53 protein-coding genes and 1 riboswitch are annotated in these 44860 nt (G+C 70.7%); of the genes, 32 read left to right on the top strand and 21 right to left on the bottom strand.

Annotated elements, in window-relative coordinates:
* The coding region (locus ACWDNU_RS29405; protein WP_449671288.1) for a TetR/AcrR family transcriptional regulator at positions 1-487 on the bottom strand (487 nt) is incomplete at its 3' end.
* 91 nt (positions 488-578) lie between these two features.
* On the opposite strand from ACWDNU_RS29405, the gene ACWDNU_RS29400 reads away from it, so the two are divergent.
* The 5 genes from ACWDNU_RS29400 (at position 579) to ACWDNU_RS29380 (ending at position 6126) form a co-directional block, all read left to right on the top strand.
* Entirely contained in the window at positions 579-1508 is a 930-nt protein-coding gene (locus ACWDNU_RS29400) for an oxygenase MpaB family protein (protein ID WP_449671287.1), read from the top strand.
* A gap of 57 nt (positions 1509-1565) precedes the next feature.
* Complete coding sequence (locus ACWDNU_RS29395) at positions 1566-2594, top strand: LLM class F420-dependent oxidoreductase (protein ID WP_449671286.1); 1029 nt, start codon at positions 1566-1568, stop codon at positions 2592-2594.
* A gap of 175 nt (positions 2595-2769) precedes the next feature.
* Complete coding sequence (locus ACWDNU_RS29390; RefSeq protein ID WP_449671285.1) at positions 2770-4077, top strand: MFS transporter; 1308 nt, start codon at positions 2770-2772, stop codon at positions 4075-4077.
* The gene (locus tag ACWDNU_RS29385) at positions 4074-5489 is read left to right on the top strand and encodes a pyridoxal phosphate-dependent decarboxylase family protein (protein WP_449671284.1); all 1416 of its coding nucleotides are present in this window, start codon (positions 4074-4076) and stop codon (positions 5487-5489) included. Before ACWDNU_RS29390 ends, ACWDNU_RS29385 begins: the two co-directional genes overlap by 4 nt.
* Positions 5490-5559: 70 nt before the next feature.
* Positions 5560-6126: a hypothetical protein gene (locus ACWDNU_RS29380; RefSeq protein ID WP_449671283.1), complete on the top strand. Its 567-nt coding sequence runs from the start codon at positions 5560-5562 to the stop codon at positions 6124-6126.
* A gap of 7 nt (positions 6127-6133) precedes the next feature.
* Here the strand turns inward: ACWDNU_RS29380 and ACWDNU_RS29375 are convergent, their stop codons facing one another.
* Positions 6134-6859 carry a dienelactone hydrolase family protein gene (locus ACWDNU_RS29375; protein ID WP_449671282.1) on the bottom strand — a complete coding sequence of 242 codons (726 nt, stop codon included), beginning with the start codon at positions 6857-6859 and terminating at the stop codon, positions 6134-6136.
* A gap of 230 nt (positions 6860-7089) precedes the next feature.
* Between ACWDNU_RS29375 and ACWDNU_RS29370 the strand changes: the two genes are divergently transcribed.
* On the top strand, positions 7090-7992 hold the full coding sequence (locus ACWDNU_RS29370) for an NADP-dependent oxidoreductase (protein WP_449671281.1): 903 nt from the start codon (positions 7090-7092) through the stop codon (positions 7990-7992).
* Here the strand turns inward: ACWDNU_RS29370 and ACWDNU_RS29365 are convergent.
* A complete protein-coding gene (locus ACWDNU_RS29365) occupies positions 7979-9682 on the bottom strand; it encodes an MFS transporter (RefSeq protein ID WP_449671280.1) in 1704 nt (567 codons plus the stop codon). The two genes, ACWDNU_RS29370 and ACWDNU_RS29365, sit on opposite strands and share 14 nt — an antisense overlap.
* 142 nt (positions 9683-9824) lie before the next feature.
* On the opposite strand from ACWDNU_RS29365, the gene ACWDNU_RS29360 reads away from it, so the two are divergent.
* Positions 9825-10892 carry a zinc-binding dehydrogenase gene (locus ACWDNU_RS29360; protein WP_449671279.1) on the top strand — a complete coding sequence of 356 codons (1068 nt, stop codon included), beginning with the start codon at positions 9825-9827 and terminating at the stop codon, positions 10890-10892.
* 13 nt (positions 10893-10905) lie between these two features.
* On the opposite strand, the gene ACWDNU_RS29355 is transcribed toward ACWDNU_RS29360, so the two are convergent.
* Genes ACWDNU_RS29355 through mrf form a run of 4 tightly spaced genes read right to left on the bottom strand, consistent with a single transcriptional unit; the run spans position 10906 to position 13656 of the window.
* Positions 10906-12000, bottom strand: coding sequence for a GTP-binding protein (locus tag ACWDNU_RS29355; protein ID WP_449671278.1), 1095 nt, complete (start codon positions 11998-12000; stop codon positions 10906-10908).
* The gene (gene rpmF / locus ACWDNU_RS29350; protein ID WP_009078889.1) at positions 11997-12155 is read right to left on the bottom strand and encodes a 50S ribosomal protein L32; all 159 of its coding nucleotides are present in this window, start codon (positions 12153-12155) and stop codon (positions 11997-11999) included. Before rpmF ends, ACWDNU_RS29355 begins: the two co-directional genes overlap by 4 nt.
* Positions 12155-12418: a type B 50S ribosomal protein L31 gene (locus ACWDNU_RS29345; protein ID WP_370936804.1), complete on the bottom strand. Its 264-nt coding sequence runs from the start codon at positions 12416-12418 to the stop codon at positions 12155-12157. Before ACWDNU_RS29345 ends, rpmF begins: the two co-directional genes overlap by 1 nt.
* Positions 12415-13656: a ribosome hibernation factor-recruiting GTPase MRF gene (mrf, locus tag ACWDNU_RS29340; protein ID WP_449671277.1), complete on the bottom strand. Its 1242-nt coding sequence runs from the start codon at positions 13654-13656 to the stop codon at positions 12415-12417. Before mrf ends, ACWDNU_RS29345 begins: the two co-directional genes overlap by 4 nt.
* Before the next feature lie 78 nt (positions 13657-13734).
* Between mrf and rpmB the strand changes: the two genes are divergently transcribed.
* The 6 genes from rpmB to ACWDNU_RS29310 all read left to right on the top strand — a co-directional run bounded on the left by rpmB (position 13735) and on the right by ACWDNU_RS29310 (position 17731).
* Positions 13735-13971 (top strand): 50S ribosomal protein L28, encoded by a 237-nt coding sequence (gene rpmB, locus ACWDNU_RS29335; protein WP_344275921.1) that lies wholly within the window; start codon positions 13735-13737, stop codon positions 13969-13971.
* Positions 13972-14139 carry a 50S ribosomal protein L33 gene (gene rpmG, locus ACWDNU_RS29330; RefSeq protein ID WP_116205050.1) on the top strand — a complete coding sequence of 56 codons (168 nt, stop codon included), beginning with the start codon at positions 13972-13974 and terminating at the stop codon, positions 14137-14139.
* On the top strand, positions 14139-14444 hold the full coding sequence (rpsN, locus tag ACWDNU_RS29325; protein WP_344275915.1) for a 30S ribosomal protein S14: 306 nt from the start codon (positions 14139-14141) through the stop codon (positions 14442-14444). Before rpmG ends, rpsN begins: the two co-directional genes overlap by 1 nt.
* Positions 14441-14686, top strand: a complete 246-nt coding sequence (rpsR, locus tag ACWDNU_RS29320; RefSeq protein WP_370936806.1) for a 30S ribosomal protein S18 — start codon at positions 14441-14443, stop codon at positions 14684-14686. Before rpsN ends, rpsR begins: the two co-directional genes overlap by 4 nt.
* 94 nt (positions 14687-14780) lie before the next feature.
* Positions 14781-15842 (top strand): AAA family ATPase, encoded by a 1062-nt coding sequence (locus tag ACWDNU_RS29315; protein ID WP_449671276.1) that lies wholly within the window; start codon positions 14781-14783, stop codon positions 15840-15842.
* Complete coding sequence (locus ACWDNU_RS29310) at positions 15839-17731, top strand: vWA domain-containing protein (protein WP_449671275.1); 1893 nt, start codon at positions 15839-15841, stop codon at positions 17729-17731. Before ACWDNU_RS29315 ends, ACWDNU_RS29310 begins: the two co-directional genes overlap by 4 nt.
* A gap of 111 nt (positions 17732-17842) precedes the next feature.
* Here the strand turns inward: ACWDNU_RS29310 and ACWDNU_RS29305 are convergent, their stop codons facing one another.
* On the bottom strand, positions 17843-18985 hold the full coding sequence (locus ACWDNU_RS29305) for an HAF repeat-containing protein (protein ID WP_449671274.1): 1143 nt from the start codon (positions 18983-18985) through the stop codon (positions 17843-17845).
* A gap of 228 nt (positions 18986-19213) precedes the next feature.
* Here ACWDNU_RS29305 and cobA point away from each other — a divergent pair, with 228 nt between their 5' ends.
* Positions 19214-20440: a uroporphyrinogen-III C-methyltransferase gene (gene cobA / locus ACWDNU_RS29300; RefSeq protein WP_449671273.1), complete on the top strand. Its 1227-nt coding sequence runs from the start codon at positions 19214-19216 to the stop codon at positions 20438-20440.
* A 30-nt stretch (positions 20441-20470) separates the two neighbouring features.
* Positions 20471-21238: a PIG-L deacetylase family protein gene (locus ACWDNU_RS29295; protein ID WP_449671272.1), complete on the top strand. Its 768-nt coding sequence runs from the start codon at positions 20471-20473 to the stop codon at positions 21236-21238.
* Between the two features lie 70 nt (positions 21239-21308).
* Here ACWDNU_RS29295 and ACWDNU_RS29290 read toward each other — a convergent pair whose 3' ends face one another.
* Positions 21309-22184, bottom strand: a complete 876-nt coding sequence (locus ACWDNU_RS29290) for an alpha/beta fold hydrolase (protein WP_449671271.1) — start codon at positions 22182-22184, stop codon at positions 21309-21311.
* A 109-nt stretch (positions 22185-22293) separates the two neighbouring features.
* Here ACWDNU_RS29290 and ACWDNU_RS29285 point away from each other — a divergent pair, with 109 nt between their 5' ends.
* Positions 22294-23136, top strand: a complete 843-nt coding sequence (locus tag ACWDNU_RS29285) for a crotonase/enoyl-CoA hydratase family protein (RefSeq protein WP_449671270.1) — start codon at positions 22294-22296, stop codon at positions 23134-23136.
* Positions 23137-23171: 35 nt separating this feature from the next.
* Complete coding sequence (locus ACWDNU_RS29280; RefSeq protein WP_449671269.1) at positions 23172-24878, top strand: AMP-binding protein; 1707 nt, start codon at positions 23172-23174, stop codon at positions 24876-24878.
* A 21-nt stretch (positions 24879-24899) separates the two neighbouring features.
* Here the strand turns inward: ACWDNU_RS29280 and ACWDNU_RS29275 are convergent, their stop codons facing one another.
* Positions 24900-25130, bottom strand: coding sequence for a hypothetical protein (locus ACWDNU_RS29275; protein ID WP_037714276.1), 231 nt, complete (start codon positions 25128-25130; stop codon positions 24900-24902).
* Between the two features lie 28 nt (positions 25131-25158).
* Here ACWDNU_RS29275 and ACWDNU_RS29270 point away from each other — a divergent pair, with 28 nt between their 5' ends.
* The 7 genes from ACWDNU_RS29270 to ACWDNU_RS29240 all read left to right on the top strand — a co-directional run bounded on the left by ACWDNU_RS29270 (position 25159) and on the right by ACWDNU_RS29240 (position 29413).
* Positions 25159-25338, top strand: coding sequence for a hypothetical protein (locus ACWDNU_RS29270; protein ID WP_449671268.1), 180 nt, complete (start codon positions 25159-25161; stop codon positions 25336-25338).
* Positions 25339-25688: 350 nt separating this feature from the next.
* Entirely contained in the window at positions 25689-25922 is a 234-nt protein-coding gene (locus ACWDNU_RS29265) for a hypothetical protein (RefSeq protein WP_370936816.1), read from the top strand.
* Between the two features lie 416 nt (positions 25923-26338).
* Positions 26339-26935, top strand: coding sequence for a CDP-alcohol phosphatidyltransferase family protein (locus ACWDNU_RS29260; RefSeq protein WP_370936817.1), 597 nt, complete (start codon positions 26339-26341; stop codon positions 26933-26935).
* Positions 26936-26981: 46 nt separating this feature from the next.
* Positions 26982-27365 carry a glycine cleavage system protein GcvH gene (gcvH, locus tag ACWDNU_RS29255; protein WP_037805718.1) on the top strand — a complete coding sequence of 128 codons (384 nt, stop codon included), beginning with the start codon at positions 26982-26984 and terminating at the stop codon, positions 27363-27365.
* Between the two features lie 124 nt (positions 27366-27489).
* Positions 27490-27960 carry a glycogen accumulation regulator GarA gene (garA, locus tag ACWDNU_RS29250; protein WP_009078859.1) on the top strand — a complete coding sequence of 157 codons (471 nt, stop codon included), beginning with the start codon at positions 27490-27492 and terminating at the stop codon, positions 27958-27960.
* The gene (ftsR, locus tag ACWDNU_RS29245) at positions 27957-28727 is read left to right on the top strand and encodes a transcriptional regulator FtsR (protein WP_449671267.1); all 771 of its coding nucleotides are present in this window, start codon (positions 27957-27959) and stop codon (positions 28725-28727) included. Before garA ends, ftsR begins: the two co-directional genes overlap by 4 nt.
* A gap of 212 nt (positions 28728-28939) precedes the next feature.
* A complete protein-coding gene (locus ACWDNU_RS29240) occupies positions 28940-29413 on the top strand; it encodes a bifunctional nuclease family protein (protein ID WP_009078856.1) in 474 nt (157 codons plus the stop codon).
* Positions 29414-29449: 36 nt separating this feature from the next.
* Here ACWDNU_RS29240 and ACWDNU_RS29235 read toward each other — a convergent pair whose 3' ends face one another.
* Positions 29450-30079: a TetR/AcrR family transcriptional regulator gene (locus ACWDNU_RS29235; RefSeq protein ID WP_449671266.1), complete on the bottom strand. Its 630-nt coding sequence runs from the start codon at positions 30077-30079 to the stop codon at positions 29450-29452.
* 259 nt (positions 30080-30338) lie between these two features.
* Between ACWDNU_RS29235 and ACWDNU_RS29230 the strand changes: the two genes are divergently transcribed.
* A complete protein-coding gene (locus ACWDNU_RS29230; protein ID WP_009078853.1) occupies positions 30339-30920 on the top strand; it encodes a MerR family transcriptional regulator in 582 nt (193 codons plus the stop codon).
* 33 nt (positions 30921-30953) lie between these two features.
* Positions 30954-31053, top strand: a riboswitch (glycine riboswitch).
* Positions 31054-31268: 215 nt separating this feature from the next.
* Here the strand turns inward: ACWDNU_RS29230 and ACWDNU_RS29225 are convergent.
* Positions 31269-31643, bottom strand: coding sequence for a nuclear transport factor 2 family protein (locus ACWDNU_RS29225; RefSeq protein ID WP_449671265.1), 375 nt, complete (start codon positions 31641-31643; stop codon positions 31269-31271).
* A gap of 166 nt (positions 31644-31809) precedes the next feature.
* On the opposite strand from ACWDNU_RS29225, the gene ACWDNU_RS29220 reads away from it, so the two are divergent.
* Genes ACWDNU_RS29220 through ACWDNU_RS29210 form a run of 3 tightly spaced genes read left to right on the top strand, consistent with a single transcriptional unit; the run spans position 31810 to position 33661 of the window.
* Positions 31810-32190, top strand: coding sequence for a nucleotidyltransferase family protein (locus ACWDNU_RS29220; RefSeq protein WP_449671289.1), 381 nt, complete (start codon positions 31810-31812; stop codon positions 32188-32190).
* 57 nt (positions 32191-32247) lie between these two features.
* Positions 32248-32823 (top strand): TetR/AcrR family transcriptional regulator, encoded by a 576-nt coding sequence (locus tag ACWDNU_RS29215; protein WP_370936821.1) that lies wholly within the window; start codon positions 32248-32250, stop codon positions 32821-32823.
* Positions 32824-32836: 13 nt separating this feature from the next.
* A complete protein-coding gene (locus ACWDNU_RS29210; protein ID WP_449671264.1) occupies positions 32837-33661 on the top strand; it encodes an NmrA family NAD(P)-binding protein in 825 nt (274 codons plus the stop codon).
* Here the strand turns inward: ACWDNU_RS29210 and ACWDNU_RS29205 are convergent.
* Positions 33645-34547: a LysR family transcriptional regulator gene (locus tag ACWDNU_RS29205; protein ID WP_449671263.1), complete on the bottom strand. Its 903-nt coding sequence runs from the start codon at positions 34545-34547 to the stop codon at positions 33645-33647. The two genes, ACWDNU_RS29210 and ACWDNU_RS29205, sit on opposite strands and share 17 nt — an antisense overlap.
* 70 nt (positions 34548-34617) lie before the next feature.
* Here ACWDNU_RS29205 and ACWDNU_RS29200 point away from each other — a divergent pair, with 70 nt between their 5' ends.
* From ACWDNU_RS29200 to ACWDNU_RS29185, 4 genes are read left to right on the top strand one after another with little or no spacing between them, the layout of a single operon-like run.
* Positions 34618-35307 carry a nitroreductase family protein gene (locus ACWDNU_RS29200; protein WP_449671262.1) on the top strand — a complete coding sequence of 230 codons (690 nt, stop codon included), beginning with the start codon at positions 34618-34620 and terminating at the stop codon, positions 35305-35307.
* A gap of 36 nt (positions 35308-35343) precedes the next feature.
* Positions 35344-36141, top strand: coding sequence for a helix-turn-helix domain-containing protein (locus ACWDNU_RS29195; RefSeq protein WP_449671261.1), 798 nt, complete (start codon positions 35344-35346; stop codon positions 36139-36141).
* A 20-nt stretch (positions 36142-36161) separates the two neighbouring features.
* Complete coding sequence (locus ACWDNU_RS29190; protein ID WP_449671260.1) at positions 36162-37148, top strand: zinc-dependent alcohol dehydrogenase; 987 nt, start codon at positions 36162-36164, stop codon at positions 37146-37148.
* 40 nt (positions 37149-37188) lie between these two features.
* Complete coding sequence (locus ACWDNU_RS29185; RefSeq protein ID WP_449671259.1) at positions 37189-37683, top strand: GNAT family N-acetyltransferase; 495 nt, start codon at positions 37189-37191, stop codon at positions 37681-37683.
* Between the two features lie 16 nt (positions 37684-37699).
* Here ACWDNU_RS29185 and ACWDNU_RS29180 read toward each other — a convergent pair whose 3' ends face one another.
* The 8 genes from ACWDNU_RS29180 to ACWDNU_RS29145 all read right to left on the bottom strand — a co-directional run bounded on the left by ACWDNU_RS29180 (position 37700) and on the right by ACWDNU_RS29145 (position 44636).
* Positions 37700-38569, bottom strand: coding sequence for a class II glutamine amidotransferase (locus ACWDNU_RS29180; protein ID WP_449671258.1), 870 nt, complete (start codon positions 38567-38569; stop codon positions 37700-37702).
* A 116-nt stretch (positions 38570-38685) separates the two neighbouring features.
* Positions 38686-39558, bottom strand: coding sequence for an alpha/beta fold hydrolase (locus tag ACWDNU_RS29175; RefSeq protein ID WP_449671257.1), 873 nt, complete (start codon positions 39556-39558; stop codon positions 38686-38688).
* 67 nt (positions 39559-39625) lie between these two features.
* Positions 39626-39820 (bottom strand): hypothetical protein, encoded by a 195-nt coding sequence (locus tag ACWDNU_RS29170; protein ID WP_449671256.1) that lies wholly within the window; start codon positions 39818-39820, stop codon positions 39626-39628.
* A gap of 46 nt (positions 39821-39866) precedes the next feature.
* On the bottom strand, positions 39867-40307 hold the full coding sequence (locus tag ACWDNU_RS29165) for an SRPBCC family protein (RefSeq protein ID WP_449671255.1): 441 nt from the start codon (positions 40305-40307) through the stop codon (positions 39867-39869).
* Positions 40308-40519: 212 nt separating this feature from the next.
* A complete protein-coding gene (locus ACWDNU_RS29160) occupies positions 40520-40846 on the bottom strand; it encodes an STAS domain-containing protein (protein ID WP_370936833.1) in 327 nt (108 codons plus the stop codon).
* A gap of 32 nt (positions 40847-40878) precedes the next feature.
* On the bottom strand, positions 40879-41970 hold the full coding sequence (locus ACWDNU_RS29155) for a cobalamin B12-binding domain-containing protein (RefSeq protein WP_449671254.1): 1092 nt from the start codon (positions 41968-41970) through the stop codon (positions 40879-40881).
* The gene (locus ACWDNU_RS29150) at positions 41967-43514 is read right to left on the bottom strand and encodes a PP2C family protein-serine/threonine phosphatase (protein WP_449671253.1); all 1548 of its coding nucleotides are present in this window, start codon (positions 43512-43514) and stop codon (positions 41967-41969) included. The genes ACWDNU_RS29155 and ACWDNU_RS29150 overlap by 4 nt, the downstream gene beginning before the upstream one ends.
* A 300-nt stretch (positions 43515-43814) precedes the next feature.
* Entirely contained in the window at positions 43815-44636 is an 822-nt protein-coding gene (locus ACWDNU_RS29145; RefSeq protein WP_449671252.1) for a GAF and ANTAR domain-containing protein, read from the bottom strand.
* Positions 44637-44860 lie beyond the last annotated feature (224 nt).

Here is a 44860-nt window from a genome sequence, read left to right as displayed (position 1 = left end):
GCGCCCCCACCACACCCAACGCCACGAGCTGGCGGCCGGTCTCGTCGCCGCGCGACAGCTGTTCGCCGACGAGCGTGGTGAACGCCGGGAGGAGGTGCAGGCCGCGGCTGGTCAGCGCGGGATCGGTCAGCGGCGCGAGCAGCAGCACGCGGCCCTTGCGCGGATCGTCCAGCACGAGTTCCACGAACGCCGTGACCGCGCGTTCGGCACGGCGGCTCGGATCGGCTTCTCCGGACACCGCGTCGGCCAATGCTTGGCGGGCTTGGTCTCCGACGTCCTCGTAGACAGCGGCGACCAGGCTTTCCCGGTCGGCGAAGCTCTCGTAGAAGTACCGCTCGGTCAGTTTCGCGGACCGGCACACCGCGCGGACGCTCACCGCCGCGCTGCCCTGCGCGCCGAGCAGGTCGAGCCCGGCGGCCAGCAGCTGCGCGCGCCGCTGGGCCTTGCGGTCGTCCAGCGTCGTGCCCGCCCACGTGCGGCCCGGCATACCCGCTCCCGTCCCGAGTTGACCACAGCTGTTGTCACATCCTAACCTGACAACAGCTGTAGTCACTTCGCCGACCCGCCGAGGAGCCGCGATGAGCAGGGACGCACCCGAACCGCTGGGACCGGACTCGCTGACCTGGAAGTACTTCGGCGACTGGCGCGGGCTGCTGATCGCGTTGTGGGCCGGGTCGATGCAGAACATGCACCCGGGGCTCGGCGCGGGCGTCGAGGAGCATTCGCGGTTCTTCGAGGAACGGTGGCAGCGGCTTTTCCGTTCGCTGTACCCGATCGGCGGCGTGGTCTACGACGGCCCGCTCGCGCACCGCACGGCGCTGGAAGTGCGCGGCTACCACGACCGCATCAAGGGCGTGGACAAGAAGGGCCGCCGCTACCACGCGCTCGACCCGGACACGTATTACTGGGCGCATTCGACGTTCTTCGTCAGCACCATCCTGATCGCCGACAATTTCATGGGCGGCATCGGCGAAGAGGAAAAACGCACGCTGTTCGACGAACACGTGCGCTGGTGGCGGATGTACGACATGACGATGCGGCCGGTGCCGGAATCGTGGGAGGACTTCCAGCGGTACTGGAAGCACATGTGCACCGAAGTGCTGGAAGACAACAAGGCCACGCGCGACGTCCTCGACCTCCGCGGGATCGCGAAACCGCCGTTCCTGCCGTGGCTGCCGGATCCACTGTGGACGCCGGTCTCGAAGATCATCGCGAAACAATTCGTGTGGCTGACCGTCGGCCTGTACGACCCGGAAGTGCGCGACCTGCTCGGCTTTCGCTGGTCCGCACGCGACGCCCGGCGGCACCGCCGCGTGGGCAAGCTGATCAACGCGGCGTTCACGCTGCTTCCGCACGATCGCCGCTACCATCCGCGGGCACGGGCGGGCTGGCGGCGCGCCCGCGGCGAACTGGCCCCGGGGACGCCGCCGGTCGAAACCCCGCGCCGCAATCTTCCCCCGCTCGCCGAGCGCGGGAAACCGGAGCACTACTCGCCGGACGTGCCGTGAACGGTGCGGGAACCTGATTCCCGCACCGTGCACGGGCTTCGAGATCAGGAGGGCTTGATGAAGCTGGGCTTTCACCTCGGGTACTGGGGGAGCGGGCCGATCCCGGGCGCGCAGGAGACCGTGCTCGAAGCCGAACGGCTCGGGTTCGACTCGGTGTGGTCGGCCGAGGCGTACGGGTCGGACGCGTTCACGCCGCTCGCCTGGGTCGGGGCTGCGACCAGCCGGATCAAGCTCGGCACGAACATCGTGCAGATGTCCGCGCGCACCCCGACCGCGACCGCGATGAGCGCGCTGACCATGGACCACCTCTCCGGCGGCCGGTTCGTGCTCGGGCTGGGCGCGTCCGGGCCGCAGGTGGTGGAGGGCTGGTACGGCCAGCCGTATCCGAAGCCGCTGGCGCGCACGCGCGAGTACGTCGAGATCGTGCGCAAGGTGCTGGCCCGCGAGGAACCGGTGACCCTCGACGGGCAGTTCTTCCAGCTGCCGCTCAAGGGCGGGACCGGACTGGGCAAACCGCTCAAGCCGACCGTGCACCCGCTGCGCGCCGACCTGCCGATCTACCTCGCCGCCGAAGGCCCGAAGAACGTCGCGCTGGCCGCGGAAATCTGCGACGGCTGGCTGCCGCTGTTCTTCTCGCCCAAATCGGACGCGTTCTACCGGGCCGCGCTGGAGGAGGGTTTCGCCCGCCCGGGCGCGCGCCGGAGCGGCCTGGACGGTTTCGAGGTGGCCGCGTCGGTGCCGGTGATCGTGCACGACGACGTCGAGGAGGCGGCGAGCTTCATCAAGCCGGCGCTGGCGCTGTACATCGGCGGGATGGGCGCGAAGAGCGTGAACTTCCACCACGACGTGTTCGCCCGGCTCGGCTACGCGGACGTGGCGGACAAGGTGCAGGAGCTGTACCTGGCCGGGCGCAAGGAAGAGGCAGTCAAGGCGATCCCGACTTCGCTGGTCGAGGACACTTCGCTGATCGGGCCCGCGGAGAAGATCCGGGAAGAGCTGGCGGCGTGGGAAGACACGGTGGTGACGACGCTGCTGCTGCGCGGGGACGCCGGGTCGCTGGCGAAGGCGGCGAAAGCGCTGTCCTGAAAGCGGACTCGTGAGTGCCTATCCCGGTTAGAACCGTGATAGGCACTCACGAGGGCGTAGTCGGCCCGGTACGGCCGGTGCATCACGACGGTGGCACGATTCCTCCCGACCACTACCGGGAACCGGCGAAGATCCATTAGGCATGCGTTCGTCGTTCCGCCTTCGAGGAGGACCTTTGGCGTCGCTGTCCCGCCGCACGAGATTCCGCTACTCGCTCGGCTCCTTCGTCACCGGCGGGTTCGGCACGGTGCCGGGGCTGCTCCTGCTGCCGTACCTCACCGACACGATGGCCGTGCCCGCGGCGGCGGCCGGGGTGATCGTGTTCGTGCCCAAGGCGTGGGACGTGGTCTTCAACCCGGTCGCCGGACGGTTGTCCGACGCCGACCTCGCGCGCACCGGCAGCAGGCGGCGGTTCCTGCTGCGCGGCGGGATCGGCGTCGCGGTCCTGTTCGCCGCGCTGTTCGCGCATCCCGGCTTCGGCACGCCGGTGTGGGACGCGGCGTATGTCGTGGCGATGTTCTTCCTGTGCGCCACCGCGTACGCGTTCTTCCAGGTGCCGTTCAACGCGCTTCCGGCCGAGCTGACCGATTCCGCCGAGGAACGCACGAAGCTCACCAGCGTCCGGATCGGCGTGCTGGCGGTCGCGGTGCTGGTGTCCGGCGGCGGCGCGCCGGCGATCACCGACCTGCTGCCCGGCGTGGCGGGCTACCGGGTGATGGGCCTGGTGATGGCGGTGATCATCCTGGCCGCCACGCTCGGCGTCTACTTCGGCCTGAAGGGCGCGCCGGTCGGCTCGCTGCGGCCCAACACGGTGCGGCTCAAGGAATTGGCGCGCACCATCGCGCAGTGGCGGTCGTTCCGGTGGCTGCTGGGCGTCTACTTCATCCAGGCGCTCGGCATCGGCACCGTGCTCGCCGCGATCCCGTACTTCGCGCAGCACGTGCTCGGCGATCCGAGCTACCGCACGTACCTGTTCGTCGGGTTCGTCGGGCCCGCGCTCGTCACCATGCCGGTGTGGCCGCGGCTGGGCGCGCGCTGGGGCAAGCTCGCCGGATTCCGGATCGCCACCACGTCGTTCTTCGTCGGCCTGGTGGCGATGTACTTCGCCGACCAGCTCCCGTTCGCCGCGACACTGGTGTTCGTCGCGCTCGCCGGCGTCGGCTACGCGGGCATTTCGGTGTTCCCGCTGGCGATCCTGCCGGACCTGATCAGCGCCGAGGAGGAACGGACCGGCGAGACCAGGGCGGGCGTCACGGCCGGCGTGTGGACCGCGTCCGAGACGCTCGGGCTCGCGCTCGGGCCGGGACTGTTCGGCATCGTGCTGCAGGCCGGGAGCTACGTGTCGAGCACCGGCGCGACCGCCGTCCCGCAGCCGCCGTCGGCGATCACCGCAATCGTGATCGGCGCGTCGGTGCTGCCCGCGGTGCTGATCGCGCTCGGCATCCCGCTGCTGCGCCGCTCGGTGCTGGAGAAGCAGCCGTGAACGACGTCCTCGCGCGGCTGCGCGAACTCCGCTCCGGCGACCTGCCGACGCACGGCGGCCGCACGCTGGCCTACGTGTACGACAGCGGACTGTCCGAAGTGGACGAAATCGCCGCGGCCGCGCACGCGCTGGCCAGTTCGGCCAACGGACTCGACCCGACCGCGTTCCCCAGCCTGCTGCGGATGGAAAACGACCTGGTCGCCCGCGCGGCCGGGCTGCTCGGCGGTACGCCGGACACGGTCGGCACGGTGACTTCTGGCGGCACCGAGTCGTGCCTGCTGGCGGTCCTCGCCGCCCGCGACTCCCGGCCGGACGTCGAGGCACCGTCAATCGTGCTGCCGGAAACAGCGCACGCCGCGTTCCACAAGGCCGCGCACCTGTTCGGGGTGCGGAAGGTCGTGGTGCCGGTCGATCCGGAGACCTTCCGCGCGGACCCGGAGGCGATGACGGCCGCGATCGACGATTCCACTGTGCTCGTGGTGGCGAGCGCGCCTTCGTACGCACACGGTGTCGTCGACCCGATCACGGAAATCGCCGCCGCAGCTTCGGCGCGCGGAGTGCGCATGCACGTCGACGCGTGCATCGGCGGCTGGGTGCTGCCGTACTTCGCGAAGCTCGGCGCGGACCTGCCGCCGTTCGGCTTCCGCGTTCCGGGCGTCACCAGCATTTCGGTGGACCTGCACAAATACGCCTACTGCGCCAAGGGCGTCTCGGTGCTGCTGCACGCTTCCGCGGAACTCCGCCGGACGCATTTCTTCGCGAGCGCGGCCTGGCCCGGCTACACGATGCTGAACCCGACGCTGCAAAGCACCCGCTCCGGCGGCCCGCTCGCCGCCGCGTGGGCCGTCGTGCATCACCTCGGCGAGGACGGCTACCTGCGGCTGGCCTCGCGCACGCGCGAAGCGGTGGGCCGGATTCGCGCTGGCGTGGCATCGATCCCGGGCTTGCGGGTCCTGGGCGACCCGGTGTCGACACTGGTCGCGTTCGCCGGCTCGGACGGTTTCGACCTGTTCACCGTCGCCGACGAGATGAAGGCTCGCGGCTGGTACGTCCAGCCGCAGTTCGCGCACGGGACTTCTCCGCTGAACCTGCACCTCACCGTCACCGCGGCCAACCACGGCAGCGAACCGGAATTCCTCGCCGACCTGACGGCTTCCGTCGAGGCGGCGCGCGCGGAAGGCCCGGTGCGGGTCGATCCGGACGTCGCCGCGTTCGTGGCCGCACTGGACCCGGCGACGCTGACGTCCGAGCAGTTCGGCGGCTTGCTCGCCGCGGCGGGCCTGACCGGTGCGGCCGGGCTGCCGGAGCGGATGGCGCCGGTCAACGCGCTGCTGGCGGTCGCGCCGGAACCGTTGCGGGAGCGGCTGCTGGTGGAATTCCTGGGCGCGCTGTATACGCCGTCGCGGGACTAGCGCAACCGAACGGCCGGTCGCCCGTCCAGTGATCATGGGGAGTGCCGAGGAAAGCCGAAGACCGAGTCTGGTGCTGGCCGCAGTCGTGTTCCTGCTCGGCTGGCTGCTGGCCGCCGCCGTGAGCTACTTCGTCGTGCCGATCAGCGGCGTGATCCCGGTGCCGGTGATCGTGCTGACGGCGGGAGCGTGGCTGACCGCGGCGATGGCGACGGGCATCAGCGCGTGGCTGGTGTGGCGGGGGCTGCGCTGGCCGGGTGTCGCCGGATACGCGGTGGTCACCGCGGCGTGCGCGGTGCTGATGGCCAGCACCAACTGGGTGCACTTCTACGCCACCAGCTGGTATTCGATGCACCGAGCGGACTATGCCGACCTGCTGCGGTCCCTGAACGAGCTCAAGAGGGGCGAAAAGCCGCCCCTGGCGATTTCGCGGATCAACAACGACCCGGAACGGCCGGTGTGGTTCGTCCAAGCCTGGGCGGGGATTCCCGACTGCGCCGCCGGGTTCGCCCACTTCAGCGGTTCCCCGGAGAAGTACCTTCCCGGCCGTCCCGTCGACTCGTACGACTACCTCGACGGCTTGGGCTGTGCCGTCCGCCCGACGGTCGAGCTGGGCGACGGCTGGTGGTGGGTCGAGTAGCGGAGCCTCACAGCGTTCCGCCGAGGAGCGGCAGCAGCCGTTCCCAATGCCGTCGCAGGCCAGCGGGGTTGAAGGAATCCGTGTCGGCCATGGTGAATCCGTGGACCGTGCCGGGGTAGATCTCGGACGTGTAGCTGACTCCCGCGGTGTCGAGGGCTTGGTTGAGTTCGCCGAGAGTTTCCGGCGTCAGATCGGACGCGGCATGGCCGAAGTGCGCTTGAGCGGTGAGCTGAGCGAAATTCTCGGGCCCGGCGGCACCCACCGGTGCGTGGAATCCGGCGACAGCGGCCACCTGATCCGGATGGGCCGCGGCGGTGCGGACTGCGTGGAGGCCGCCGATGCAATAGCCGGTCACCCCGACCGGCCCAGAGCTGACTTCCGGCTGAACGGTGAGGAAATCGAGGTAAGCCTTGGCGTCGCGCAGCACCAGTTCGGGAGTGTGCGCTTCGATCAACGGCATCACCTGAGCGAAGACCCCGGAACGCTCGTCCGCTCCGATGAACTCCGGAAGTTCGAGGACCGGCGCGGGGCCGTGCCGGTAGAAGTAGTCGGGAACAAGCACGTAGTAGCCGTGCGAGGCCAGTTCGAGGGCCAGGTCGCGCAGCACTGGCCGAAGGCCGAAACCGTCGGCGTACATGAGCACGCCGGGGTGCCGCTCGCCGTCGTCGGGGAACGCGGCGAAGGCGTCGGCTTGGCCGTCAGGGGTGGGGATCCGCAGAGTCTTGCCGGGCATGAAGGTCTCCTGTCGTCGTTGAGGTGCCTGTGGTCACGACGAAGGAGGCGGGGCCCGCGCGGCGCTCAGAAGAGCACCGGGTAGCCGATCCGTCTGTGGCGCAATGCCGTCCCGGTAGTCATCGCTGATCAACCTAGCCCATCGGGCCGCACTGGTCGAGCCGCGGCTTGACGTCAAGTCCGCTTGATGTCGAACACTGGCGGTGATCGACACGAAAGCTGGAGGCGGCGATGAGCAAGGCGATGGGGTTCCGCGAGCTGGGCGGACCGGAGGTGCTGCGGCTGGAGGAGGTGCCGGAGCCGCATGCCGGACCGGGGGAGGTGCGGATCCGGATGAAGGCCGCGGGGCTGCAGGCGTTCGACGTCGCGGTGCTCGCGGGGCTCATCCCGGTGCCGGAACCGGGCGCGTTCACCGTGCCGGGCAACGAGTTCGCCGGGGTGATCGACGAGATCGGGGAAGGCGTCGAAGGGTTCGCGGCGGGCGACGAGGTGCTCGGCTTCGGCCGGCTGGGCGCGTATCAGGAACTGGTCGTCGCGGGACAGGACCAGGTGGTGCCCAAGCCGCCGGAGATGCCGTGGGAGGTCGCGGGCGCGTTCACCGCGGCGGCGCAGACCGCGGACATCGCGGTCGAGGTCATCAACGTCGGCCATGGTGACACGGTGCTGGTGCACGGTGCGGCGGGTTCCGTCGGGGCGATGGCGGTGCAGCTGTCGCAGCTGCGCGGTGCGAAGGTGCTCGGCGTCGCGCGTCCCCAGTGGCACGAGCAGGTGCGGGCGCTCGGAGCGATTCCCCTTGCCTACAGCGAGGATTTCGTCGAACGGGTGGCTCCGCACGGCGTCACGGCGTCGATCGACGGGGTCGGCGGCGCCGCGCTGGAGTACACGCTGGAGCTGATCAAGGACCGGTCCCGGATTCTCACTCTGGTCGAGCATGACCGCGCCGCGGAGCTGGGCATCCGGCTCACGGTGAACGACCGCTCGGCGGCCCGTCTCGCGCGGCTGGCGGGACTGTACGCGAAAGGCGAGCTGACGCACCGCATCATGGCGACCTTCCCGTTCACCGAAGCCGCCGAAGCGATGCGGACTTACCAGGCGGGCAACATCCACGGCAAGATCGCGCTCACGATGGACTGACCTGGTCCTGGTGGAAGTACCGCTTCCCCCGCGACGCCGACGCCAGCGCGGCGACCAGCGCCATCGCCGCGGCCGCGACGAACACGGTGACCAGTCCGTCGTGGAACGGCCCGGAAATGAGGGTCGGGAAGAACTCCTTGCCGGTCAGCGCCGCGGAATCGGCGGGGGAGAGCTGGCCGAGCACCCAGGGTCCGACGAGGTGCGCCACCGGGTTGCTGCCCAGGAACGCGGCGAAGAGGGTGCTCACCGGCGGCAGTTGGGCGATGTTCGCGGCGACGTCCGCGGGGACGCCGTGCGCTTGCAGGCCGCCGGTGAGCGTCGACGGCAGCGAGCCGGCCAGCCCGGCGATCATCAGCGAGAAGAACACGCCGATGGACAGCGACGTCCCGGAATTCTGGAACGTCGAGCGCATGCCGGACGCGACGCCGCGCTGGTGGTCCGGCACGCTGCTCATGATCGCGGAGGTGTTGGGCGCGGAGAACATGCCCTGCCCGATCCCGCTCAGCACGAGCAGCGCCGCGAACGCCGGATAGCTGAAGTCCACCGGCAGCGCGAGCAGGCCGAGGAAGGATCCGGCGACCAGCAGCAGGCCGCCGGTGGAGAAGAGCCGCGCGCCGAAGCGGTCGGAGAGGAATCCGGAGACCGGACCGGCGATCAGGAACCCGGCGGTGAGCGGCAGCAGGTAGATCCCGGCCCACAGCGGGGTTTGCTCGTAGTCGTAGCCGTGCAAGGGAAGCCAGATCCCCTGCAGCCAGATGATGAGCATGAACTGCATCCCGCCGCGCGCGATCGCGGTGAGCAGCGCGGCGAGGTTCCCGGCGGTGAACGCGCGGATGCGGAACAGCGACAGCTGGAACATCGGCGACGGCACCCTGGTCTCGATCACACAGAACGCCGCGAGCAGCGCGATCCCGGCGCCGAGCCCGCCGAGCACCCACGGGTTGCCCCAGCCGGTCGCCGCGCCGCCGTAGGGCTGGATGCCGTAGGTGATCGAGGCGAGCACGACCGCGGTGCCGAGCGCGAAGGTGACGTTGCCGCCCCAGTCGATCCGCGACCGTTGCGGACGGCTGATCTCGCGGAGGCTGCGGATCGACCAGACGGTGCCGAAAACGCCGAACGGCACGCTCACCCAGAACACCGCGCGCCAGTCGAGTTCGGCCAGCAGGCCGCCCGCGACCAAGCCGAGGAATTGCCCGGCCAGCGCGGTGATCTGGTTGACGCCCAAGGCCATTCCCCGCTGTTCGCGCGGGAACGCGTCGGTGAGGATCGCCGCGGAGTTCGCGGTGAGCATCGCGCCGCCGACGGCCTGCACCACCCGCCAGCCGATCAGCCACAGCGCCCCGCCGCCCGCGTGGAACGGGTCGAACGACAGCGCCACCGAGGCGACGCTGAAGATGACGAACCCGACGTTGTACATCCGGACGCGGCCGAACATGTCGCCGAGCCGCCCGAGCGTCACCACCAGGACCGCGGACACCAGCAGGTAGCCGAGGATCATCCAGAGCAGGTAGCCGATGTTGGCCGGGGCCAGCGGGTCCAGGCCGATGCCGCGGAAGATCGCGGGCAGCGAAATGATCACGATCGAGCCGTCGAGCGCAGACATCAGCACGCCGAGGGTGGTGTTGGAGAGTGCTACCCACTTGTACCGCCCGCCGTGCCGCGTCTGGGTTTCGCTCGTCCGGTCCGCCACAATCGACAGCCTAGACTGATAAACCTAGCCTGTTCAACTGGTGCGAAACGGGTATCCCGGACGAACCATCCTGGTAGCGACAGGCTCCTGGTTGCCTTCGCCCGCTTCGCCGAGGATCGGGGGTGGAACGAAGGAGAAATCGGTGAAAGCTGCTGTGCTCAAGGAGTTCGGGCGCCCGTTGTCGGTCGAGGAGGTCGCGGATCCGGTGCCGGGCACCGGGGAGGTGGTCGTGGACGTCGTCGCGGCTCCGGTGCTGCACTACACCGCCGAGGTGATCAGCGGCGCGCGGCGGTACCTGCTCGACCTGCCCGCGATCCTCGGCACCGGCGCGGTCGGCCGGGTGCGCTCGGTCGGTCCGGACGCGACGAAACTCCGGCCGGGCGACTGGGTTCGCTGCGACCCGACGGTCCGCTCCCGCGACGACGCGGTGACGCCGGACGTCGTCCTGCAAGGGTTGACGGCGCGCGGTGACGGAGGTTTGGCGTTGCAGCGCCACTTCCGGCACGGCGGGTTCGCCTCGCAGATCATGGTCCCGACCGAAAATGCGGCCCCGCTGGGCTCCATTGACGAGGCCGACGCCGGTCGGTGGGCAGCGCTCGGGATTTGCCTGGTGCCCTACGGCGGCCTGCTCGACGGCGGGCTGCAGCCAGGGGAGACGGTGCTGATCAGCGGCGCGACCGGCACGTACGGCGGCGCGGCGGTCGCGGTGGCCATCGCGATGGGCGCGGGCAAGGTGATCGCGCCGGGCCGGAACCGGGCGGCGCTCGCCGATCTGGAGCGACGCTTCGGTCACCGCGTCCGGACTGTTGTGTTGTCCGGCAACGAAGACGAAGACCGCGCGGCAATGCAGGCAGCTGCGGCGGGGCCGGTCGACCTGGTGCTGGATCTGCTGCCACCGTCCGCTTCGGTCGCGGCGGCGCGCGCGGCGGCGATGACCGTGCGGGAGTTCGGCCGCGTGGTGCTGATGGGCGGGATCGGGGACGACGTGGCGCTGCCGTACCCGTGGCTGATGCTGAACAGCGTGACGGTGCGCGGCCGGTGGATGTACCCACGCGACGCGGTGCCGAAGCTGATCGCCCTGGCACGGTGCGGACTGCTGGACCTGACGCAGTTCGAGGTGGACGAGTTCGCGTTGTCCGCAGTGGGCGAGGCGGTGGAGCACGCGGCTGAGACGGGAGGGCGGCTCCGGCTCACGGTGTTGCGGCCGTGAGCCGGAACTGTCCTCAGTGGACGTGAATCGGCTCCCATTCGGGGAACGGATCGTCAGCGGCGGAGGCATCGGACAGGCAGGTCTCGAGCGCGTCGAGCAGCGCGGCGTGCTGAAGCCCGACGCCGATGAATACCAGTTCCTGCCGTGGTTCGTCGGCGACGCCCTGCGGTTCGAACCGTGCGACGCTGCCTGCCTGTGACCACAACCCGAGCGTGCCGGGCCGCGTGCTGAGGCTGAAGAATCCCTTCGACCGCAGCACGGTGCCGAACTCGCCGGAGTCGAGCCGCGAAGTCACGAACTCCCACAACCGCACCGGGTCGAACGCCCGTGCGGAGCGGAACACGACGCTGGAGATCCCGTACTCCTCGGTCTCCGGCACGTGGTCGCCGTTCAGCTCCGCCACCCAGCCCGGCGCCTGCTGCGCGCGTTCGGCGTCGTACCGGCCGGTGCTGAAGACCCGCGCCAGCGGCACCCGGCCGAACTCCGCGGACACGACGTCGGCAGCTGGGTTGAGGCGGCGCAGCGAGGCCAGCAGGCGGTCGCGTTCGGACGGGGTGACCAAGTCAACCTTGTTCAGCAGCAGCACATCCGCGAACTCGACCTGGTCCATCAGCAGGTCGCTGACCGTCCGCTCGTCGCCGTCGTACTGGTCCAGCCGACGCTCGACCAGACTGTCTCCCCGGGCCAGTTCGCGGGCGAAGTTCGCCGCGTCCACCACGGTGACCATCGTGTCCAGCCGCGCCGACGACAGCACCGGAGTGCCGTCGTCGGCGGGGAAGGAGAACGTCGCGGCCACCGGCATCGGCTCGGAGATCCCGCTGGACTCGATGAGCAGATGGTCGAACCGCCCGTCGTCGCACAGCCGCGCGACCTCCTCGAGCAGATCCTCGCGCAGGGTGCAGCAAATGCACCCGTTGGTCATCTCGACCAGCCGCTCGTCGGTCCGCGACACGCTGTCCCGCACGAGCGCGGCGTCGATGTTGACCTCGCTCATGTCGTTCACGATCACCGCGACGCGCAGGCCCTCGCGGTTGGCCAGGATCCGGTTGAGCAGCGTGGTTTTCCCGGCGCCCAGGAATCCGGAAAGGACAGTGACCGGGACGCTCACCGCTCGAGCCGCTGGAAGTGCTTGATCAGCTTGCGCGGCACCAGCTTCCGCTCGCCGTCCACGACGATCGGCACCAGATCCGGCACCGCCGCCTTCCACTGCGAGCGCCGGGACCGGGTGTTGCTGCGCGACATCTTCCGCTTGGGGACGGCCATCAGCTCGCACCCCCGCGCTTGCGCTGCCCGTAGCGGCGGTGGAACTTCTCGACCTGGCCCGCCGAGTCCAGGATCCGCTGGGTGCCGGTCCAGAACGGGTGCGACCACGCGCTGATGTCGACCACCACGAGCGGGTAGGTGTTGCCGTCGGCCCAGTCGATGGTGCGGTCCGAGGTGGCGGTGGAGCGGGTCAGGAACGCGTCGCCGGTCGACGAGTCCTTGAAGACCACCGGATGGTAGTCGGGGTGGATGCCGGGTTTCACAGGGTTTCGTCCTTCTGGTTGGCGGCGTTGGCGTGCCGGTCGGGTTCTTCGGTTTCTTCGCAGGGGTCTTCGTGCCAGTCCCCGAACGGGTCGGGATACGCGCGCCAGGCCGCTTCGCCCTCGGCCAGTTCGGCGTCGGTGAGCAGAGCCGCCTGCAACGCGCTCTCGATCTCCGCCGGGGCGGCCTGATCGGTGACAATCACCAGTTCCTGCGCGCGGTCGCCGTGCACCGGGTCCCAGCGCAGCGAGGCGAGCGTGCGGCGTTCGGGGGAGACATCGGCCCAGTCCGGCCCGTCCGGGGAGGCGAGCCACGGCCCGGCGTGCCCGATGCCGAGCCCGCCGCCCGCCGATTCGATCCAGAACGCGACGTCCGGCTGGCTCGCGACCCAGGCCCGGCCGCGGGTGCGGACCACGCCGTCGAGCAGCAGGTCGATCGCCTCGTGCAGCCGCTCCGGATGGAACGGGCGCTGCGCGGTGAACCGCAGCAGTTCGATGCCGCAGTCCGGGTGCAGCGGCGGGGCGCCGCGCAGCAACGCCCCGTGCAGGTCGGTGACCTCGCCGCGCCGGGCGTCGGCGGGAATCGCGGCGAACAGCCCGGCGGCGTCCGTGCGGGCCAATTCGACGCGCGGGACAGACGGCGCGACCCGGTCGAGCACCGCCGAGGATTTGGCCGCGCACCAGGCGTCCGAGGCGGCTCCGGCGAGCACGAGCACGTCCGCGGATTCCACTTGCGACAGTGCGACCTGCGCGACCGTCCGCTCGTCTTCCGGGCTGCCCTGCAGGCCGCGTTCGGCGAGCAGGTCGTCGCCGGTCACGTCGGCGAGCCAGGTGGCGCAGTCGAGCACGGTGAAGACCGCTTCGAGTTCGACGTCGTCGCTCACCGGGCGGTCGCCGACCAGGACGTTGCGGATCGCCCAGCTCACCGGCTCCGGCTCCATCGCCTCGTCGAGCCGCACCACGATGCGGTCGACCTGAGGCATCCGGGCCAGCCGGCGCAGCAGCGGAAGCAGGTCCTCGCGCAGCGTGCAGTTGACGCAGCCGTGCGCGAGTTCGAGCGGCGTCAGCTCGTCGCGGCCGCGCAGCCGGATCCGGCGGCGGACGACACCGGAACCGATGTCGCGCAGGTCGTGGTGGACGACGGCGGTGCCGGGGCTGGCGCGGAGCAGGAGCGCGGCGAGGTCGCCGGTGCGGGCGATCCCGCTGCAGAGCACGAGCGGGACACGCGGACGTGGGGGCACTGGATCTCCAGACGACGGGGCGGGGTACGGTGACGAGCGTAGTTGAACATGAATGTCACTATCAACTTGGGAGGGTCCGTGTCAGCCGTGTGCCAGGTCACCGGCCGCAAGCCGGGCTACGGCAAGCAGGTCTCGCATTCGCACCGCCGCACGTCGCGGCGCTGGGAGCCGAACCTGCAGACCCGCCGCTACTACGTGCCGAGCCTCGGCCGCGCGGTGCGGCTGAAGGTGTCGGCGAAGGGCATGAAAACGATCGACAAACGCGGCATCGACGCTGTTGTCGCCGATCTCGTCGCGAAGGGAGTGAAGCTCTAGATGGCGAAAAGCACCGACATCCGGCCGATCATCAAGCTGCGGTCGACCGCAGGAACCGGCTACACGTACGTGACGAAGAAGAACCGCCGCAACAATCCGGACCGGATGGTACTGCGCAAATACGACCCGGTGGCGCGCAAGCACGTCGAATTCAAGGAAGAGCGCTGATGGCGAAGAAGTCGAAAATCGCGAAGAACGAGCAGCGGAAGGTGATCGCCGCGCGGTACGTCGAACGGCGGCGCGCGCTCAAGGCGGTGATCGCGTCGCCGTCGGCATCTTCGGAGGAGAAGGCCGACGCAGTCGTTGCGCTGCAACGCATGCCGCGCGACGCGAGCCGCACGCGCATCCGCAACCGCGACACCGCCGACGGCCGCCCACGCGGATACCTGCGCAAATTCGGGCTGTCCCGGGTGCGCATGCGGCAGATGGCGCACAACGGGGAACTGCCCGGCGTCTCGAAGTCGAGCTGGTGAGCGCCATGCCTAAACCAGACCGTGCGCCGCGCCGCCGCCCCAACCCCTTCCACGCGGCCGGAATCACCAGGGTGGACTGGAAAGACGTCGACCTGCTGCGGAAATTCATCTCCGACCGCGGCAAGATCCGGGCCCGCCGGGTCACCGGATTGACGCCGCAGCAACAGAAACAGGTGGCGACGGCGATCAAGAACGCGCGGGAGATGGCGCTGCTGCCGTACCCGACGGCGGCGCGGAGCTGAAAAACCGGATGCGGGCAGCGGGCACGGCGCGCGACCATAGCGGTACGAAACGGGCGTCGCACCAGGATGTCCCGGCACCGGAGGGGTCCACGCCTTGCACGCCCAGCTCACCGTCACGCCTGCCCAGCTGCCCGACATCCTGCTCACGACCGCCGTCGTCCGGCCGGTCTTTCTCTGGGGCGCGCCGGGAATCGGGAAGTCGTCGCTGGTCCGGGAATTCGCGGCGGCGCTCGGCCTGGAGTGCGTCTCGCTGCTCGGCACTCAGCTCGCGCCGGAGGATCTGATCGGCGTGCCGCAGATCGCCGATGGTCGCAGCCGGTTCTGCCCGCCCGAGCAGATCGCGCGCGACGAGCCGTACTGCCTGTTCCTGGACGAGCTGAACGCCGCGTCGCCGGACGTGCAGAAGGCGTTCTATTCGCTGATCCTCGACCGCCGGATCGGCTCGTACGAGCTGCCGCCCGGTTCGGTGGTGATCGGCGCCGGCAACCGCGCCACCGACCAGGCGCTCGCCCGGCCGATGGCCTCGGCGCTGGTGAACCGGCTGGTCCATCTCCATCTGCGCGCGTCCGCGGGCGACTGGCTCGCCTGGGCGGCGGGCAACGACATCCACCCGGCGGTGGTCGAGTACCTGGCCCAGCGCCCGGACCACCTGTGGAGCCAGCCGCCGAAGACCGAGGAACCGTTCTCCACGCCGCGGTCCTGGCACATGCTGTCCGATCTGCTGCACTCGGCCGGAGATCCGCTCGAGGACGAGACCGTCGGGCTGCTCGCGTACGCCACGCTCACCCCGCAGCACGCCGGTGCGTTCCGGTCGTACCTGAAGGTTGCCCGGCACGCCTTCGACCTGGAGGCCATCCTCAAGGGCGACGCGCGCTGGCCCGCCGAGCCCGGCGAGCGCGACCTGCTCTACTTCCTCGCCGAGACGTTCCGCGTCCGGCTGGCCCGCGACCTCCCCGCGGACAAGCGGCACGCGTCGGCGGCGGTGCGGCAGTTCGCGTTCCGCGCGAAGAGCCTGCTGGTCGAACTGGCGGAGATCTCGCTGGAGATGGCGCAGCTGGTGATCGCGGACGACGAGGCGGGCAACCCGCGCCTGCCGTCCTGGTTCCTGGTCGAAGCCGCGCGCGACCTGCCGCGCCTGGTGGCGGCTCGGGCATGAGCTGGGTCCGTCCCGACGGGCGCCTCCGCGAACGCCGGAACAAGGCGATCGACGCGGGCTGGGCGCTGGTCCGCGCGAATACCGTCCTCAACCAGCTCGCGAGCCGCGCGAGTCTGGACCGCACCAGCCTGACCGGCGTCGAGTCTTGGGCAATCGTCGCCGACAACGGCCAGATCACCGCGAACCGCGCCCGCGACGCAGAGCCCGCTGAGTGGGCGTGGGTGTTCGCGCATCTGCTGCTGCACCTCGGCCTCGGCCACCTGGACGAGGAACAGCTCGCCGAAGCGGACGCGATCACCGCGGACCGAGGCGTCGACGCGAGCTACAGCGCGGCGGGTTGCGTTGCGGTGCACCGATTCGCGGAGGCGGTGCGGGTCGGGACACCGCTGGTGCTGCTGCCCGAACTTCCCGGCACGGACGAGCTTTCCCTTGCCCGCGCATGGCGCGAGACCGGCGTTCCGGAGGTCTTCCATTCGCTCGGCACCGGCGGCGACCGGCCGTGTCTCGCGCTCGCGGAGCCGCCGAGCCGGTGGCACGCGCAGTACCACGGGAAATCCGCGCCGTGGACCGAACGGTTCGCGCGCGGCCTGATCGCGTCGGCCACCGAGGCGATGGAGCAGGCCGCCGACGCGCGGGGCCAGACCCGGCACCGGCGGAGCCTGGGGGAGTGGGACCGCGCGCTGGGCTGGTTCGCGTCGTCGTTCCCGCTGCTCGGCGCGGTGGCCGCCGGGTTCACCTTGGTCGCCGATCCCGAAGTGGTCCGCGCCTGGGACATCTCGGTCGCGGCGGTCGACGCCGAGCACGGCGAGATCTACGTCAACCCGCACGCCGCGCTGACGGCCGAGGAATGGCGGTTCGTGCTCGCCCACGAAATGCTGCACGCCGCGCTCCGGCACGACCGCCGCGCGCTCGGCCGCGACCCGTACCTGTGGAACGTCGCTTGCGACTACGTGATCAACGGCTGGCTGGTCGCGCTCGGCGTCGGCGAGCTGCCCGGTGACGGACTGCACGACCCGCAGCTCGCCGACCTGTCCGCGGAATCGGTGTACGACACGCTGACCACCGACCTTCGCCGCGCCCGCAAGCTGCGCACGCTGGGCGGCCGCGAGGCCGGCGACGTCCTGGGCGACTGGCTGTCCGAGCCGGACGCCGCTGCCCGCCGGTCCTCGCGCCGGGCGGACCCGAAGCCGCTCCCATGGCGTGACGGCGACCGGACCGGCGGCGTCGACCTGGACGAGTTCTATCGCCGCGCGCTCAGCCAGGGCTTAGTTTACCACCACGCCCAGGGCCGCGGGCTGGTGCCGCTCGGGCTGGAGCAGGAGATCCGCGCGCTGGACCATCCGCCGCTGCCGTGGGACGCGCAGCTCGCCCGGTGGTTCGACGAGCACGTCCAGACGGAGCAGCCGGTGCGCAGCTACGCGCGGGCGTCGCGCCGTCAGTCGGCGACGCCCGACATCCCGCGTCCGGGCCGGGTCTTCCCGGAACGGATCGAGCGCCGCGCGACCTTCGGCGTCGTGCTGGACACCTCCGGCTCGATGAACGCGGAACTGCTCGGCAAGGCACTCGGCGCGATCGCGTCGTACGCGCTGGCCCGCGACGTCCCGGCCGCCCGGGTGATCTTCTGCGACGCGGCCGCCTACGACGCCGGATACCTTGCGGTGGAAGACATCGCGGGCCGGGTGAAGGTCCGCGGCCGCGGCGGCACCCGGCTGCAGCCCGGCGTCGACCTGCTGCGCCGCGCCCCCGATTTCCCGGAGGACGGTCCGGTCCTCATCATCACCGACGCGCAATGCGACCACGTCCGCCCGCTCCGCGAACACGCCTTCCTGGTCCCGCGAGGCGCCCGGCTGCCGTTCGTGCCGCGCGGTCCGGTCTTCCGAGTGGAATGAGTCCGGTGCCAGATCGCAGGGGTGCCGCCGTAGCAACAGAAACAGGCAACGCGGAGCTATGCCCGTCCGCGCGGCTGGACGGGCGCGAGGCTCGCCCAGCCGCATCCGGCGCTACCCGAGTTTCCAAGCCACCGCGTGCGTCTTGTACCCGGCGACGTCCGCACTCCCGACCACAAACCCGCTGTCGGTGATCCACTCGCCCTTGCTGTAACTGCCGCCCGGCAGAATCCCGAACCGCACGGTGTTCCCGTTGTCGTACCAAACAGTCGCGCGGTTCTGCGAAGCCCCCACCGCGTTCCCGTTCGAGTCGACCCCGGCGACGTCTCCGTCGATCAGGTACACGTTCCCGTCCGGATCCCACAGCACCGAATCCCGGTCCGGCGGGTAGAGATAGCCGCTGCCGGTCACGTATCCGGTGGGGCTGACCTGATTGAGCCAGGACGGATGCGGGCTCTCCCATTGCAGGCGCCGCAGGATCCCGTCGCGGTCCCAGGTCACCGGAACGGAGTTCCCGTGTTCGACGTCGGTCAGGTGCCCGGCGATCGTCCCGTTCCGGTTCATCACGTTGTTCGCGCTCGCCCACGCCGTCGGGGCCAGGTCGGTGATCGGACCGCCGTTCACCCACCGCACGGAGTGCGCCTTCGTGGGGTTGGAGTCCTGGCCCGAGATGATGGCGCCGTCGGCCGAGATGCCGGTGGCGATGGCCCACGTGTCGCCGGGCAGCGTGCCGAGGTCGGTGACCTGGCCGTTCGGATCCCAGCGGAACGGGTGCTGCAGGCCGTCCGGCGTCTGCCATTCCCCGACGACCACGCCGGTGTCGCTGATCTTCTCGCCCATCGCGTTGTGGTAACCGGGCGGAAGCGACATCAAGGTCACCTGGCCCGCGGCGTCCCAGCGCGCGGGGATCGCGATAGTCGGCGTCAGCACGTACCCGGCGGCGACGCCGAGGCTGTTGATGGCGCGCGCCTGCCCCTGAGTGGCACCCGGCGTCGGCAACGCGGTCGGATGCCCGGCGGTGTCCCAGCGGACCGGATGGTCGAGGCGCGGGTCGCGGCCCGCCGACGACGTGCCGACCGCCGTCCCTGCCTCGTTGACCGCCAGCGCCAGGCTCTGGTCGTCCCCGGGCAGCGGAGCGAGATCCGTCGGCGCGAGCGGATCGGCCTGCGCGGTCCCGGTCGTCGCGCCCGCGAACACGAGCAGGGCGGCGGCGAGCGAGCACGCGCGTCTTCGTCTGGTCGCACTGGTCCTGGTCATCATTACTCCCCATCTGATTCGGCGGTGTTTGATCCGGCACTGTGCGACAAGCAGTCGTTTCCCAGGGGAGCAGTGGTACGACCCGCGCGCGGAATTACTCCCGTGGCGCCGGATTTGCCTGCGGACAGCCGACGTATTTTTGCCGTCGTGTTAACCCCGGCGGCCTAGCGGCGTGGCATGACCCACGCTCGGCGTGCGAACCGGCGCCCCGCCCATATGCTTCCGCGCATGGACGACCCGCACTACCTTTCCGGCCTGAACCTGACCGGCCGCCGCGTCGTGGTCTTCGGCGGCGGTTCTGTCGCCCAGCGCCGGCTGCCCCGGCTGATCAGCGCGGGCGCCCGCGTCGAACTGGTGTCGCCGCACACGACGCCGTCGGTGCAGGGGATGGCGGACGCGGGGGAGCTGGTCTGGCACGAGCGCCGCTACACCGCGGGCGACCTGCGGGACGCCTGGTACGCGCTGGCTTGCACGAACAGCCCGGAGACCAACGCCGAGATCTGCGCCGAGGCGGAGCGCGAACGCGTCTTCTGCGTCCGCGCCGACGAGGGCGAATCCGGCTCCGCGGTGACCCCGGCGACCGGACGGCACGGCGGCCTCCTGTTCGGCGTCCTGTCCGGCGGCGAGCCGCTCCGCTCGGCCGCGGTCCGCGATTCGATGCTGGACGGCCTGCACGCGGGCACGATCGAGGACGGCCGCCAGCCGCATCCGGAAGGCACGCTGCCCGGCGTCGCGCTGGTCGGCGGCGGGCCCGGCGACCCGGACCTGATCACCGTGCGCGCCCGGCGGCTGCTGTCGCGCGCCGACGTCGTGGTCGTCGACCGGCTCGGCCCGCGCGATCTGCTGGACGAACTCGCGCCGGAGGTCGAGGTCGTCGACGCGGCGAAGATCCCGTACGGCCGCGCGGCGAGCCAGGACGTGATCAACCGGACGCTGATCGAGAAGGCCAAAGAAGGCAAGTTCGTCGTCCGGCTCAAGGGCGGCGACCCGTACCTGTTCGGCCGCGGCTTCGAAGAAGTCCAGGCGTGCGCCGAAGCGGGCGTTCCGGTGACCATGGTCCCGGGCATCACCTCGGCGTTCGCGGTGCCCGCGGTGGCGGACGTGCCGGTGACGCACCGCGGCGTCGCGCACGAGGTGGTCGTCGTGTCCGGGCACGTCGCGCCGGGCGACGAGCGGTCGCTGGTGGACTGGTCGCTGCTGGCCCGGATGCGCGGCACGATCGTGCTGATGATGGGTGTCGAACGGCTGCCGAAGTTCGCCGCCGCCCTGCTGGAAGGCGGCCGACCGGGCGACACGCCGGTCGCGGTGATCGAGGACGGCACGATGCGGACTCAGCGCGTGCTGCGCTCGACGCTCGCCTCGGTGGCCGACGAAGCGGCGGCCGCGGGCGTGCGTCCGCCCGCGGTGATCGTGTTCGGCCCGGTCGCCGGACTTGACCGGAATGAGGCCGGATAACGCCAGACAACGCGCTGTCCGCGCGCGAAGATGTCCGGTATGACCCTGCCTGCCTTGCCCGAGGAGTCCTTCCAGCGCGTGCTCTGCGTCGTCGCGCATCCCGACGACATGGAGTACGGCACGTCCGCCGCCGTCGCCCGCTGGACGGCGCGCGGCATCGAGGTCGGGTACCTCCTGCTCACCCGCGGCGAGGCAGGCATGCCGAACCCGCCCGAGGAGACGGCCCGGCTGCGCGTCGCCGAGCAGCGCAACGCCTGCGCGGCCGTCGGCGTCGAGCGGCTGACCGTCCTCGACCATCCGGACGGCGTGCTCGTCTACGGCCTCGACCTGCGCCGCGACATCTGCCGCGAGATCCGCCGGTTCCGGCCCGACGTCGTGCTCGGCTGCGGATTCGACGTCGAAACGCCCTACGGCTTCGACCAGGCCGACCACCGCGCCGCCGGGCTCGCGACGCTCGACGCGATCCGCGACGCGGGCAACCGGTGGGTCTTCCCGGAGCAGATCGACGACGAGGGCGTGGCTCCGCATTCAGCGCGCTGGTACCTCGTCCCCGGGCTCGCCGGTTCGGGCGCGACGCACGGCGTCGACGTCACCGGCGAGCCGCTGCGGCGCGGCATCGCTTCCCTGGAGGCGCACGCCGCGTACCTGGCCGCGCTCCCGGACCACCCCGCGCCCGCGGACTTCATCCCGCAGTTCGCGGCGATGAGCGGCAAGGACCTGGGTGTCGAGCACGCGGTCCTGTTCCGCGCCCACGATCTGCAGGCGCCGCCCGCGTTCCCCGACGCCGATCAGGAGTGACCCGTGAAGGACTCCTTGAGGGAATCAGATTCCCTCAAGGGCCCTTCACGGACCGTCGAGACGGGCAGGATCAGACGGGGTAGCGGCGGAAGGCGAAGTCCCGGATCGCCGCGCTGAGCCGTTTCGGGTCGAACCGCAGCTCGACCGGGCTGCGTGCCTGCACGAATTCGGCGTTCGGCAGGTCGTCGGCCAGGCTGCCCGCGTCGCCGAACGGGTGGATCGGGTCGCCCTCGTGGCCGATCACCAGCGCCGGCGTCGTGATCGTGCCCCGGATCGACTTCGGCGGCGCGATCCGGCCGAACAGCACGCCGTGCAGCAGGGCCGCCATCGGCGCCGGGTCCTGGCTCAGCGTGTCCGTGATGACGTCGACCCACTGGTTCCCGTGCGGTACCAAGTGCGCGGCCAGCGCGACCCCGCGCACCGTCGCGGGCAGGAATCGCGCGGCGAACAACAGCGGCGCGAATGTCAGCAGCCCGGCGACGATCGCGTTGTCCAGCACCGGCATCTCGACCACCAGCCCGCGCGCCCGCGACGGGGCGGCGACGGCCACCTCCAGTGCCACGTTCGCGCCCAGCGAGGTCCCGCCGACCACCGCGTCCTCGATCTCCAGATGGTCGAGCAATGCGACGGCCTGCTCGCCGAACGCGGGCATCGAATAGCGCCACGACTGCGTCGGCCGGTCGGAATCGCCGTGGCCGAGCAGGTCGAGCGTGACCACGCGGAACCCGGCGCGGGCGAGCCGCCGGGCCAGCGGCGCGTGCATCCGCCGGGTGAACATGATCCCGTGCATGAGCACCACGACGCGGTCGCCGCTGCCGTATTCGGTGTAGCACAGGCGCTGGCCCTCGTGCCGGAACGAGCCGGACAGCTCGATCGGCCGAGCCTTGCGGGCCGCCGCGGGTTCCGCCGGCGGGGCGTCGGCGACGGGCACGGGTGCCGGATCCATACGGGCGCCTCCCTCTCCACCTCGGGTCTCCAGGAAAGCATCCCGCAGCGCCGTTGGCACAGTGTCAACCGGATGAGCTGGGGTGGCCGGGATGAGTAAAGATGGCCGCATGACCGAACCAGTAGCCGCCCTGCCCGAACTCGCCTCCCTCCGCGTCGACCTCGACGGCGCGGTCGCCGAGGTGACCCTGCTCGGCCCGGGCAAGGGCAACGCGATGGGCCCCGACTTCTGGCGCGAGCTGCCGCTGGTGTTCGCCGCCCTCGACGCCGACCCGCGGGTGCGCGCCGTGGTCCTCGCCGGAAGCGGCAAGCACTTCTCCTACGGCCTCGACCTGCCCGCGATGATGGGCGGCTGGGCCCCGCTGCTGGCCGGCGACGCGCTCGCCGGGCCGCGCACCGAGTTCCACCGCGAGGTCCAGCGGCTGCAGCAGGCGGTCAGTTCGATCGCCGAATGCCGCAAGCCGGTGGTCGCCGCGGTGTCCGGCTGGTGCATCGGCGGCGGCGTGGACGTCGTCACCGCCGCCGACATCCGCCTGGCCAGCGAGGACGCCAAGTTCAGCGTCCGCGAGGTGAAGGTCGCGATCGTCGCCGACATCGGCAGCCTGCAGCGCCTCGCGCCGATCATCGGCGAGGGCCACGTCCGCGAACTCGCCCTCACCGGCAAGGACGTCGACGCCGCCCGCGCGGAGAAGATCGGCCTGGTCAACGACGTGTACCCGGATCAGGAGACGCTGCTGGCCAAGGCCCGCGAGCTGGCCGCCGAGATCGCCGCCAACCCGCCGCTGGTCGTCCAGGGCACCAAGCAGGTCCTGTCGGCCAACACCGAACGCCAGGTCGCCGAGGGCCTGCGCTACGTCGCCGCGTGGAACTCCGCGTTCCTGCCGAGCAAGGACCTCCAGGAAGCCGTCCAGGCCTTTATGGAGCGACGAGCGCCGGAGTTCAAGGGCGAGTAAAACAGGCACGGGAAAGCGAGCACGAGGAGTACGACGTGAGCAACGGCGCTGAGGTCACCGGCTACCAGGCATTCCGCGCGGCGCGGGACTATCTGCAGACCCATCGCGAGGACTACGAAACTGCCTATCGCGAGTTCGCGTGGCCGCAGCTGGACGAGTTCAACTGGGCCACGGACTGGTTCGACGCCATCGCGGCGGATCCGGCGAACGCGCAGCGGTACGCGCTGTGGATCGTGGAAGAGGACGGCACCGAGAACCGCTGGACGTTCCCGGAGATGTCGGCCCGGTCCAACCAGGTCGCGAACTGGCTGCGCGGCCTCGGCGTCTCGCGCGGCGACCGGGTGATCGTCATGCTCGGCAACCAGGGCGAGCTGTGGGAAACCATCCTCGCGGCGATCAAGCTGGGGGCCGTCGTCATCCCGGCGTCCACGCTGCTCGGACCGGCCGACCTGGTGGACCGCGTCGAGCGCGGCAATGCGAAGCACGTGATCGTGCGCGACATCGACGCGGAGAAGTTCGCCGACGTCGCGGGCGACTACACGCGCATCGCGGTCGGCGAACCGGTTTCCGGTTGGCACGCCTTCGAAACCGCGTACGCGTCGTCGGCCGAATTCACCCCGGACGGGGTCGCCCGCGCCGAGGACCCGCTGCTGCTGTACTTCACCTCGGGCACCACCGCGAAGCCGAAACTGGTGCAGCACACGCACGTCTCGTATCCGGTCGGCCATCTGTCCACAATGTACTGGATCGGGCTGGAGCCGGGCGACGTCCACCTCAACATCTCGTCGCCGGGCTGGGCCAAGCACGCGTGGAGCAACTTCTTCGCGCCGTGGAACGCCGAAGCGACGGTGTTCCTGTACAACTACGCTCGGTTCGACGCGGCCGCGCTGATGGCGCAGATGGACCGCTGCGGCATCACCAGCTTCTGCGCGCCGCCGACGGTGTGGCGGATGCTGATCCAGGCCGACCTCACCGCGCTGCGGACGCCGCCGAAGAAGGTCGTCGGCGCGGGGGAGCCGCTCAACCCCGAGGTGATCGAGCAGGTCGAGAAGGCATGGGGCGTCACGATCCGGGACGGTTTCGGGCAGACCGAAACCAGCGTCCAGGTCGCGAACACCCCGGGCCAGGACGTCGTGGCCGGTTCGATGGGCCGTCCGCTGCCCGGGTTCGCGGTCGCGCTGGTCGACCCGGTCACCGGCAAGCGCGCGACCGAGGGCGAGATCTGCCTCGACCTCGCGCACCGGCCGGTCGGCCTGATGGCGGGCTACGCGGACGACGACGAGCGCACGTCGGCTGCGTTTGCAGGTGGCTACTACCACACCGGAGACGTCGGCTCGGTCGACGAGCGCGGCTACATCACCTACGTCGGCCGCACCGACGACGTCTTCAAGGCGTCGGACTACCGGATCTCGCCGTTCGAGCTGGAGAGCGTCCTGCTGGAGCACGAAGCGGTCGCCGAGGCGGCCGTGGTGCCCGCGCCGGATCCGATCCGGCTGGCGGTGCCGAAGGCGTACGTCGTGCTCGCCTCCGGGCACGAGCCGGACGCCGAGACCGCGCGGGAGATCCTCGCGTACGCGCGGGAGCACCTCGCGCCGTACAAGCGGATCCGGCGGCTGGAGTTCGGGGAACTGCCGAAGACCATCTCGGGCAAGATCCGCCGGGTCGAACTGCGCGGCCGCGAAGGCGGCGAACGGCCGGAGGGCGAGTTCCGCGAGGACGACTTCCCGGACCTCAAGTCCTGAGCCGCGGCGGTGGTACCGGTCCTATTCGGCCGGTACCACCGCCGCCAGCACGGTCTGCTCGCCCTTGCTGCACGTCGTGCCGCCCTGCGCGGCGGGCGGGCCGGAAACGCACAGCCAGCCGTCGACGGTCGCGTTGACCGGGTTGTTCGAGCCTGCGGCCTGGCGGCCGTTGATCGCCTGGTGGAACTTCTTGACCAGCGCCATCGCGTCCGCGCACGGGATGGCTTTGTTGTCGTAGACGTACAACGTCATCCCGCTCGCCGCGGTGACGGTGCCGCACGTGCCTGGATTGACCGGCGGAGCCTGTTTCGACGGCTTCGGCGCGGCCGCGGTGCTGCTGGGCGCGGCCGGCGGGCTGCTCGCGCCGCCGGTCTCCGGAAGCGGCGGGGGAGCGTGCGTGCTCGGCGCGGCCGAGGCGATCGCGGAGGGCGCCGACGGGGCGGCCGCCGGTGGCGCTTGATCCCCCGAACAGGCGGTGAGCGCGGGCAAAACCACCACAGCCGCGCACAGCGGCCCGTACACGGTTTTCGACGGGAGCACCGCGATCCTTTCGCCGGGGTCGCGCCCATTCTGGCCCCTCGCGCCTCGCTGAGCGGCACCGACACACCGGAGCGGGCGTCGTCGAGTCTACTGTGGACGGTTGGTTTCCGGTTCCGGACCGGGAAATCCGCATCGCCGGGGCGCATCGTTCGGAGGAATCCGGACCGAGGCGGTTAACGCTCGGCGGTCCCGCGCCGACGTAGAGGGCAGGCGCCCCGCGCGTTCCAGGTCCCCGAAGCCCGACGCCAGAGAGCACGAGTCACCGAGAGCATGAGCACCGAAGCCGCCCCCGCAGCCGAGACCGACGCCCCGACCGATCCGCCGACCGAACCCTGCAGCGTGGTGTGGTGCGGCGGCCGCCCTTACGTCCTCGAAGCCGGCGCCGTGCGCCCGCGCTGGGTGGGCACCGACGGCCGCGGCCGTCCGGAAACGCTGAGCACCGCGCAATTGCGGCGCCGCGGATGGAGCCACCGCCGCGCGGCCAGCCGCCGCCGCTCGCGCTGACGCTTCCGCCGGATCGCGTCCGGAGCCGGGGAGGGGTCCCGGACGCGACCCGGCGGATCCGCCCGGATTCCCCGGCGCCGCACCGATTCGCCCGCGCCGTGAGCGGAATCGTTCCAGCCGCGCACCGGCTCCGCCGGATCCGCGGACAGAGTCCCGCAAGAGGTCCCGGGGCGGAACAACGCTTTCCGTATCGCGGAACAGTTCGCGCTGGGCTTCCACCCGTCGGCCGCCAGCGCGGCTCGGACGGCCGCCGCAGCGCAACCCCGGCTCCGTCGTCCGTCCCGCCAGGACGCCGCCGCAGCGCAACCCCGGCCCCGTCGTCCACCCCGCCAGGACACCGCCGCAGCACAACCCCGGTCCCGCCGTTCACCCCGCCAGGACAAACGCCGCGATCCCGGCCGCTCTAGGCTGGCCGCGTGACCACGGTCCCCGACGAGCCCAAGACCGAGCCCTCCCTGTGGCGGCAGGCGCTCACCGTTCCCAACCTGCTGTCGCTGCTGCGGCTGGCGGGCGTCCCGGTGTTCCTCTGGCTGCTGCTCGGCCCGAAGGAGGACGGCTGGGCGCTGGCCCTGCTGATCTTCTCCGCGCTCACCGACTGGCTCGACGGCAAGCTCGCCCGCTGGCTGGACCAGATGTCGCGGCTCGGCCAACTGCTCGACCCCGCCGCGGACCGGCTCTACATCCTCGCCACGCTCGTCGCCTTCCTCATCCGCGACATCATCCCGTGGTGGGTCGTCGTCCCGCTGGTGCTGCGCGAGCTGGTGCTCGGCGTCTGCGTGATGCTGCTGCGCCGGGGCGGGTTCGCGCCGCCGGAGGTCACCTACATCGGCAAGGGCGCCACCTTCGTCCTCATGTACGCCTTCCCGTTCCTGCTGCTCACGCAAGGCGGCTCGGACGTCGCCGCGGTCGCGCGGCCGATCGCGTACGCGTTCATGGTGTGGGGCGGCGTCCTGTATGTCTGGTCCGGCGCGCTTTACGTCGTGCAGGCGGCTCGCGCGCTGCGGACCCGGTGATGGAAGATTGCGGTCAGGAAAGCCAGCACCAGGAAGGGGAGCGGCGTTGACCACTCCGGAAGAACTGCGCTACACCGAGGAGCACGAGTGGGTCGCGACCCGCGAGGGTTCGCTCGTGCGGGTGGGGATCACCGAATACGCGCAGGACCAGCTCGGCGACGTCGTGTTCGTCGACCTGCCCGAGGTCGGCAAGCAGGTCGGCGCGGGGGACGCCTTCGGCGAGGTCGAGTCCACGAAGAGCGTCTCCGAGCTGTTCGCGCCGGTCGACGGCGAGATCGTGGCGGTGAACTCCGCGGTCGCCGATTCGCCCGAGCTCGTCAACTCCGACCCCTACGGCGAGGGCTGGCTCGTGGAGATCCGGCTCGACGACCCGGCCGGTCTCGAGGCGCTGCTCGAGGCCGAGGCGTACCAGGCTCTGATCAAGGGCTGAGCCGCTCGGCCCGGCGCCGGAGCCTCAAGGGGAGCCCGAGGGTTCCGGGCCGGTCGGGCACGGTACGTTGACAGCTACACGTTCTTGGTCGATGGCAACATTTCATGCGTAGAGGAGAGCTCAGGTGAGCACGAACGACGGGCCCGGCGTTCCCCCGGAGCAGTCTCCGGAGCGGACCTCTGTCTTCCGGGCCGATTTCCTGGCCGACATGGAAGGCCAGCAGGAGTCCGCGCCGGCCGCCGAGGCACCGGTGCAGGGCGTCGACGCCCTGCCGCCGGGTTCCGCCCTCCTGGTCGTGAAGCGCGGGCCCAACGCGGGCTCCCGCTTCCTGCTCGACCGCGACACCACCAGCGCGGGACGGCACCCCGACAGCGACATCTTCCTCGACGACGTCACGGTTTCCCGCCGCCACGCGGAATTCCGGCGCGAGGGCGGGGAGTTCGTCGTGATCGACGTCGGCAGCCTGAACGGCACCTACGTCAACCGCGAGCCGGTCGACCAGGCCGTTCTCGCCGGCGGCGACGAGGTGCAGATCGGCAAGTTCCGCCTGGTCTTCCTGACCGGCCCGGGGCACGGGGGCCAGGGGGCGCAGTGACGGCGGCCGGGCAGCCCGGTCGTCAGGAGGCCCGGCGGGACGGGTTGAGCATCGGGGCGGTGCTCGCGCAGCTGCGCGGGGACTTCCCCGATGTCACGATTTCCAAGATCCGCTTCCTCGAGGCGGAAGGCCTGGTCCGCCCGGGCCGCACGCCTTCGGGGTACCGGCAGTTCTCGCCGGCGGACGTGGAACGCCTGCGGTACGTGCTGTCCGCGCAGCGCGACCACTATCTCCCGCTCAAGGTCATCAAGGAGCAGCTCGACGCGGCCGACGCGGGCGCACAGCCGCCCGCGCCGGTCCCGGCGGCCCCCCAGCTGCCGCGGCGGCTCGTTCCGCTCGGCGACGGGAGCGATCCCGCCGGACTGCCCGCGGCGGCGGACTTCGAGACCGGGCCGGACACCCGGCTCACCCAGGAAGACCTGCTGGAGCAAGCGGGAATCGACGACGCGACGCTGGCCGAGCTGTGCCAGTACGGCCTGCTGCGCCCAGGCGCGGCGGGTTTTTTCGGCCCGGAATCGGTGCTGATCGCCCGCACGGTCAAGGCGATGACCGAATTCGGGCTGGAGCCGCGGCACCTGCGAGCGTTCCGCGCCGCCGCCGACCGCGAGGTCGGCCTGCTGGAGCAGATCGTGACCCCCGCGTACCGGCATCGTGACGCGGACGCGAAAGCCCGCGCGGACGAGGTGGTGCGCGAACTGGCCGCGCTGTCGGTCACGCTGCACACCTTGCTCGTCAAGGCCGGCATCCGCGGCGTCGCCGGCGATTGACGTCTATGCCCGAGACGCGGTTTTCGTCACTTGTCAATGACTGAACCTCAGCGCCGGGATGCCGTACCGTGAGAGACGGTTCGCGAGACCACGAACCGAGAATGTCCGCTGCGAGCGAGCACAGCGCCCGGATGACGGGTAGCGTCGGAGACAACGGTCGTCAGCCGTCGCCAGCGCTGCGGCCCGTGTGCACGAGAGGGAGGCGAAGCCCGATGAGCGAGATGCGCGTCGTCGGAGTGCGGGTCGAACTGCCCGCCAATCAGCCGATCTTGTTGCTGCGGGAGACCGAGGGCGAGCGGTACCTGCCGATCTGGATCGGCTCGGTCGAAGCCACCGCGATCGCCCTGGAACAGCAAGGGGTCCGGCCCGCCCGGCCGCTCACCCACGATCTGCTCAAAGAGGTCATCGGCGCGCTCGGCCGCGAGCTCGAGCAGGTCGTCATCACCGACCTCAAAGAAGGCACGTTCTTCGCCGAACTGGTCTTCGACGGCGACATCCGCGTGTCGGCCCGCCCGAGCGATTCGGTCGCGCTGGCGCTGCGGATCGGCGTCCCGATCCACGCGGTCGACGCGGTGCTCGAAGAAGCCGGCCTGATCATCCCGGACGAGCAGGAGGACGAGGTCGAGAAGTTCCGCGAGTTCCTCGACTCCGTCTCCCCGGAAGACTTCCGCGGCGCCGACACCTGATCGCCCCCGCCCGGTGGTTTCCCGCCGGGCACGAGCTCAGCGTGCGGTGGCGCGCGCGAACAGGTCCGCCAGCTCCCGGCCGTAGCGGTCCAGGTCGATCTCCGGATTCGCGGCGTAGGCGGCCGCGACCCCGTCGACGGCCTGCGCGATCGACAGCGCCACGATCTCCGGCGAGATGTCGCCGAACGCCCCCTCCTTGCGGCCCTGGTCCAGTTGCCGCTGCAACGCGCCGGTGCGCAATTGCCCGACCATGACGCCGGTCATCGCCCAGCCGTCGCGGTCGTCGGCGTGCGCGGCCATCTCGACCAGCACCCGCTCGCATTGCGGGTAGTCGCGCAGGAACGCGACCGAGGTTTCGATGTAGGCGCGCAGGTTCGCCGGCCGGTCCGCCGGGTCGAGACCCTCGCTGCGCCGGCGCAGGTATTCCGATTTGGTCTCGGACACCGTGCTCAGCACCGCCTGCATGAGGCCGGCCTTGTTCGTGAAGTGGTACGAGATCAGCCGGGTGCTGCTGAGGCCGGCCCGCTCCTTGATGCGCGCGAAGGTGGTGCGCGCGTACCCGTGGTCGGCGATCGTGGCGATGGTCGCGCCGATGATCTGCGCCCGGGTGGTGGCCTCGGTGACGCTGAGGCCGAGTTCGGCTTGCGTGTCGATGTTTACTTGCATGAGTAACAAGTTACTCGACCGAGTAAAAAATGGCAATCCCGTACGGCGAACGGGCCAAAGCCTCGACACGGCCTTGAGGTCCGCCGCGCGTCGCGTTGACCGGCTCGCGGCGCAGCCTTACCGTCAAAGGCGGTAAATCGCCACGATGTGATTCGCCGACCCGGCGCGCTCGTGGCAGTTTTCCCCGGCCGATCCCGATCCTGGGCTCGACCGGCCTGTCGAACGCCCTGCCGCGAGGCCGGGCGAGGGGAGGCTTGCGGTGGTCGAGGCTGGTCGTCCGGAGATACCTGCCGGACCTGTCGCCGACGGCGAGCAGGGCGAGCTGTTCCCCGACGCCTCGCTGCCCGACGAACTGGTCGGCTACCGCGGTCCCGCGGCCTGCCAGATCGCCGGGATCACCTATCGCCAGCTGGACTACTGGGCGCGCACGAAGCTGGTCGCGCCCAGCATCCGGACGGCGCACGGTTCGGGGTCGCAGCGGCTGTACTCGTTCAAGGACATCCTGGTCCTCAAGGTCGTGAAACGCCTGCTGGACACCGGGGTCTCGCTGCAGAACATCCGCGTCGCGGTGGACCACCTGCGCGTGCGCGGGGTGCGCGACCTGGCGAAGGTCACGCTGTTCTCCGACGGCACCACGGTGTACGAATGCACCTCGCCGGAGGAGATCGTGGATCTGCTCCAGGGCGGCCAGGGCGTGTTCGGCATCGCGGTCAGCGGGGCGATGCAGGAGATCAGCGGCACGATCCACGAGTTCCCGGCCGAGCGCGCCGACGGCGGTCTGGTCGAGGCCGTCGTGCCGGACGAGCTGACCCAGCGCCGCAACGCCCGCCGCACCGGCTGATCTTCCTCCGCGCTAGACTGGGCGCGCGATCGACGATCCCGCGCGGGAGAGACCGGACCGGCATCCCCGGTACGGCGCCGAAGGAGCAAGTCCTCCCCGGAACCTCTCAGGCACCCTGGACCGCGCGGACGAGACGCCTCTGGAAAGCGCATCGGCAGGAGACCACCAGCCGGTGCCGCCGACGGTGCAAGCCCGCGTATCCACGCGGGTGAAACTCTCAGGCGCCCCTCGGGGTACGGACAGAGTGGGGAGGGCCTTCTCGCGTGCGCGCCGGTCGAGGTTCAGACCTCCCGGGTGGTCTGAACCTCGTGGATGTGGTCAAGACCACATCTCGGCGTTTTCGGTCGGTCAGCCCGGAATCTTGTCCAGGAACCCGTGCACCTTGGCGATCCGGCCGTCGGCGATCTCGATGACGTCGAACCCGATCGCGATCGGCTCGGGGTTGCCCGGGGCCGACAGATACCACTGGAACCGCGCGAGATCGTGGTGCGCGTCCGGCTCCGCGGGCAGGCTGAAGACGAGTCCGGCGAACTGCGCCTGCGCGCCGCCGATGAATCCGTCGATCTCGTCCTGTCCGGCGACCGCGCCGAGCGGATCGGTGTAGGTCGCGCCCGGCGCGAAGACCTCCGAGACGAGCTGGCGCCGCCGCTGCGGGTCGGTCTCGTTCCAGACGTCGAGGTAGCGGCGGGCGACGTCGGCTGCGGTCGGTGCGGTGGTGGTCATCGCGGGATTCTCCTTGTGTCGTCCGGGTTTTCGGTCTCCCGGTTTCGGTAGGGCCAAGCTTGTCCGAACGGCGGCGGCTGGTCGATTACGCGGGAGGTAATCGGTTCGCCGTGCTGAACCGGGGCATGGATTACGGCCGTCTGCCGATCGACCGGCAACTGGGGAAATTCCGCGAGATCGTGACCCGCAACTGTTCTACTTCGACGATTCGGATCTCAGCTGGGAAGCGGAGAACTCGGTCATCGAGGAGGGCGCGCGGAGGTTCGGGGATCTCCCGATCACGGTGGAAATCCGCAACGAGGCGCGGGTGCATCTCTGGTACGAGGACCGCTTCGGCGACTCCTTTCCGTCCACGACGCCGTGTCTCGGGATTCGGCTGGACAGCGAAGGGGAGTGGCAGGTCTACGCGCCGCACGGGTTCGCCGACCTGTTCAACCTCGTCGTGCGGCCGAATCCCGGGCACGCGCCGCGGAGCAGTTACGAGGCGAAAGCCCGGCGGTGGCAACAACAATGGCCCGCACTGACTGTCTTGCCGTGGCCCAGTTGACGCGCGCCTCGGATACGGCGTACTTTCGATACGAAACAGTATCGTATCGAAAGTGGGATGGGCGTGTCGGATTCGCCAGTCGTGGGCAGGCCGCGCGATGCCCGGCGGGACGTCGCGATTCACGAGGCCGCCCTGGCGGTGCTGACTGAGGTCGGCTACGACCAGCTGTCCATCGAGGCGATCGCGGCGCGGGCGGGCGTGGCCAAGACGACGATTTACCGGCGGTACCGCGACAAAGCGGCCCTCGTCGCGGCGGCGGTGGAGCAGCGGCAAGGCTCCGCTCCGCCCGAACCCGTCGCCGGGGGATTGCGGGAGAACCTGCTGGCCGTCGTGGGGTGGCTGGCGCGCGAGATCGAGGAGCAGGAGATCGGCTTGCTGGGCGCGCTGTTCGCGGGCATGCGCGGCGATGTCCGGCTCGCCGACGAGATGCGCCGGATCCTGCGCCGGGACCAAGCGGCGATGGCGGATCGGCTGCCGGGCGAAGAACTGGCTCCTGGTGCGGCCGCATTGTTCGCCGAGGTCGCGCCCGCGGTGATCGTGCACCGGATCGTCTTCGCCGGAGAGCAGTGCGACGACCGGTTCGTGCGGCATCTCGTGGACGACATTCTGCTGCCGTTGCTGCGAAAGCATTGAGGGGAGTTCGGACATGATCATCATCACCGGAGCAACTGGCGCGCTCAACGGGGCGACGGTGGAGCACCTTCTCAAACTGGTCCCGGCGGAGGAGGTCGGCGTCAGCGTCCGGGATGTCGCCAAGGCACAGCATTTCGCCGACCGGGGTGTGCGAGTGCGGCAGGGTTCCTATGAGGACCGGGCGGCGTTGCGGCATTCCTTTGAAGGAGCCGAAAAGGTGCTGCTCGTCTCTTCGAATGATCCGCATGCGGACGGGGTCAGCTTGCATCGAGCGGGCATCGAGGCGGCGGCAGCGGCTGGGGCGCAACGGATTCTGTACACCAGCCACCAGAATTCCCGAATGGACACTCCATTCCCTCCGGGTCCGGAGCATGCCGCGACCGAACGGATTCTCGCCGAGTCCGGGGTCTCGTGGACGGCGCTGCGCAACGGGTTCTATGCGCACAGCATCGGTTGGCTGCTCGGGAACTGGCGGGAGACCGGAGTGATCTCGGCACCAGCGGACGGCGCGGTCTCCTGGACGGACCGGGCGGATGCTGCCGAAGCGGCGGCGGTGATTCTGGCCGGTGACAGTGTGTTCGACGGTCCGGTGACGTTGACCGCGCGGCAGGCGGTGACGTTCGACGACGTGGCTGAGATCGCCTCGCGGGTCTCCGGGCGCGAGGTGAAACGCGTGGTCGTGGACGACGACGAGTGGATCGCAGGCGAACCTGAGGAGATCGGGCGGATGAAGCTCTCGATGTTCCAGGCGGCCCGCCGAGGTCATTTCGCGGAGACGAGTCCGGTGCTGGCCGAGCTGCTCGGCCGCGAGCCGCGCAGCCTTACGCTCCAGAGCTGAAGAACTCTCGGCAGAAGGTGCGGAACGTTTCGGCGCGGCGGGTCAAGCGAGCGCCCTCCGCGCGGGCCAGGACGACGGGCGTCGTCGGGACTCGCTCACGCAATGGACGTACCGCGAAGGGCGTGCCTTCAACGGAAAGCTCCAACGGCGGGCGCTGCACCGACAGCGTGTAGCCGAGCCCTCGGGCCACCAACGCCCGCGCGAGTTCGAAGCTCGTCGTGCGGTGCGCGACCGGCATGGGCAGGCCGACGGAGGCGAAGACGTCGCGGAAATAGCGTTCCGACGGCGGTACGTCCAGCAGGATGAACGGCTCGTCCGCCAAGGCGCGCAACGAAACCGTCTTGCGGCGCGCCAGGGGATGGTCCGGCGGGAGGAGCACGCTCGGCGGCTGGTCGTACAGCTTGTCCACCGCGATCCCCGGCACGAGGTCTTGCCGGTACAGCACGGCCAGGTCGCAGCGGCCCTCCAGCAGGAGGTGCTGCAGGTCCGGGAGAGTGCCCTCGACGAACGTGACGTCGACTTCCGGATGCTGGGTCCGGAAGGTCGCCAGCGCGGCGGGCACGTGCAGCGGCGCGAGGGGCGTGTAGCAGCCGAAATTCAGGCGTCCGGCGAGATCTTGGCCGTAGTCGCGGGCGGTCGTGCCCAGCTCGGCGACCGACGTGAGCACCGCGCGGGCCTCGCCGACGACCTGGCGGCCGGCGTCGGTCAGCGCGGTCGTCCGGCCGGGGCCGCGCAGGATGAGCTGCACGCCCAAAGTCCGTTCCAGCGAAGCGATCGCCAGCGACACCGCGGACTGCGACACGTGACAGCTGTCCGCCGCCGCGGTGAGTCCGCCGGTGTCGGCGACCGCGACCAGATACTCGAGCTGGCGCAACGAGGGAGACATGAGGTCAGCTTATGTCCTTCACCAGAAATGTGAACTGGACCGATGACCGCCGGCGCGGCAGGGTCGGAGCATGACCCGGCACCAGCACCCGTTCGTCCCGTACGTGCCGCCTCGGCTGTCCCCGGAGGAAAGCCTCGCGCGCGGGCGGGAGCTGTACCGGCTGCTCGACCGGCGCCGGTCGGTCCGCTGGTTCTCCCCGGACCCGGTGCCGCTCGAGGCGATCGAGACCGCGGTGCGGATCGCGAACACCGCGCCGAGCGGGGCGCACCACCAGCCGTGGACGTTCGTCGCGACCGCGGACCCGGAGGTGAAACGCGCGGTGCGCGAGGCGGCCGAGGTCGAGGAGCGGAAGTTCTACCGGGAGCGCAACGCGCCGGACTGGCACGCGGCGCTCGCCCGGCTCGAAACCGACGAGCACAAGGAGTTCCTCGAGGTCGCGCCGTGGCTGGTGGTCGCGTTCGCGCAGAAGAGCACGCCGCTGCCGGACGGTTCGCTGCGGAAGAACTACTACGTCAACGAGAGCGTCGGCATCGCGTGCGGCATGTTCATCACCGCGCTGCACACCATGGGCCTCGCGACGCTCACCCACACCCCGAACCCGATGGGCTTCCTCAACGAGGTCTTCGAACGCCCGGTCACCGAACGGCCGTACATCCTGTTCCCGGTCGGCTATCCCGCGCCGGACTGCGAGGTGCCCGACCTCGACCGCAAACCGCTCGGCGAGGCGCTGGTGGTGCACGCGCCGTTACCTCGGGGGTAATGGTCTCCCGGCCGGCGAGGCCGTAGCGTCGGCCGGGTGACGACTACGGTGAAGGCCCCGGTCGGCGAACTGCTCCGGGAATGGCGCGACCGCCGCCGCATCAGCCAGCTCGACCTCGCGATCTCGGCGGACATCTCGACGCGCCACCTGAGCTTCGTGGAGACCGGAAGGTCCAAGCCGAGCCGGGACATGGTGCTGCGGCTGGGCGAGCACCTCGACATCCCGCTGCGCGAACGGAACCGCCTGCTGCTGGCTGCGGGCTACGCACCGGCGTACGGCGAGTCCGACATCGGGGCGCCGGAGATGACCGTGATCCGCGAAGCCGTTCGGCGGCTGCTGGCCGGACACGACCCGTATCCGGCGGCGGTGGTCGACCGCGGCTGGAACCTCGTCGACGCCAACCTGAGTCTTGGGGTGCTCACCGAAGGCATCGCACCGGACCTGCTGACCGGGCCGGTGAACGTCCTCCGTGCGACGCTGCACCCGGACGGGATGGCGCCGCGGGTGCTCAATCTGGGGGAGTGGCGGGGGCATCTGCTGGGACGGTTGCGGCGTCAGGTGGAGCAGACCGCGGATGCCGGGCTGGCGGAGTTGCTGGAGGAGCTGCGCGGGTATCCGTGCGATGACGAGGTCCCGGAGGTCGAGGTCCCTGGGCCGGGCGACATTTTCGTGCCGCTGCGGTACCGGCAGGGGGATCTGGAGCTGACGTTCTTCAGCACGGTGGCGACTTTCGGGACTCCGTTGGACGTGACGGTCGCGGAGCTGGTGATCGAGTCGTTCTACCCGGCCGATCCGGCGACGGCGGCCTTCCTGCGCGAGCGCGTGACCGGCTGAACGCCGTTACGATCGGGACCATGCGGGCGTTCGTGGTGACCGGGCCGGGGGAGGCGGGTCCGGCCGAGGTGCCGGAGCCGGTCGCCGGGGTCGGCGAGGTGGTCGTCGACGTGGAGCGGGCCGGAGTCTGCGGCACGGACGTCGAGTTCTTCACCGGCGAGATGCAGTACCTCGCCGACGGCCACGCGCGGTACCCGATGCGGCTCGGCCACGAATGGTGCGGCACGGTGTCCGAGACCGGTCCCGGCGTGCATCCTGCGTGGGTCGGCCGCCGCGTCACCGGCGACACGATGCTCGGCTGTGGGGACTGCCGACGCTGCCGGGGCGGCCACCAGCACGTCTGCGAGCACCGGCAGGAGGTCGGCATCCGAGGCGGCCGGGCGGGAGCATTGGCGGAACGTCTCGCCGTGCCGGTGCGATCGCTGCACGAGCTGCCGGACGCGCTGGATCCCGTCGCGGGCGCGCTGGTCGAACCGGGCGGCAACGCGTGCCGCGCGGCGCGGGCGGCGGCGGGGGAGCGGGTGCTGGTTCTCGGGCCGGGGACGATCGGGTTGCTCACCGCGCTGTTCCTCCAGGCCGCGGGCAGCGAGGTGCATCTCGTGGGCGCGACGCCGTGGTCGGTGGAATTCGCGCGCGGCTTGGGTTTCTCGGCTGGGACGAGCATTCCGGAGCCGCCGTTCGACGCGGTCGTGGACGCGACGGGCGATCCCGCGGCTCCGGCCCTCGCCGCGGAGATGGTCGAACCGGCGGGGCGGGTTGTCTACATCGGACTCGCGGGGCGGCCGAGCCTGCTCGACACGCGGGCGTTGGCGTTGAAGGACGTTACGGCGATCGGGGTGCTGAGCGGGTCGCCGGGATTGGCGCAGGCGATCGACGCGTACGCGTCCGGCGAGGTCGATCCGCGGCCGTTGGTGGCGGCGACGGTCGGGCTGGGCGAGGTCGCGGCGGTGCTCGGCGGGGAGCGGCCGCCGGGGGCGCCGAAGATCCACGTCGACCCGCGCCGGTAACTAGGTTGCTTGGCGGGCGCGGAAACGAGAGGCTCGGGGCATGAGTGCCGACCTGACTTTCCGCCAGCCGACCGAAGACGACCACGCCCGCGTGCTTGCCGCGCTGGGCCCGTGGTGGGGCGGGCTGAAGGGCGAAGCCGGTGCGAAGGAGCGCGCGTTGCTGGTGCCGCGCCTGTACTTCCAGCACTTCACCACGACCAGCCGCCTGGTCGAGCGTCCGGACGGGACGCTCGCGGCGTTCCTGATCGGCTTCGTCTCGCAAACCGACCCGGACACCGCGTACATCCACTTCGTCGGCGTCGACCCGGAGTTGCACGGGCAGGGGATCGGCCGGTCGTTGTACGAGTGGTTCTTCGGCCGGGTGCGGGAATCGGGGGTGCGGAAGGTCAAGTGCATCACGAGCCCGCAGAACACCGCTTCGCGCGCTTATCACGCGAGGCTCGGGTTCGAGGTCTCCGAGGTGCTGCTGGACTACGACGGGCCTGGGCTGGACCGGGTCGCGTTCACTCGCAGCCTGGCCGACGAAGCGGCCTGAAGCCGTTGCGGCAGGGTCACCGGCCTTGCTGGGACGCACCGGTGCGGGCCCCGAGGTCGTCGGGGGTGAGCGGGTGCCGGGGCGGCTGGTCGAGCACGATCCGGCGGGTCGCGGTCTGATCCGGGCCGACGTGCAGGAGTTCGCCGGGCCGGAGGTGCTGCCAGGCGGGGTCGTCGTCCATCCGTTCGCTGGCGACGACGACGGCGCGACGATCGGCGAGACCGCTGGAGCGCGCCCGGATCCGCCCGGCGGCGCTGGCGTGTTCGAGCCGCCGGTCACCGTGCGGCCCGCCGGGGCAGCGCTGCAGGACCCAGAGATCGTGCGTGTCCGGGTAGCGCAGTGCCCACAGTTCGGTCGGCGTGGTGAGAATCAGGTTGATCGCGTACACGGGCAGATTGGCGGCGGCCCAGCGTGCGGCGGCGGCGATCCCGGCGCTGACGTTGCCGCCGCGGGCTTCGGTTTCCTTGGTGACGAGGGCGAAAAACCGTTCTGAGTCGGTGTCGCCCTCGACGAGGTCCCGGCAGTCGCCGAGCCGTTCTTCCAACCGGGGCAGGTCACCGATGACGCCGTTGTGGGCGAAAAGGCGTCCGTGCTGGACGAAGGGATGGGTATTGGCCGGTTCGAGGCCGCCGGTCGAGGCGTAGCGGATGCGGGCGAGGAAGGTCGCCGATTCGCAATGCTTTGCCTCGTAAGCGAACTTCTCGTCCTCGTAGGCGGCGAACGGCTGTTTCCGCACTTGCGGGGAGCCGTCCGCGTCGAACACGCCGAGCCCCGTCCCGTCGGGCTCGCGCCGGCTCTGGACGGCGAGGCTGTCGGGCGCTTCGAGCAGCCAGAACGTGGCGTGCACGCGCTGCGGGGCAGCGGACAGACCAAACAGACGGCACATTCCGGAACCCTTCCCGCTGGCTGTTCGTCGTCGGGTCGTTCGGGATGATTCTGGGCGCGATCGAGCAGGCGAACGTCTCCTCATTTGTCGCTGTCGGCAGGACTGCGCGCGCGGTCTTACGTCGCTTTGAGCGGATCGAGGAAATCCGCGACAGAAGCGGAGACCGCGTCGGGCGCCAGTTCGGCCATGTGGTGACCGGAGTCGATGCCGTGCCCGCGCACGTCCTCGGCCCACTCCCGCCAGATGCGCAGGGGATCGCCGTAGAGGTCTTCCAGATCGTCGCGCAGGGACCACAGGACGAGCACTGGTTGCTTGAGCTTCCGGCCGGCGGCGCGGTCGGCTAGTTCGTCGCGGTAGTCCACGGTGAGACCGGCGCGGTAGTCCTCGAGCATGCCGCGGACGACTTCCGGGTCCCGCGTCGCCGCGCGCCATTCGGCGTGGTTTTCGCGGCCCATTTTTTCGGGGTCGCCGCGGTACCACGAGTCGGGGTCGGCGTTGATCACGCGCTCCGGGGTTTCGGGCTGGGCGAAGAAGAACCAGTGCCACCACTCGGTCGCGAACTTCGGGGTGATCCGGCCAAGGTGTTCGCTGATCGGAAGGCAGTCGGCCAGCACCGCCCGGAGCACGCGGTCCGGGCGGTCGAGGGCCATGCGGAGGGCGAGGCAGCTGCCCCGGTCGTGCCCGACGACGGCGAACTGTTCGTGGCCGAGCGCGCGCATCACCGCCAGCAGCCGTTGCGCGCTTGCCCGTTTGGAGTGCGGCTCGTGGTCCTCGGCGGGTTCGGGCTTCCCGGACCGGCCGTATCCGGGGAGGTCGGCGCACACGACCGTGAATCCGCGTTCCGCCAACTGAGGCGCGACCCGATGCCAGGTCGCCGAGGTGCGGGGATGGCCGTGCAACAGCAGGACCGGCGGGCCGCTTCCCGCGTGCCGCACGAAAACGGGGCAACCGGCGCCGTCCACCGTCTCGGTCGTGAAACCCTCGAACATGGATTCGCTCTCCCCAGGTTTCGTTGCGGCAAGCCATGAAGGTCATGGGCCGCGACATCGCGGGCGGTCATCGGCGGCGGCGCGCGGCGACCATCGGCACGGCCAAGATGCCCAACGACAGCACGATGATGATGACGACGCCCACGATGTCCCCGTCCGGCAGCAGGGGCCGGATCACGAATGTGTAGACAGCCCACCAAGCCGCCAAGAGGAGCGCCCGCGCCACAAGGGCACGCCGTGGGTGTCCCTTGAGAAAAGCCACGGTCACTCCTGTGCCGATCCTGTTGTGAGCCCGGGCGCCGGCTTGGTCAGCGGGCTTCGATGACGGTCCGGAACTGCTCCGCGGCCCGCTCGACCTTCTTCTGCGGGTCGGCCAGCAGCGACGCGACCGCTTCGCCCAGTTTGCCCGCCGGAGGCTCGTACTCGAGGGAGATCTCGACACCGGTGCGGCCGTCGCCCTTGTCGTCGAACCGGACGACGCCGGAGTTGCGCACGTCCGGGTCCGCGTCGTCCACAGTGGTCCAGGCGATTGTGCGCGGGGGCGCGTCCTCGGCGATCCGGGTCTCCCATTCCACTGTGGACCCCGCCGGTCCGTCGACCTTCCAGCGGGTGCGCGTCTCGTCGCCGTCCACGGCCTCGACCGACCGGACGTCGGAGAACAGTTCCGGCAGCCGCGTCAGGGGCCGCCACCAGTCGTAGCAGGCCTGGGCTGGGGCGTTGACCTCGACGTAATGCGCTGCAGCAGCCATGGCGCCTTTCCTCGGAGATTCTGCGGAGTCTTGCCGAGTTCTCCGGCTACCCGGCCGGACGGGAGAGCAAACGCGCCGCGCGAGTGCCCAGCGTGCCGCGCTTCCGCGGAAGACGGCCGTAGCGCGCCACGCCCAGTTCGATCGTGCGTCGCCCGCAGGACGTCATCGGCCGGGCCAAGGGCATCTTGAGGCGGGGCAAGCGGTGCGGCTTCTCAGGGATCTCGGTGTCGCTGAGCGTTTTCGGCGGCCGACCCGGTGAAATGGGCCACGAGATTCGTGCGCCGGAGCAGCCGGTCGAATTCCGGCGACCGGTCGTCCAGGTGCAGCGCCGCGCCGGCTGAGCGGACCAGCCGGTCGACCATGAGCAAGGCGGCCAGACCCGACGAGTCGCAAAAGGACAGTCCGCCGCAGTCGAGGCGGACGGTGCGGCAATCCGGTTGCGCGGCCAGCATTTCCCGGGTCGCGCCGATGAGTGCGGGCTGGCTGTCGTAGTCGAGTTCGCCGGTGACGGTCAGGCGCGCGATGCCTGGGTGCGGCATGCTCCACGTGCAAGCGAGCGGGTGCGGCGGCATCATGGGCGGCTTTCAAGATGGTCGTTGGGCCGGAGAAGTTCGGCCTGCGCGCGGTCGAGGGTGGCGCGGGCCCGGGGGAAGTCCCGCAGTTCCGCGCCGAGGACGTCCAGTGCGGGCGTCAGATAGCCGGACGGGACGCCGCGGGCGGCGAGGATGTCGGCGGTCCAGCGCAGGAAACCCGTGAACAGCTCGGGATCGTCGACGTAGACCGACGTCTTGAGGTAGTCGACGATGCTCGCCAGATCCTCGACGGTGTGCTGCAGCTGGAGTTCGCTGTAGCGGGCCACCGCGGGGATCCGTTCGCGCAGCCCGGCGAGCGCGGCCTTCACCAGCTGGGGCGAGGTTCGCGAGATCATGGTGTATTCCTGGTCGAGCAGGTGCGGCAGATCGTCCACGGCCTGGTGCGCGCCGCGGGGCGCGCCCAGCGGTTGCCCGGCGAGGAGGTCGGCGGCGGCGCGAGCGTCGGGCGCCCAGGCGTCGGCGCCGAACAGGCGGGCATAGCGGCCGTCCGTTCCGAACGCGGCGCCGCCCGCGATGACCGGGACGCCGGCGGCTTGGCACGCGGTGATCGTCGCGTGCGCGGCGGGCAGCCGCGTCGGGATCGAGCCGGACAGTGCGACAGCGTCCGGGCCGGTGCGGTGCACGTCGGCGATCAGGTGCGACGCCGGGACCTGCGCGCCGAGGTAGTCGACCCGGAACCCGCGCGACCGCAGCACTTCGGCCAGCAGCCGGGCGGGCAGCGCGTGCCATTCCCCGTCCACGCAGGCGACGGTCACCCGGGCGAGCGGAGGACCGGACGACGGGCCGGAGGCGAGGCTCACGGCGGCGACCACCCGGTCGTTGATCGCGGTGACGGCATGTTCCCGGGTCACGGTCAGCCGGTTGGCCGCCCACTCCTCGCCGACTTTCCGCTGCACCGCGCCGATCACGTCGAGCAGGACGGTTTCGGTGTCCATTCCGGACTCGAGGGCCCGGAGCGCGATGCCGCCCGCCGCGTGTTCGTCGCCGTCGGCGGCCGCGGTCCAGAGCTGGGCGGCGACGTCCTCGACGGACAGCGACGGGTCGGTGCGAGGCTTGCTCGAGGCGGTCATGCGGCGGTGTACCTGCCGCGGCTCGAGCCGCCGACCGCCGACAGGTGCTGGCCGCGAGGCGCGGCGATCACGACGACTGCCATGTCGTCGTGATCGCGTTCGCGAGCCCATTCGGCGGCGAGCATGTGGACGTGCTCGGCGATCGCCTCCGCCGGCATGCCCGCGCACCGGGTCAGCGCCTCGTGCAGGCGCTCCTCGCCGAACATCTGATCGCCCAGCGGACCGCCGCGCGCCTCGGTGATGCCGTCGGTGTAGAGCAGGCACGTCTCGCCGGGCGCGAGCGTGACTTCGACCGTGGTCGTGTCGATCTCGGGCAGCACGCCGACCACGGTGCCGACCGTGTCCACCACCTCGACCTCCCCGTTCGCGCGGACGATCAGCGGCGGCAGGTGCCCCGCGCACGTCAACCGCAGCCGAAGACCGGTGGCCAGCGGCGACACCGACGCGAGCGCGAGGGTGACGAAACGGGTGTGGTGGGAACTGAGCAGGGCGTCGTTGAGCATGCTGAGCACGCGATGGTGGTCCGAGGCCAGCGGCAGCAAGGCGTGCAGCGTGTTGCGGACCTTCCCGGTGAGCACCGCTGCTTCGACGCCTTTGCCGCACACATCGCCCAGCACCACGAGCGATTCCGGGCTGTCGCCCGCCGCCGGGTAGACGTCGTAGAAATCGCCGCCGACCCGTTCCGAGTCGAGCGCGGCGCGATACCGTCCCGCGAGCTCCGCGCCCGCGACCTCGTGCAGCACGGGCGGAAGCAGTTCGCGCATCAGCGTTTCGGTGATCGACGACTGCTGGGCGAACATCCGCGCGGCGGACATCGCCACTCCGGACCGGGCCGCGAACAACCGGGCGAAGATCTCCTCGTCCTCGCTGAACGCCGCGCGTTCGGCCTTTCGGAGGAGAACCAGCGCCCCGGCCGGGACGCCGTGGCCGGGCAAGGGCGTCACCACGATCGAGCCCACGTCGCCGAATCCCGGGGGGATCAGCCACGCCGGCGCGGACGCCGGGTCGATCCAGCGCGACGGGACCGGCGGAAACCCTTGCAGCGCCTCGGCGAGCCCGGGCACCTCGGACAGCTCGGCGGCGAGTTCGAGCTGCTCGGGTTCACGGCCTCGAACGCAGAGCACCGCCGGAACGCGGTGCTGTGCGGCCGGAGTGATCAGGAGCGCCGCGTCGGCGAGGTGCTGCACGGCCAGCTTTCCGGCGACCTGCATGCACCGCTGCAGATTCAGCGACCCCAGCAACGCGGTCGACGCCTCGGCGAGGAACTGCGCCCGCCGCCGCTCGGTGCGCAAGGCGGTCTCGGCGAGGCGCGCGTCGGTGTTCTCCGTCAGCCACCAGGTGATCGTTCCGTCATCGTGCGTTACCGGGTGCACCTCGTAGCTGCGATCCCAGCTGTCCTCGGCACCGCGTACGCCTTCGATACCGCCGTCCGGCCAGCCGGCTATCGCTTCGGCGAGCACCGCGCCCGGCGCAGCTTGAGGAAACAGCCGTTCGGCCGCGGCATTGAGCGCGACGACCGTGCCGTCGGCATCAGTGACCAGCACAGGGCAGGGTGCTGAACTCCACCTAGATACGACATCCGCGGAAAGGTCCGCCCGTTTCAGATCCGCCACGAGCGGTCCTTCACCCCGTTTTCGTCTAGCGGACGGTGCCGTCCGGAGAGCCAAAGCCCCGGATACCCGCCCGCGGCCGTCTCAAACCTCGTTTTCCGGGCAGCGGCCCAGGCGGCTCCGCCGGCTTCGGGTCTTGACCGGCGGAGCCTGGAGCCGGGTCTCCTGCGCGCCGAAGACCAACTCTGCTCACCGGCTACCCGTTCGTGAGGAATTCACGCGGCCCGTCCGGGTTCAGACGTCGAGTTCCTGGTGCCGCTCGGCCACGGTGTGGGCGAGGTCGACCAGTTTGACGTTGAGGTCCTGGGACGTGCGGCGCAGGATGTCGAACGCCGCGTCGGCCGAGATGCCGCGGCGGTTCATCAGGATGCCCTTGGCCTGGCCGATCAGGTCCCGGCTGTCGACGGCGCGCTTGAGATGGATTTCCTTGAGCGCGGCCGCGGTGTGCGCGGCCGATCCGGCGAGGGCGAGCGACGCGTGGGAAGCCAGCACGAGCGCGTTGTCGACGGCGGCGTCGTCGAAGGCCCCGGCCCGGCGGCTGTAGAGGTTGATCGCACCGGGCGGCAGGTCGGATTTGAGATCCGGCAGCAGGGTCGAGGCCAGCAGGGAGCCGAACCCGAAGTCCCCGGCGCGCCTGCCGAATTCGGGGAACGCCTCCGAGTCCGGGAGGTTGTTGGCCAGCGCGTACCCAGGCCGGCCTTGCAGCGCGGCCTCCAGGCACGGTCCTTCGCCGGTCTGGTACTGGACGCGGTCCAGTTCCTCGGCGGTCGCGTCCGTGCAGACCGGCGTGTGGAACCCGCCGTCGGCCGAGCGCAGGGTGATGCTGGCCAGGTCCGCCTCCGGGACGATCCGCAGCGCGGCGGACACCACGCGCTCCATCGCTTCGTGCAGGGAGCCCGCGCCGAGCAGGTGCACCGCGAGCGCGCCGAACCGCTGCGCCAGCGGTCCTTCGGCGGCGACCCCGGACCGGGCCCAGCCCTCGACGGCCGGTTCCGCGCAGAACGCGATCCGGTCCGCCTCCCAGTCTTCGGCGTCTCTTGTGCCGACCTCAGTCACCGCGGCCTCCTTTTTCCCTGCCCAGCGCCACCGCCGAACTTTACCGGCACGCGGGAACGGGCCGGCGGACCGACGACCGGCGCTTCAGCGCGGCGAGGAGGGAGGCCGGGTCCGGCGAGGCTCGCGACGCGGCGGCGGCCGGAACCGAAGCCGTACGAAATCACCACGGATCTCGACACCGTCGGCGTCTACGATTTCGGCGGCAAGCTCGCCGATTCGATGAC

The sequence above is a fragment of the Amycolatopsis sp. NPDC003676 genome (assembly GCF_053587275.1).
This window is presented reverse-complemented; position numbering and strand designations above follow the sequence as displayed.

What these genes read in the sequence shown, in the direction of transcription:
- rpsN (WP_344275915.1), top strand. Translation starts at nt 14,139, where the DNA reads ATGGCGAAGAAGTCGAAAATCGCGAAGAACGAGCAGCGGAAGGTGATC.
- ACWDNU_RS29215 (WP_370936821.1), top strand. Translation starts at nt 32,248, where the DNA reads ATGGGCGTGTCGGATTCGCCAGTCGTGGGCAGGCCGCGCGATGCCCGG.
- ACWDNU_RS29375 (WP_449671282.1), bottom strand. Translation starts at nt 6,859, where the DNA reads ATGCCCGGCAAGACTCTGCGGATCCCCACCCCTGACGGCCAAGCCGAC.
- ACWDNU_RS29310 (WP_449671275.1), top strand. Translation starts at nt 15,839, where the DNA reads ATGAGCTGGGTCCGTCCCGACGGGCGCCTCCGCGAACGCCGGAACAAG.
- cobA (WP_449671273.1), top strand. Translation starts at nt 19,214, where the DNA reads ATGGACGACCCGCACTACCTTTCCGGCCTGAACCTGACCGGCCGCCGC.
- ACWDNU_RS29265 (WP_370936816.1), top strand. Translation starts at nt 25,689, where the DNA reads ATGAGCACCGAAGCCGCCCCCGCAGCCGAGACCGACGCCCCGACCGAT.
- ACWDNU_RS29305 (WP_449671274.1), bottom strand. Translation starts at nt 18,985, where the DNA reads ATGACCAGGACCAGTGCGACCAGACGAAGACGCGCGTGCTCGCTCGCC.
- ACWDNU_RS29285 (WP_449671270.1), top strand. Translation starts at nt 22,294, where the DNA reads ATGACCGAACCAGTAGCCGCCCTGCCCGAACTCGCCTCCCTCCGCGTC.
- ACWDNU_RS29400 (WP_449671287.1), top strand. Translation starts at nt 579, where the DNA reads ATGAGCAGGGACGCACCCGAACCGCTGGGACCGGACTCGCTGACCTGG.
- ACWDNU_RS29240 (WP_009078856.1), top strand. Translation starts at nt 28,940, where the DNA reads ATGAGCGAGATGCGCGTCGTCGGAGTGCGGGTCGAACTGCCCGCCAAT.
- rpmG (WP_116205050.1), top strand. Translation starts at nt 13,972, where the DNA reads ATGGCGAAAAGCACCGACATCCGGCCGATCATCAAGCTGCGGTCGACC.
- ACWDNU_RS29180 (WP_449671258.1), bottom strand. Translation starts at nt 38,569, where the DNA reads ATGTGCCGTCTGTTTGGTCTGTCCGCTGCCCCGCAGCGCGTGCACGCC.
- ACWDNU_RS29200 (WP_449671262.1), top strand. Translation starts at nt 34,618, where the DNA reads ATGACCCGGCACCAGCACCCGTTCGTCCCGTACGTGCCGCCTCGGCTG.
- ACWDNU_RS29275 (WP_037714276.1), bottom strand. Translation starts at nt 25,130, where the DNA reads ATGACGTTGTACGTCTACGACAACAAAGCCATCCCGTGCGCGGACGCG.
- ACWDNU_RS29190 (WP_449671260.1), top strand. Translation starts at nt 36,162, where the DNA reads ATGCGGGCGTTCGTGGTGACCGGGCCGGGGGAGGCGGGTCCGGCCGAG.
- ACWDNU_RS29175 (WP_449671257.1), bottom strand. Translation starts at nt 39,558, where the DNA reads ATGTTCGAGGGTTTCACGACCGAGACGGTGGACGGCGCCGGTTGCCCC.
- ACWDNU_RS29205 (WP_449671263.1), bottom strand. Translation starts at nt 34,547, where the DNA reads ATGTCTCCCTCGTTGCGCCAGCTCGAGTATCTGGTCGCGGTCGCCGAC.
- ACWDNU_RS29370 (WP_449671281.1), top strand. Translation starts at nt 7,090, where the DNA reads ATGAGCAAGGCGATGGGGTTCCGCGAGCTGGGCGGACCGGAGGTGCTG.
- ACWDNU_RS29295 (WP_449671272.1), top strand. Translation starts at nt 20,471, where the DNA reads ATGTCCGGTATGACCCTGCCTGCCTTGCCCGAGGAGTCCTTCCAGCGC.
- ACWDNU_RS29155 (WP_449671254.1), bottom strand. Translation starts at nt 41,970, where the DNA reads ATGACCGCCTCGAGCAAGCCTCGCACCGACCCGTCGCTGTCCGTCGAG.
- ACWDNU_RS29395 (WP_449671286.1), top strand. Translation starts at nt 1,566, where the DNA reads ATGAAGCTGGGCTTTCACCTCGGGTACTGGGGGAGCGGGCCGATCCCG.
- ACWDNU_RS29210 (WP_449671264.1), top strand. Translation starts at nt 32,837, where the DNA reads ATGATCATCATCACCGGAGCAACTGGCGCGCTCAACGGGGCGACGGTG.
- ACWDNU_RS29185 (WP_449671259.1), top strand. Translation starts at nt 37,189, where the DNA reads ATGAGTGCCGACCTGACTTTCCGCCAGCCGACCGAAGACGACCACGCC.
- ACWDNU_RS29290 (WP_449671271.1), bottom strand. Translation starts at nt 22,184, where the DNA reads ATGGATCCGGCACCCGTGCCCGTCGCCGACGCCCCGCCGGCGGAACCC.
- ACWDNU_RS29235 (WP_449671266.1), bottom strand. Translation starts at nt 30,079, where the DNA reads ATGCAAGTAAACATCGACACGCAAGCCGAACTCGGCCTCAGCGTCACC.
- ACWDNU_RS29165 (WP_449671255.1), bottom strand. Translation starts at nt 40,307, where the DNA reads ATGGCTGCTGCAGCGCATTACGTCGAGGTCAACGCCCCAGCCCAGGCC.
- rpmF (WP_009078889.1), bottom strand. Translation starts at nt 12,155, where the DNA reads ATGGCCGTCCCCAAGCGGAAGATGTCGCGCAGCAACACCCGGTCCCGG.
- ACWDNU_RS29225 (WP_449671265.1), bottom strand. Translation starts at nt 31,643, where the DNA reads ATGACCACCACCGCACCGACCGCAGCCGACGTCGCCCGCCGCTACCTC.
- ACWDNU_RS29160 (WP_370936833.1), bottom strand. Translation starts at nt 40,846, where the DNA reads ATGCCGCACCCAGGCATCGCGCGCCTGACCGTCACCGGCGAACTCGAC.